46 protein-coding genes (1 of these 46 running past the window's edge) are annotated in these 57,671 nt (G+C 68.0%); 20 read left to right on the top strand and 26 right to left on the bottom strand.

Annotated features, from left to right (window positions below; genetic code table 11):
• Both SM757_RS24235 and SM757_RS24230 read right to left on the bottom strand, forming a co-directional pair.
• Window positions 1-520, bottom strand: the 5' end (the start) of a protein-coding gene (locus SM757_RS24235; RefSeq protein ID WP_322467361.1) for a PAS domain S-box protein. It extends 2,705 nt beyond the left edge of the window; only the first 520 of its 3,225 coding nucleotides appear in the window; the start codon lies at window positions 518-520; its stop codon lies beyond the left edge, outside the window.
• A gap of 19 nt (window positions 521-539) precedes the next feature.
• Window positions 540-2,750 carry a PAS domain-containing hybrid sensor histidine kinase/response regulator gene (locus SM757_RS24230; RefSeq protein ID WP_322467360.1) on the bottom strand — a complete coding sequence of 737 codons (2,211 nt, stop codon included), beginning with the start codon at window positions 2,748-2,750 and terminating at the stop codon, window positions 540-542.
• A gap of 728 nt (window positions 2,751-3,478) precedes the next feature.
• On the opposite strand from SM757_RS24230, the gene SM757_RS24225 reads away from it, so the two are divergent.
• On the top strand, window positions 3,479-4,696 hold the full coding sequence (locus tag SM757_RS24225; protein ID WP_322467359.1) for a hypothetical protein: 1,218 nt from the start codon (window positions 3,479-3,481) through the stop codon (window positions 4,694-4,696).
• Between the two features lie 92 nt (window positions 4,697-4,788).
• Here the strand turns inward: SM757_RS24225 and SM757_RS24220 are convergent, their stop codons facing one another.
• Window positions 4,789-5,610 (bottom strand): DUF2189 domain-containing protein, encoded by an 822-nt coding sequence (locus SM757_RS24220; protein ID WP_322467358.1) that lies wholly within the window; start codon window positions 5,608-5,610, stop codon window positions 4,789-4,791.
• Window positions 5,611-5,819: 209 nt separating this feature from the next.
• Here SM757_RS24220 and SM757_RS24215 point away from each other — a divergent pair, with 209 nt between their 5' ends.
• Complete coding sequence (locus SM757_RS24215; RefSeq protein WP_322467357.1) at window positions 5,820-7,205, top strand: formimidoylglutamate deiminase; 1,386 nt, start codon at window positions 5,820-5,822, stop codon at window positions 7,203-7,205.
• Window positions 7,206-7,253: 48 nt separating this feature from the next.
• Here the strand turns inward: SM757_RS24215 and SM757_RS24210 are convergent, their stop codons facing one another.
• The 10 genes from SM757_RS24210 to SM757_RS24165 all read right to left on the bottom strand — a co-directional run bounded on the left by SM757_RS24210 (window position 7,254) and on the right by SM757_RS24165 (window position 16,860).
• Window positions 7,254-8,255: an aldo/keto reductase gene (locus SM757_RS24210; RefSeq protein WP_322467356.1), complete on the bottom strand. Its 1,002-nt coding sequence runs from the start codon at window positions 8,253-8,255 to the stop codon at window positions 7,254-7,256.
• Between the two features lie 25 nt (window positions 8,256-8,280).
• Entirely contained in the window at window positions 8,281-9,246 is a 966-nt protein-coding gene (locus SM757_RS24205) for a Gfo/Idh/MocA family oxidoreductase (protein WP_322467355.1), read from the bottom strand.
• Window position 9,247: 1 nt separating this feature from the next.
• On the bottom strand, window positions 9,248-10,105 hold the full coding sequence (locus tag SM757_RS24200) for a class III extradiol dioxygenase subunit beta (RefSeq protein ID WP_322467354.1): 858 nt from the start codon (window positions 10,103-10,105) through the stop codon (window positions 9,248-9,250).
• A 1-nt stretch (window position 10,106) separates the two neighbouring features.
• Window positions 10,107-10,550, bottom strand: coding sequence for a protocatechuate 4,5-dioxygenase subunit alpha (gene ligA, locus SM757_RS24195; RefSeq protein ID WP_322467353.1), 444 nt, complete (start codon window positions 10,548-10,550; stop codon window positions 10,107-10,109).
• A gap of 68 nt (window positions 10,551-10,618) precedes the next feature.
• Window positions 10,619-11,554: an amidohydrolase family protein gene (locus tag SM757_RS24190; RefSeq protein WP_322467352.1), complete on the bottom strand. Its 936-nt coding sequence runs from the start codon at window positions 11,552-11,554 to the stop codon at window positions 10,619-10,621.
• Between the two features lie 3 nt (window positions 11,555-11,557).
• On the bottom strand, window positions 11,558-12,478 hold the full coding sequence (locus SM757_RS24185; RefSeq protein WP_322467363.1) for a DUF1932 domain-containing protein: 921 nt from the start codon (window positions 12,476-12,478) through the stop codon (window positions 11,558-11,560).
• 14 nt (window positions 12,479-12,492) lie between these two features.
• The gene (gene ligK / locus SM757_RS24180) at window positions 12,493-13,176 is read right to left on the bottom strand and encodes a 4-carboxy-4-hydroxy-2-oxoadipate aldolase/oxaloacetate decarboxylase (protein ID WP_066337335.1); all 684 of its coding nucleotides are present in this window, start codon (window positions 13,174-13,176) and stop codon (window positions 12,493-12,495) included.
• Between the two features lie 55 nt (window positions 13,177-13,231).
• The gene (locus SM757_RS24175) at window positions 13,232-14,260 is read right to left on the bottom strand and encodes an amidohydrolase family protein (protein ID WP_322467351.1); all 1,029 of its coding nucleotides are present in this window, start codon (window positions 14,258-14,260) and stop codon (window positions 13,232-13,234) included.
• A 59-nt stretch (window positions 14,261-14,319) separates the two neighbouring features.
• Window positions 14,320-15,690: an MFS transporter gene (locus SM757_RS24170; protein WP_066337330.1), complete on the bottom strand. Its 1,371-nt coding sequence runs from the start codon at window positions 15,688-15,690 to the stop codon at window positions 14,320-14,322.
• Window positions 15,691-15,927: 237 nt separating this feature from the next.
• Window positions 15,928-16,860, bottom strand: coding sequence for a LysR family transcriptional regulator (locus tag SM757_RS24165; protein WP_322467350.1), 933 nt, complete (start codon window positions 16,858-16,860; stop codon window positions 15,928-15,930).
• Between the two features lie 247 nt (window positions 16,861-17,107).
• On the opposite strand from SM757_RS24165, the gene SM757_RS24160 reads away from it, so the two are divergent.
• Both SM757_RS24160 and SM757_RS24155 read left to right on the top strand, forming a co-directional pair.
• Complete coding sequence (locus tag SM757_RS24160) at window positions 17,108-17,281, top strand: DUF6726 family protein (protein ID WP_169805919.1); 174 nt, start codon at window positions 17,108-17,110, stop codon at window positions 17,279-17,281.
• Window positions 17,282-17,317: 36 nt separating this feature from the next.
• The gene (locus SM757_RS24155; RefSeq protein ID WP_322467349.1) at window positions 17,318-18,622 is read left to right on the top strand and encodes an FGGY-family carbohydrate kinase; all 1,305 of its coding nucleotides are present in this window, start codon (window positions 17,318-17,320) and stop codon (window positions 18,620-18,622) included.
• A 6-nt stretch (window positions 18,623-18,628) separates the two neighbouring features.
• Here the strand turns inward: SM757_RS24155 and SM757_RS24150 are convergent, their stop codons facing one another.
• Both SM757_RS24150 and SM757_RS24145 read right to left on the bottom strand, forming a co-directional pair.
• Window positions 18,629-20,014 carry a replication initiation protein gene (locus SM757_RS24150; RefSeq protein WP_322467348.1) on the bottom strand — a complete coding sequence of 462 codons (1,386 nt, stop codon included), beginning with the start codon at window positions 20,012-20,014 and terminating at the stop codon, window positions 18,629-18,631.
• Between the two features lie 609 nt (window positions 20,015-20,623).
• Window positions 20,624-20,845 carry a hypothetical protein gene (locus SM757_RS24145; RefSeq protein WP_322467347.1) on the bottom strand — a complete coding sequence of 74 codons (222 nt, stop codon included), beginning with the start codon at window positions 20,843-20,845 and terminating at the stop codon, window positions 20,624-20,626.
• Here SM757_RS24145 and SM757_RS24140 point away from each other — a divergent pair.
• Window positions 20,838-22,019 (top strand): AAA family ATPase, encoded by a 1,182-nt coding sequence (locus SM757_RS24140; protein ID WP_066337323.1) that lies wholly within the window; start codon window positions 20,838-20,840, stop codon window positions 22,017-22,019. The genes SM757_RS24145 and SM757_RS24140 overlap by 8 nt on opposite strands.
• 14 nt (window positions 22,020-22,033) lie before the next feature.
• Complete coding sequence (locus tag SM757_RS24135) at window positions 22,034-23,062, top strand: ParB/RepB/Spo0J family partition protein (RefSeq protein WP_066337322.1); 1,029 nt, start codon at window positions 22,034-22,036, stop codon at window positions 23,060-23,062.
• A gap of 239 nt (window positions 23,063-23,301) precedes the next feature.
• On the opposite strand, the gene SM757_RS24130 is transcribed toward SM757_RS24135, so the two are convergent.
• The 3 genes from SM757_RS24130 to SM757_RS24120 form a co-directional block, all read right to left on the bottom strand.
• The gene (locus SM757_RS24130) at window positions 23,302-25,278 is read right to left on the bottom strand and encodes a tyrosine-type recombinase/integrase (protein WP_322467346.1); all 1,977 of its coding nucleotides are present in this window, start codon (window positions 25,276-25,278) and stop codon (window positions 23,302-23,304) included.
• Between the two features lie 205 nt (window positions 25,279-25,483).
• A complete protein-coding gene (gene hemN, locus SM757_RS24125) occupies window positions 25,484-26,905 on the bottom strand; it encodes an oxygen-independent coproporphyrinogen III oxidase (protein WP_218011468.1) in 1,422 nt (473 codons plus the stop codon).
• Window positions 26,906-26,909: 4 nt separating this feature from the next.
• The gene (locus tag SM757_RS24120; protein WP_066337318.1) at window positions 26,910-27,599 is read right to left on the bottom strand and encodes a Crp/Fnr family transcriptional regulator; all 690 of its coding nucleotides are present in this window, start codon (window positions 27,597-27,599) and stop codon (window positions 26,910-26,912) included.
• 377 nt (window positions 27,600-27,976) lie between these two features.
• Between SM757_RS24120 and SM757_RS24115 the strand changes: the two genes are divergently transcribed.
• Window positions 27,977-28,954, top strand: a complete 978-nt coding sequence (locus SM757_RS24115; RefSeq protein WP_407655801.1) for a Bug family tripartite tricarboxylate transporter substrate binding protein — start codon at window positions 27,977-27,979, stop codon at window positions 28,952-28,954.
• A gap of 564 nt (window positions 28,955-29,518) precedes the next feature.
• Here the strand turns inward: SM757_RS24115 and SM757_RS24110 are convergent.
• Window positions 29,519-30,001 (bottom strand): Lrp/AsnC family transcriptional regulator, encoded by a 483-nt coding sequence (locus tag SM757_RS24110; protein WP_066337315.1) that lies wholly within the window; start codon window positions 29,999-30,001, stop codon window positions 29,519-29,521.
• A gap of 146 nt (window positions 30,002-30,147) precedes the next feature.
• Here SM757_RS24110 and SM757_RS24105 point away from each other — a divergent pair, with 146 nt between their 5' ends.
• From SM757_RS24105 to SM757_RS24090, 4 genes are all read left to right on the top strand, one after another.
• On the top strand, window positions 30,148-30,459 hold the full coding sequence (locus tag SM757_RS24105; RefSeq protein WP_322467345.1) for a 4a-hydroxytetrahydrobiopterin dehydratase: 312 nt from the start codon (window positions 30,148-30,150) through the stop codon (window positions 30,457-30,459).
• A gap of 22 nt (window positions 30,460-30,481) precedes the next feature.
• The gene (phhA, locus tag SM757_RS24100) at window positions 30,482-31,399 is read left to right on the top strand and encodes a phenylalanine 4-monooxygenase (protein WP_322467344.1); all 918 of its coding nucleotides are present in this window, start codon (window positions 30,482-30,484) and stop codon (window positions 31,397-31,399) included.
• Complete coding sequence (locus SM757_RS24095) at window positions 31,396-32,100, top strand: SDR family oxidoreductase (RefSeq protein ID WP_066337309.1); 705 nt, start codon at window positions 31,396-31,398, stop codon at window positions 32,098-32,100. The genes phhA and SM757_RS24095 overlap by 4 nt, the downstream gene beginning before the upstream one ends.
• Before the next feature lie 123 nt (window positions 32,101-32,223).
• Window positions 32,224-32,820, top strand: a complete 597-nt coding sequence (locus tag SM757_RS24090; protein ID WP_322467343.1) for a shikimate kinase — start codon at window positions 32,224-32,226, stop codon at window positions 32,818-32,820.
• Window positions 32,821-32,935: 115 nt separating this feature from the next.
• On the opposite strand, the gene SM757_RS24085 is transcribed toward SM757_RS24090, so the two are convergent.
• The gene (locus SM757_RS24085; RefSeq protein WP_322467342.1) at window positions 32,936-33,568 is read right to left on the bottom strand and encodes a hypothetical protein; all 633 of its coding nucleotides are present in this window, start codon (window positions 33,566-33,568) and stop codon (window positions 32,936-32,938) included.
• A gap of 10 nt (window positions 33,569-33,578) precedes the next feature.
• Here SM757_RS24085 and SM757_RS24080 point away from each other — a divergent pair, with 10 nt between their 5' ends.
• Complete coding sequence (locus SM757_RS24080; protein ID WP_322467341.1) at window positions 33,579-34,232, top strand: PEP-CTERM sorting domain-containing protein; 654 nt, start codon at window positions 33,579-33,581, stop codon at window positions 34,230-34,232.
• A 203-nt stretch (window positions 34,233-34,435) separates the two neighbouring features.
• Window positions 34,436-35,617, top strand: coding sequence for a polyphosphate kinase 2 (gene ppk2, locus SM757_RS24075; protein ID WP_322467340.1), 1,182 nt, complete (start codon window positions 34,436-34,438; stop codon window positions 35,615-35,617).
• A gap of 19 nt (window positions 35,618-35,636) precedes the next feature.
• Here the strand turns inward: ppk2 and SM757_RS24070 are convergent, their stop codons facing one another.
• The 4 genes from SM757_RS24070 to SM757_RS24055 all read right to left on the bottom strand — a co-directional run bounded on the left by SM757_RS24070 (window position 35,637) and on the right by SM757_RS24055 (window position 37,898).
• Window positions 35,637-35,960, bottom strand: a complete 324-nt coding sequence (locus SM757_RS24070) for a hypothetical protein (RefSeq protein ID WP_066337302.1) — start codon at window positions 35,958-35,960, stop codon at window positions 35,637-35,639.
• A 49-nt stretch (window positions 35,961-36,009) separates the two neighbouring features.
• Window positions 36,010-36,636 (bottom strand): class I SAM-dependent methyltransferase, encoded by a 627-nt coding sequence (locus tag SM757_RS24065; RefSeq protein ID WP_322467339.1) that lies wholly within the window; start codon window positions 36,634-36,636, stop codon window positions 36,010-36,012.
• A 26-nt stretch (window positions 36,637-36,662) separates the two neighbouring features.
• On the bottom strand, window positions 36,663-37,277 hold the full coding sequence (locus SM757_RS24060; protein WP_238455795.1) for a YitT family protein: 615 nt from the start codon (window positions 37,275-37,277) through the stop codon (window positions 36,663-36,665).
• 150 nt (window positions 37,278-37,427) lie between these two features.
• Entirely contained in the window at window positions 37,428-37,898 is a 471-nt protein-coding gene (locus SM757_RS24055) for a MarR family winged helix-turn-helix transcriptional regulator (protein ID WP_066337296.1), read from the bottom strand.
• A 96-nt stretch (window positions 37,899-37,994) separates the two neighbouring features.
• Here SM757_RS24055 and SM757_RS24050 point away from each other — a divergent pair, with 96 nt between their 5' ends.
• Window positions 37,995-38,660 (top strand): YbhB/YbcL family Raf kinase inhibitor-like protein, encoded by a 666-nt coding sequence (locus SM757_RS24050; protein ID WP_066337294.1) that lies wholly within the window; start codon window positions 37,995-37,997, stop codon window positions 38,658-38,660.
• Window positions 38,661-38,685: 25 nt separating this feature from the next.
• On the opposite strand, the gene SM757_RS24045 is transcribed toward SM757_RS24050, so the two are convergent.
• Window positions 38,686-39,825, bottom strand: a complete 1,140-nt coding sequence (locus tag SM757_RS24045) for a response regulator (protein WP_322467338.1) — start codon at window positions 39,823-39,825, stop codon at window positions 38,686-38,688.
• 175 nt (window positions 39,826-40,000) lie between these two features.
• Here SM757_RS24045 and SM757_RS24040 point away from each other — a divergent pair, with 175 nt between their 5' ends.
• The 3 genes from SM757_RS24040 (at window position 40,001) to SM757_RS24030 (ending at window position 45,701) form a co-directional block, all read left to right on the top strand.
• The gene (locus SM757_RS24040) at window positions 40,001-40,867 is read left to right on the top strand and encodes a response regulator (protein ID WP_322467337.1); all 867 of its coding nucleotides are present in this window, start codon (window positions 40,001-40,003) and stop codon (window positions 40,865-40,867) included.
• 243 nt (window positions 40,868-41,110) lie between these two features.
• The gene (locus SM757_RS24035; protein ID WP_322467336.1) at window positions 41,111-43,936 is read left to right on the top strand and encodes an ATP-binding protein; all 2,826 of its coding nucleotides are present in this window, start codon (window positions 41,111-41,113) and stop codon (window positions 43,934-43,936) included.
• Window position 43,937: 1 nt separating this feature from the next.
• Window positions 43,938-45,701 carry a PAS domain S-box protein gene (locus SM757_RS24030; RefSeq protein WP_322467335.1) on the top strand — a complete coding sequence of 588 codons (1,764 nt, stop codon included), beginning with the start codon at window positions 43,938-43,940 and terminating at the stop codon, window positions 45,699-45,701.
• A gap of 88 nt (window positions 45,702-45,789) precedes the next feature.
• Here SM757_RS24030 and SM757_RS24025 read toward each other — a convergent pair whose 3' ends face one another.
• Window positions 45,790-46,545 (bottom strand): septal ring lytic transglycosylase RlpA family protein, encoded by a 756-nt coding sequence (locus tag SM757_RS24025; protein WP_322467334.1) that lies wholly within the window; start codon window positions 46,543-46,545, stop codon window positions 45,790-45,792.
• A gap of 368 nt (window positions 46,546-46,913) precedes the next feature.
• Between SM757_RS24025 and SM757_RS24020 the strand changes: the two genes are divergently transcribed.
• The 3 genes from SM757_RS24020 to SM757_RS24010 form a co-directional block, all read left to right on the top strand.
• A complete protein-coding gene (locus tag SM757_RS24020) occupies window positions 46,914-48,467 on the top strand; it encodes a TolC family protein (RefSeq protein ID WP_322467333.1) in 1,554 nt (517 codons plus the stop codon).
• A gap of 19 nt (window positions 48,468-48,486) precedes the next feature.
• Entirely contained in the window at window positions 48,487-49,311 is an 825-nt protein-coding gene (locus tag SM757_RS24015; RefSeq protein WP_322467332.1) for an efflux RND transporter periplasmic adaptor subunit, read from the top strand.
• Between the two features lie 204 nt (window positions 49,312-49,515).
• Window positions 49,516-57,671, top strand: an 8,156-nt coding sequence (locus SM757_RS24010; protein ID WP_322467331.1) for a DUF4347 domain-containing protein, incomplete at its 3' end; no start/stop codon positions are given.

The raw sequence follows: 57,671 nt of genomic DNA, 5'->3' as shown, positions 1-57,671 counted from the left end.
CCTGCAGGCGCTGGATCATCAATTTTCGGTTTTCTTCGCTGCCCGCCTGCGAGCTCTGGTACAGCGCGGCAAAATACTCGCTGTTTTGAACGAAACGGGCATTGCGGCTGCGCTCCACCAGCCAGTCGGTGAGCAGCCGCGACTTGAAATCCGCAATGGATTGAAGGCGCGACACTTCGGCGTCGCGCTCCATTTTCCATATTTGAAGGCAACTCAGGCCCGTGAATGCCAGCAGCGCCACGGCACCCACTGTCCAGGCCCGCCATCCGCCGTGGGGCAGCGGGTTTTCAGCCGACATTTTCAGCCGCCTGTAGCGCAGCAAGGCGTGAAACAGCAGGGCGCTGAAGGCAATGAATATCCAGAACTTGGGCGCGCCCGTGGCCCAGGGCACGGGCCCGGCCAGCCATTGCAGCAGGGCGTCGATCAGCCAGTGGCCCGCCACGGCGGCGGCGGCATACAGCAGGACGAAGAAAAGGTCGGCGCGCGGCGGCGGAGCCTCGGCTTGGGCGCAGTGGGACATGGCGGCAGCGGTCGCGCGGTCACGTGTTGAGGGAGGCCGGCGGCTGGGCGCCGCCGGTGGCGTCCAGCCAGTGCAGCAACACGCGGTACAGGACGTCCATCTCCACCGGCTTGGAAATGAACCCGTTCATCCCGGCATCCAGGCAAGCCAGGCGGTCCTCCTGGAAGGCATTGGCCGTCAGCGCCAGGACGGGCACGCTAGCCCAGCCCGGCAGCGCCCGCAAGGCGCGCGTGGCGTCCAGCCCGTCCATCACGGGCATCTGCATGTCCATGAGCACCAGTGCGTAAGCGGCGGCGCGGGCCTTGTCCACGGCCTCGCGGCCGTTGAAGGCGGTGTCCGCCACCAGCCCGACACCCTCCAGCATGGCCAGCGCCACCTGGCAGTTGACGGGATTGTCCTCAGCCACCAGCACGCGCTTGCCGGCATGGCGCTCGCGCAGCGCGCGGGCGGGGTCGGCTTCCTGCAGGGCGTCGGCGCCGTCGTCCAGGGGCGGCGCCACCCGCCCGGGCAGGAAACGCGCCGTCAGCCAGAAGGTGCTGCCCACGCCCGGCGTGCTGACCACGCCCACCTCGCCGCCCATGAGCCGCACCAGGCGCTGCGTGATGGCCAGGCCCAGCCCGGTGCCGCCGAAAGGACGCGTGGTGGAGCTGTCGGCCTGCTCGAAGGCTTCGAACAGGCGGCTGAGCTGCGGCGCCTCTATGCCTATGCCGCTGTCCTGCACCTCGAAGCGCAGCATCAGCGCGCCCTGCGCCTGGCCCACCAGGCGCGCGCGCAGCACCACGAAACCCTGCTGCGTGAACTTCACCGCGTTGCCCAGGTAGTTCAGCAGGGCCTGGCGCAGGTGGGCCGGGTCGCCGTGCAGCCAGGCGGGCACGCCGGCCGCGTCCAGGCTCAGCGCCAGGCCCTTGGCGCGGGCGGACTCGTCCATGAGCGAGCACAGCTCCTGCAGCAGCGTGGGCAGATGGAAGTCCACCCGCTCGCTGCTGACCTTGCCGGACTCGATCTTGGAGAGGTCCAGGATGTCGTTGACGATGCCCAACAGGTGGCGCCCGGCCTGCGTGATGTGCTGCAGGTGCGCCGTCTGCGCGGCCGTGGCGCCGCTGCCGCGCAGCAAGTCGGCCACGCCGATGATGGCGTTGAGCGGCGTGCGTATCTCGTGGCTCATGTTGGCCAGGAAGGCCGTCTTGGCCTCGCTGGCCGCCTGCGCGCGGGCACAGGCCTCGTCGGCCTCGCGGGTGCGCTCGCGCACCAGGCGTTCGAGCTCCTGGCGGTAGCGGCTGAGCTCCAGGCTCATGCGGCGCTCGTCGGTGACGTCCTCCAGCACCAAGACGAAATGCGTGGGCCCGCTGCCGCCCAAGCTGATGGGCGAAATGACGGCGTACTCCACGTACTCGTCGCCGTTCTTGCGAAAAAGCGTGTATTCGCCCTGCCAGGGCAACCCGCTGCGCAGCTTTTCCCAGGCCTGCGCGTGAACGGCGGGATCGGTGGCGCCGGGCGAGAGCACGGCGGCAATTTCGCCCTGCACTTCCTGCGCCGAAAAACCGCTGATGCGGGAAAAGGCGGCGTTGGCATATTCGATGCGCCCGTCCAGGCCGGTGATGACCATGCCGGCGGGCCCCTGCTCCAGCGCCATGGAGAGCTTGTGCAGCCGTGCCTCGTCCAATTTGCTCTCGGTGATGTCGCGCAGGATGGCAAAGCTGCCCAGCAGCGCGCCGTCGTCCTCGAACAGCGGGCCGCGCGTGGCATGGAACACCCGCGTGCCCTGGGCGGTCTGCAGCACTTCCTCGCCGCTCATGACGCGGCGTTGGACCAGCACGCGGCGCGTGGCCTGCAGCACGGCCTGCGCCTGCTCAGGCGGAAACAGGGCGGTGTCGTCGCGGCCCAGCACCTGGTCCACCGGCTTGCCCAGCAGCTCGCAGGCGCTGCGGTTGGCCAGCAGCCAGCGGCCCTGCAAGTCCTTGACGGCCACGGCCTCGTCCGAGGCCTCGGTGAGCGCCGCCACCAGGCGCAGCGACTTCACGCGCTCCTGCAGCGACTGCGACTCCACGCGCGCGCGCTCCAGCATGCGGCCCAGGCGCAGCAGCACCAGGACCACGCCGGCGGCCATCAGCACCAGCAGGCCGATGAGCACGAACCACACGGTGTCGGAGACGGCATGGGCCAGCGTCTGCGCCGCCGCGGCCTGTGGCACCAGGGTGCCCGCAAGGCCTGCCGCACCTGCCATGCCCATCCCCCTGCCCTCCAGCCCGCGGCCCGAAATCATCCTGCCTTGTCCTGCTCTCATAGTGGTGCGGATATTTATTTTCCTGCACCATTGAGGCAATATATTTTCGAATTCAAATCCATTTACTCATTTACCGGTAAATACCATACTTCCGGCAAACATTTTCACGGATTCATACTCAAATGCGCCAAGTGCAGCATCCGAATTAGAATGAAAATAACCTTGTCGACTGTGATCCAATTGTCAACAATGGGCGGGCATTCCCGAACACGCGGGGTAGGACATTTCCCGCCCTGGCGCCGTAGAAATAAAAACTTTTGCCGCACGGCGCAAGTCCGGTGACCGTGAAGCAGCGGGCAGTTGGCTGCGGCCGCATGCAGGGCGGCCAACTTGCATCCACTCGTTACTTGATGTGTATGGGACGCAAGGAGTTGCTTTTCAAGGAATTTGCGCCGGGACCAAGCACTGTGGAGTCACAAGGTTTCCAGCCCGCGAGAGCTTGATACCGTTCCCGTCCCCCCCTGCGAAGCCTGCTCGAAGCGGCCAGGGACCGTGCAGCAAACCGCCTTGGCCTGACAACGAGCCTGCCCGCCTGGCCTGAGCGCAAGGCTGGTCTCAACATTTCTTACGTCTTGACTCATTCAACACCGTTTCGGTGCGGCAGATATTGATTTGCCTAAAGCGCCGAATATTGCGGCGCCAACGTGGTTTTCAGTATTCGCAAAGAGGCTGCCGTGAAAACCTTGATATCACATTGGACTTTGGTGCTGGGGCTGTTGGCGGCACTGGGCTTGAATGCCTGCGGCGGTGGTGACACCGCAGCGGACACAAGCGCCAGCCTGCCCTTGGAAACATCGACCAGCAAAACAACCAATGAAAAGCCGGCACAAATGCCGACATACTCCACAGGCACTTCAGAGCAGCCGTTTCACACCGGCACACTCCAGCCCGAGGCCGCCGCGGGTACCATGAAATGGAACCCCGGGCATTATGTGACTTTCAGCTCGGACACGACCGACGATGAAATTGATGCCCGGCTGGATGAAATCCGCAAGCTTCCTTTCAAGGGCATCGTGGTGCGGGCCTTCTGGAAACAGCTTGAGCCGCGCAAGGATGCCTACAATTTCAAGCGCATAGACCGCCACCTCAACCTGGCCGCCGCCAACGGCAAGCGCTTTTTCTTGCTGCTGACCACCCGCAACTTTCGCACCGGCGTGGTGGCGCCGGACTACCTGCGCGCGCCGCTTTTCGACGGCGGGGTGTACCAGTACAAAAGCTCCAAGGACACGCTGGGAGAAAATATTGCGCTCTGGGATGACAACGTCCGCAATCGGCTGGCCTTATTGATCAAGGCCCTGGCGCGCCGCTACGACGGCAACCCGTATTTTGAGGGCATCATTCTCAATGAAACCGCATTCGGCCAGCCGGTTTCAGAGGTCAGCGACGAAAATCGCGCCGCCTATTACTCCAACTTGCTGCAAATTGACAGCCTGGCACGCGCCGCATTCACGCGTACCGTGGTGATTCAATTCATCAATTTTCCGCCCCAGCGCACCGGCGCCTTGGTGGACAACATGCTGAACAAGGGAGTCGGGTTTGGATCGCCTGACGTGTTCCTCGCGGATGAGGATCACGAAAAATACGTCTATCCTTACACCGATTTGGTGCAGCGCCGCATTCCCATCGGCATGCAGGTGGAGTCGGACTCTTATATCCACCGCTGCGCGGGCTGCGCTTTCGACCCGCCACCGGTCAAGGATCTATATACGTTCGCCCGCGACCGGCTGCACAGCAACTACATATTCTGGCAATACGTGCAGGAACCCTGGTACGACGCCTGGACCAAGGTGAAGGCGTTGTTCAGATCCGCGGGTTTTCCAAGCGACCCCGCCGGCGGCCTGGCCACCGCATGCCCCCGCCGCTATGCAGCGTGCGTGTCCAACGGGCATTGAGGCCTGGCGCATTTGCGGCGCAAGCGGCAGGGACGTATAGGCAATCGCGGCGGCCCGCGCTTGGCGCCGGCTGCCGCGGGTGCATCAAAGCGTCAATTGCCCCGCTCCACCATGTCGCGGTAGGCGTGCCAGCTCGCATGCGCCAGCAGCGGGAAGACGAAAATCAGCCCAAGCATGGCCGTGAGGAAGCCCAGCAGCGTCAAGGCGGCAATGATCGCGGCCCACACCAGCAGGGGCAGGGCGTTGCGCCGGCAGCAGCGCAGGCTGGTCATGGCGGCCGTGACGACGTCCACCGGGCGGTCCACCAGCAAGGGCGCACTGACCACGGTGAGCGCGAACACCACCGCCGCCGCCAGTGCGCCGGATGCCAGGAACATCAGCCCAAGCGCCAGGTACTGACCGGCCATCAGCTCGGACAGCAGTTGCGACAGCTTGATGGCCTGGCCTTGGTAATAGAACGCGAACAGGATGGCCGCCGAGCGCTCCCACAGGATGTAGGCCAGCGCCAGCATCAAGCCCAACATGGCGATGGAGCCGGCATGGGCCTGCAGGCCCCGCACGCTGGCACGCAGGTCAGGCGGCTGCCCCGCTTCCAGTTGCTGGGCCAGCCCATACAGCGCAATGGCGAGGAAGGGGCCGACGAGCAGGAAGCCGCCCAACAGCGCTGGCGCGACGTAAGTGGCTTTCCACGCCGCCGTGGTCAGCAGCATGCCCACGGCCGCCACGAGAACGCCCAAGCCCAGGCTCGGAGCGGGCGAGCGCATCACGTCGCGCCAGCCCATGCGCAGCCATCGCCAGGGACTGTCAAGGCCTATGGCGCGAACCTCGGGGTCCGCGGCATCGGACACCGCAGCGTCCGTGCGGGAAGTGGGCGCTGCCTGCGCCAGGCTGTGTCTATCGAGCGTGTGGTCCATGGCGAACTCCTACGCGGTGGGAAAGGACAAGCCGGCACGCCGGCCTGGCGTATACGCAAGAGATGCGCGAGAGGCCGGCGGCGTGTTGCCGTGGATGCTAACGACAGCGGACCCGGGAAAACCACTGGCGGCGAAAACATGCGTTGCCGTCGTGGAAAACTGTCGCTCCCGCGCCTTGCGCCGCAGGACGGACCTTTGGGGAGAGATGGATGCTCGATCAACTGTGGGCGCCGCGCGCCTGGCTGCCCGGCGGCTGGCGCGAGCGGGTGCTGCTGGACATCGGCCGCGACGGGCGCTGGTCCGCCGTCACGCCGAACGTGGACGCGCCGCCCGGCGCTCACGTGGCCGCCGGGCCCTTGCTGCCCTCGCTGGTGGATGCGCACAGCCACGCCTTCCAGCGGGCCTTCGCCGGCCTGGCCGAGGTGCGCGAAGGCACATCGGCGGACGACTTCTGGTCCTGGCGCGAGCGCATGTACGCCGTGGCGCAACGCATCACGCCGGCGCAGTTGCGCGCCGTGGCGGCACAGCTGTGCGTGGAGCTGCTGCGCGGCGGCTACACGCAGGTGTGCGAGTTCCACTACCTGCAGCACGACGCTGACGGCCGGCCCTACGCCGATGACCCGCTGGCCATGGCCTGGACGCTGGCGGACGCGGCATCAGACGCCGGCCTGGGCCTGACGCTGCTGCCGGCGCTCTACGAGCGCGCCGGCTTCAGGCAGCCCGCGTTGCGCCCGGAGCAACGCCGCTTCCGGCTGGATGCCGCGGGCGTGTGGGCGGCGGCGCGGCGCATCGAGTCGGCGGGCCGGCCGCTGTTGGGCGCGGGCCTGGCCATCCACTCGCTGCGCGCGGCAGCGCCTGAGTCGCTCGCAGCGCTGCGCGACCTCTCGGAAGGGTTCGAAGGGCCCATCCACATCCACGTTGCCGAGCAGGCGGCGGAAGTGCAGGACTGCAAGGCCGCGTTGGGCGAGCGGCCCATACAGTGGCTGTACGACCAGGGGCTGCTGGATGCGCGCTGGCAGCTCGTCCACGCCACGCACGCCACGCGCAAGGAAATCGCCGCGGTGGACGCCTGCGAGGCCGGTGTGGTGCTGTGCCCAACGACCGAGGCCAACCTGGGTGACGGCCTGCCGGACTTGGAAGGATGGCTGGCGGCGGGCGTATCGCTGTCGCTGGGGTCGGACAGCCAGGTCTCGCGCGATGCGCTGGAGGAACTGCGCTGGCTGGAGTACGGCCAGCGCCTGCACCTGCGCCGGCGCAACGTGGCCGCCGCGCCGGGGCTGCAGCAGCCGTCCACGGCGGCACGGCTGTTCGACGCCATGGTGGCCGGCGGCGCGAGGGCCGCCGGCGAGCCGTCGTGGGGCCTCACGCCGGGCGCGCGGGCGGACGCGCTGGTGGTCGACGGTGATGCCGACGCCTTGGCGGGCGTGCCCCCGGCACGGCTGCTGGACGCACTGGTGTTCGCCAGCCCCGCGCGGCCCTGGCGCGACGTGCTGGTGGCCGGCCGCTGGGCCATCCAGGACGGCCGGCATGCACAGGGCGCCGGCATCGCCGGGCGTTTCCACAGTGCAATGGAAGCGCTCTGGAATGAGGCCTGAGCCGGGCACGGCGGCGCGGCAGCGTGGCCGCGCCGGCCCCCGGCCTCGTCAGAACTCCTCGGTGTCGATTTCCCGCTGCGTGGCGGCGTTGTAGCGGCCGCCCGCGACGGTGCGCGGGTTGATCAGCGCGTCCAGATCGCGCATCACGTCCGCGTCCAGGGAAACGTTCACCGCACCCAGGTCCTCCTCCAGGTGCGCGACGCTGGTGGTGCCGGGGATGGGAACGATGTCCTCGCCCTGCGCCAGCAGCCAGGCCAGCGAAAGCTGCGCCGGCGTGGCGCCGAGGGATTGCGCGATGCGCTTGAGGCCGTCGAAGAGCTGCAGATTGCGCGCGTAGTTCTCCGGCGAGAAGCGCGGCATGGAGCGGCGAATGTCCTTGGCGTCCAGCGTGGACACGTCGGCCAGCCCGCCGGCCAAAAAGCCGCGGCCCACGGGGCTGAAGGCCACAAACGCCACACCCAGCTCGCGGCAGGCCTGCAGAGCGGCGATCTCGGGGTTGCGCGTCCACAGCGAGTACTCGGTCTGCAGCGCGGCAATCGGGTGCACGGCATGCGCGCGGCGCAGCGTGGCGGCCGAGACTTCGGACAGCCCAAGCGTCTTGACCTTGCCCTGGCGCACCAGGTCCGCCATGGCGCCCACGGTCTCCTCGATGGGCACCTGCATGTCCAGCCGGTGCAGGTAGTAGAGATCTATGACCTCCACGCCCAGGCGCTGCAGGCTGTCCACGCAATTGCGGCGAATGGTCTCGGGGCGGCCGTCGATGACGCGGCGCGTCACGCCGTCCTCGCCCTTGACGCCGGCCATGCCGCCCTTGCTGGCCAGGGTGAAGCGGTCACGGTGCGGCTTCAGGGCGCGGCCCACCAGCGTCTCGTTGGCGCCAAAGCCGTAGAGCGCGGCGGTGTCGAACAAGGTGACGCCCAGGTCGAGCGCGCGCAGCAGCAGCCGCTCGCCCTCCTCCGCCGGCGGCGGAACGCCATAGGCGTGGCTGAGGTTCATGCATCCCAGACCGATGGCCGAGACGCTGAAGGGACCGATGCGGCGCTGCTGCATGAGGCTCACTCCCGTTGCACAGGGGTCACAGGTCGGCGTTGAGCTGCTGCTCCAGCGCGTGCAGCACTTCGTAGCAGGGCAGCACCTGCGCCACGCTGGAGTTGGGCTCGCGGCCCTCGCGGATGGCGGCGAAGAACTCGCGGTCCTGCAGCTCGATGCCGTTCATGGACACGTCCACCTTGGACACGTCGATCTTCTCTTCCTTGCCGTTGACCAGGTCGTCGTAGCGGGCGATGTAGGTGCCGCTGTCGCCGATGTAGCGGAAGAAGGTGCCCAGCGGGCCGTCGTTGTTGAAGGACAGCGACAGCGTGCAGATGGCGCCGCTCGCGGCCTTGAGCTGGATGCTCATGTCCATGGCGATGCCCAGCGCCGGGTGGATGGGGCCCTGCACGGCATTGGCCTTCACGATGGGGCTGCCGCACTGATAGGCGAACAGGTCCACGGTGTGCGCGGCGTGGTGCCACAGCAGGTGGTCGGTCCAGCTGCGGGGCTGGCCCAGCGCGTTCATGTTGGTGCGGCGGAAGAAGTAGGTCTGCACATCCATCTGCTGGATGTTGAACTCGCCGGCCTCGACCTTCTTGTGTATCCACTGGTGGCTGGGATTGAAGCGGCGGGTGTGGCCGCACATGGCCACCAGCCCCTTTTCCTTCTGCAGCCGCACGACTTCCTGCGCGTCGGCCAGCTTGTCGGCCAGCGGGATTTCAACCTGCACGTGCTTGCCGGCCTTCAGGCACTCGATGGCCTGCGCGGCGTGCATCTGCGTGGGCGTGCACAGGATGACGGCGTCCACCTCCGGCAGCGCCAGGCTGTCGGCCAGCTCCGTGGTGACATGCTTGATGCCGTACTTCTCGGCCACCTCGCGGGTCTTTTCCAGATCGCGGCTGACGAGGGAGACCACCTCCACGCCGTCGATATTGCGAATGCCGTCCAGGTGCTTGATGCCGAAGGCGCCGGCGCCGGCCAGCGCGACCTTGATGGTCTTGTTGCTCATGTCAGTTGTTCTCCAGGATGAGGTGGCCGACGGCCGTGTTCGAAGCGGGTACGTGATAGAAGCGATGCTTGACGGTGGGCTTCGCGCTGCCGCCGTTGACGTCGCTCATCGCGCCGCGCGCGATCAGCCACATCACCAGCTCGATGCCCTCGCTGCCGGCCTCGCGCACGTAGTCGATGTGCGGGATGCTGGCGGCGGCCTCGGGGTCGCTGATGAGCTTGTCCAGGAAGGCGTTGTCCCATTCCCGGTTGATCAGCCCCGCGCGCGGGCCCTGCAACTGGTGGCTCATGCCGCCCGTGCCCCAGATCTGCACGTTCAGCGGCTCGTCGTAGCTGGCCACGGCCTTGGCGATGGCCTTGCCCAGGTTGAAGCAGCGCCGGCCGCTGGGCACGGGATACTGCACCACGTTGACGGCAAAGGGAATGACCGGGCAGGGCCACTCGTCGGGCTGGCCGAACATGAGCGACAGCGGCACGGTCAGGCCGTGGTCCACGTCCATCTTGTTGACGATGGTGAGGTCGAAGTCGTCCTGGATCACGGACTGCGCAATGTGCGCGGCCAGCTCCGGATGGCCCTTGACCATGGGCACCGGGCGCGGGCCCCAGCCCTCGTCGGCCGGCATGTACTCGGCCGCGGTGCCGATGGCGAAGGTGGGAATGAAGTCCAGGCTGAACGCCGTGGCGTGGTCGTTGTAGACCAGGAACACGACGTCGGGCTTGTTCTCCTGCTCCCACTGCTTGGAGAAGTCGTAGCCCTTGAACAGCGGCTGCCAGTAGGGCTCCTGGGTCTTGCCCAGGTCCAGGCTGGCGCCGATGGCCGGAACGTGCGAGGTGTAGACGGATGCGGTGATGCGGGCCATGTCAGTTGCCTTTGCTCTGGCCGGCCGCGCCCTGCGGCTGGCGATGGGTTTGGGCGTCGCCGTCCTCCCCGATGACGCGGTTGCCTTGGGCCGAGCGGCCACCGGCGACCATCATCTGCCGGTACTCGTCTTCCGTCATGCCGGTCATGCTGCCGGCCATCTGCTGGAAGCTGCGGCCGTCGGTGGCGCCGATCTTGGCCAGGAAGTAGATGTTGCCGCCCAGCGCGATGCAGCGGTTGAGGTCGCGCGCCAGCACGGCTTGCTTCTGCTCTTCGCTCATCGCCCACTGGTCGAGGTAGGCGCGCTCGTCCGCCTTGAACTTCTCGCGGTTCTCGGCCTTCATCAGCGACATGCAGAACTGGTTGAGCCAGTACCCTTGGCGCGACATGTCGGCGTCGAAAATGGTCGTGCCGGGCACGTCCTTGTACGGTTTCTGCAGAGCCATGTGCGGTGTCTCCTTGGTTGGGCCGGAGCGCGCCTCACGCGCCGTCCGCCCCGTTGTTGCTCACGCTTTCAGCGGACTTCGTCCGGCCAGTACAACCGCATGGGGTTGTCCACCAGCAGCTTGCGCTGCAGCTCGGCCGTGGGCGCGATGTGCGGGATGAAGTCCACCAGCAGCCCGTCGTCAGGCATGTGGCCCTTGAGGTTGGGGTGCGGCCAGTCGGTGCCCCACAGCACGCGGTCCGGGAATTCCTCCACCACGCGGCGCGCGAAGGGCACGACGTCGCGATAGGCATTGCGCTCGCCGTCCAGCGCCTGCGGCCCGCTCACCGACAGCCGTTCCGGGCAGCTCACCTTGCTCCACACGTTGCCGTGCTCGCGCATGAACTTCAGGAACAGCTCGAACTCCGGGCCGTCAATGGGCTTGGTGACGTCCGGGCGGCCCATGTGGTCCACCACCACCGTCGTGGGCAGCGCGGTGAAGAAGTCCCACAGCTCCGGCAGGTCCACGGCCTCGAAGTAGATGACCACGTGCCAGCCCAGCTTGGCGATGCGGCCGGCAATCTCCATCAGCTCGTCCTTGGGCGTGAAATCGACCAGGCGCTTGACGAAGTTGAAGCGCACGCCGCGCACGCCGGCGTCGTGCAGGGCCTGCAGCTCCTCGTCGCTGACGCTGCGCTTGACGGTGGCCACGCCGCGGGCCTTGCCCTCGCTGTGCAGCAGCGCATCCACCAGGGCACGGTTGTCGGCGCCATGGCAGGTGGCCTGCACGATCACGTTGCGCGCGAAACCCAGGTGGTCGCGCAGCGCAAAGAGCTGGTCCTTGGACGCGTCGCAGGGCGTGTACTTGCGCTCCGGCGCATAGGGGAATTTCTCACCCGGGCCGAACACGTGGCAGTGGGCATCGACGCTGCCGAGCGGCACCTGGAAGGCGGGCTTGGTGGGACCCTCGTACCAGTCCAGCCAGCCTGCGGTCTTGGTGAAGTCACCGGTGGTGGGTTTGCTCATGGTTCAATCCTTGTTGACTTGGGCCAGGATGCGGTCGGCCTCGGTGCGCCAATCCGGGCTGCGGGCAAATTCCGGCGTGCCCCTGGCGCCGAACAGGCCGGCGTCGGCCAGATCGGCCACCCAGGCCTGGCGCTCGGCCGTGCCGCCGGCGCTCCAGGGCGCGAGGCCGGCCTCGCGCACCGTCTCGGCCACTTCGCGCACTTCCTCGCTGCGGCGGCGGCCATGCTCGATGACGCGCTGGAAGAAGTAGGCGGCCTGTTTTTCCCAGTCGATGCCGGGAAAGGTTTCACGCAGCGAGGCGATCACGGCGTCTTCCACGCCGTAGTGGCGTGCAGCGGTGAAGCTTTCGATGACCATGGCTTCCAGGCCCTTGATCATCACGCTGCGGCACATCTTGGTGGCCGAGGCCACGCCCAGCTGGTCGCTGCTGACCTGGGCGTCGAAGCCCAGGGCGTTGAGCAGCGGGGCCAGCTCGGCCGCGCTGGGCCCGCCCAACAGCAGCGGCACGCGTATGCGGTAGGGCGGGATGGAGGTCATCACCGCGCCCTCGACGTAGCGGCCGCCCGCGGCGTCGATGAGTGCGGCCGCGCGCTGCTTGGCGCCGGGCGAGGCGGAGTTGAAGTCCAGGAAGAAGGCCCCGGCCCTCACGCCCGCCACGCAAGCCTGCGCCACCGGCACGGCCTGGCTGGCGGTCACGGCGCTGACGATGAAGTCGGCACGCGCGGCCAGCTCGGCATGCGAGGCCGCCAGCGCCACGCCATGGGCGCGGGCATGCGCCACCAGCGCCGCGGCCGTTGTCGGCGCATCCAGCTTGAGGTCGTAGGCGGAAACGGTGACGCCTTGCTTGCGCAGGTCCTCGGCCAGGATGCGGCCCACCTCGCCGTAGCCGACGAGGCCGATGTGCCACTGCTTGGGGTCGGCCATGGTCACGCCCCGCTTCAGTCGATGTACTTCAGGCCGGCCTTTTCCAGCGGGCCACGCATGTTGTACATGTCCAGCCCCAGGATGCCGGAGGCCAGCTTGGCGCGCTTCTCGCCTTCGAAGCTCTCGCGCTTGGCGGCGGCTTCGGCCACTTCCACGACCTTGGCCCTGGGCACGCAGCAGATGCCGTCGTCGTCAGCCACGATGGCGTCGCCCGGGTTGACCAGCATGCCGGCGCACACCACGGGGATGTTCACCGAGCCCAGCGTCGCCTTGATGGTGCCCTTGGAGGAGATGGCCTTGCTCCACACCGGGAAGCCCATCTCCTGCAGCACGCGCACGTCGCGCACGCCGGCGTCGATGATCAACGCGCGCGCGCCGCGGGCCTGGAAGCTGGTGGCCAGCAGGTCGCCGAAGTAGCCGTCGGTGCACGGCGCCGTGACGGCCGCCACCACGATGTCGCCGGGCTGAATCTGCTCGGCCGCGACGTGCATCATCCAGTTGTCGCCCGGCTGCAGCAGCACCGTGACGGCCGTGCCGGACACCTGCACGCCGGGATAGATGGGCCGCATGTAGGGCTGCAACAGGCCGACGCGGCCCTGCGCCTCGTGCACGGTGGCCGAGCCCAGCGCGGCCAGGCGGTCCGTGGCTTCGCGGTCGGCACGGGTGATGTTGCGGTAAACGACGCCGAGTTCAAACATGGTGATGCTTTCCTGATGCGTGGGGGTGCGGGCTGTTGATGCGAAGCTTGGCGGCTTACAGGCCCTTGGCCTTGAGCGCGGCGTCCAGGCGCGGGAAGACGCGGCGGGCGTTGCCTTCGTAGACCATGTGGCGCTCCTCGTCCGTGAGGTTGGCCGTGGCCGCGACGTAGCGCTTGGTGTCGTCGTAGTAGTGGCCGGTCTCGGGGTCGATGCCGCGCACCGCGCCGATCATCTCGGAGGCGAACAGGATGTTCTTCACCGGGATGACCTTGGTGAGCAGGTCGATGCCGGGCTGGTGGTACACGCAGGTGTCAAAGAAGATGTTGTTGAGCAGGTGCTCGCTCAGCAGCGGCTTCTTGAGCTCCTGCGCCAGGCCGCGGAAACGGCCCCAGTGGTAGGGCACCGCGCCGCCGCCATGGGGAATGAGGAACTTCAGCGTCGGGAAGTCCTTGAACAGGTCGCTGGTGAGGCACTGCATGAAGGCGGTGGTGTCCGCGTTCAGGTAGTGTGAGCCCGTGGTGTGGAAGCAGGCGTTGCAGCTGGTGGAGACGTGGATCATCGCCGGGATGTCCAGCTCGACCATCTTCTCGTAGATGGGGTACCAGTGGCGGTCGGACAGCGGCGGGCTGGTCCAGTGACCGCCGGAGGGGTCCGGGTTCAGGTTGATGCCGACGAAACCGTACTCCTTGACGCACTTCTCCAGCTCGGGGATGCAGGTGGCGGGGTCCACGCCCGGCGACTGCGGCAGCATGGCCGCGCCGATGAAGTGGTCGGGGAAGAGCTCGCTCACGCGGAAGCACAGCTCGTTGCAGATGGCGGCCCAGGTGGAGGAGGTTTCGAAGTCACCGATGTGGTGGGCCATGAAGCTCGCGCGCGGGCTGAAGACGGTGAGGTCGGAGCCGCGCTGCTTCATCAGCTTGAGCTGGTTGGTCTCGATGGACTCGCGCAGCTCGTCGTCGCTGATCTTCAGGCTCTTGGGGTCGGGCTTCTTGCTCGGGTCCTTGAGCGAGGCGATCTGCAGGTCGCGCCAGGCGCCCAGCGCGGCAGGCGCGGTGGTGTAGTGGCCGTGTACGTCGATGATCATCGAGGTCTCCTAGAGGTTTGGCTGATGGTGCGGGCGGCCGTGGCCGGCTCGTCGGGTGATCAGTGGCCCAGCGCTTCGCCGCGGGCGCTGTTGGCACGTCCGGGCTGCTCGGGATGCGCAAGCTGCTTGACCAGCAGCGCGGCGCAGGCGATCAGGCCCGGCACGGCCACCACGGCAAACACCGTGGCGAAGTCCAGTTGGCGGCGCTGCAGCTCGGCCACCAGGAAGGAGCCGGCAATGCCGCCGAAGCGGCCGATGCCCAGCATCCACGACACGCCCGTGGCGCGGCCCTGCGTCGGGTAGAACATGGCGGCCAGCGCGGGCATGGACGATTGGGCCGTGTTCATGATGGTGCCGGCAATGAACACCACCGCCATCAGCAGCCCGACGTTGCCCACGGTGGCCTGGCCAATGGCCCAGATGGACACGGCGGTGAGCACGTAACCAACGGCGATGATGCGGTTGGCGTTGTAGCGGTCCATCAGCCAGCCGGCAAAGATGGCGCCCACGCCGCCCAAGGGGAAGAGGGCCGAGATCAGCGTGGCGGTGGCCGGGTCGATGCCGGCGTCGCGGAACAGGATGGGCATCCAGTTGATCAGCGCGTAAAAGATCACCAGGCCCATGAAGTACGCCACCCACAGCGACAGCGAGCCCACGATGAACTGGCGCGACAGCACCACGCCCAGGCCGCTGCGGGCCTGCGTGGCCGGCGCCTTCTCGGCCATGACGAAGCGCGAGGCGCCTTGCGCCATCGCGGCGTTGATGCGCACCAGCACGGCGCGGATGCGCTCGGCGGCGTAGCCCTTGGCCACCATGTAGCGCGCCGACTCCGGCAGCGCCGCCAGCATCACCGCGATCAGCACCAGCGGCGCCACGCCGCCCAGCATCAGCACGCTGCGCCAGCCGAAGTGCGGAATCATCCAGGCCGCCAGGAAGCCGCCAAAGGCCGCACCCAACGGGAAGCCGCAGAACATGGCGTTGGTCAGCATGGCGCGCTGCCCGTCGGGGCAGTACTCGCTCATCAGCGTGACGGCGTTGGGCATGGCCGCACCCAGGCCCACGCCGGTGACGAAGCGCAGCACCGTCAGTTGCGTGAGGTCGCCGGACCAGGCCGAGGCCAGGCAGCCCAGGCCGAACACCAGGGTGGAGGCGATCAGCACACGCTTGCGGCCCAAGCGGTCGGCCAGCGGACCGGCGCTCAGCGCCCCCGCAGCCAGGCCAAACAGCGCCGCGCTGAGCACCGGCGCCAGCGCCGGCTTGCTCACGCCCCACTCCTTCACCAGCGACGGCGCGATGTAGCCTATGGCCGCCGTGTCAAAGCCGTCCAGCAGGACGACGGTGAAGCACAGAAAAAACACCAGCCATTGGTAGCCTGAGAAGCGGCTGGCATTGAGTAGCGCCTGCACATCGACGCTTTTGCTTTGGTCCACGAAAGTCTCCTGGTGGCCCCCCGGCACATGGGTGGAGTTGGGCGGGCAGTTGGCATGCCGCCCAATCACGGAACGGCCATCTTTTGCGGCGCGATTCTGATCACGCCCCCCTCCCCCACCAAGCCCATTGAGCCCATAGCTGCTATCGCAAAACGGCATGGCTGCGCCGCTTGATGTATCTCAAACAGGAATGGCGGCGACAAGATTCAGTCGCCGGCCGGAAGCGGGCCAGAAGAATCAGTCGGTACCGACGAGGGCCGTGCCGCCGGTGGGCAGGCCGAGGCTGAGGTCCACGAGCAGTTGCGACGCCTGGCGCATCAGCGGACCCGGCCGCCGCGTGGAGGAGCGGGCCAGGCACAGCACGCTGGTGAGCGTGGGATCGGTGAGCGGGCGGGCACGCAGCTCGTTGGCCCGCGGAGAAGCGTTCACGGCGCTGGCGGTGAGCACGGCACAGCCGTGGCCGGCGGCCACCAGCTCGATGATGGAGGCCACGCTGGAGACTTCCCAGGCAATCTGCAGCTTGAGCCCAACCAGCGCCGCCTGCGTTTCCAGCTGGCGCCGTATCACGTGGGCGCGCTCGGGCAGCACCAGCGGCAAGGCGGCCAGCTCGCGCAGCGGCACCAGCGCCTTGCCAGGCGCGCGGTCGGACGGTGCCTCGCGCCGCTCCACCAGGCACAGCGGCTCGTTGAGCAGCGGCATGACCTCCAGCCCCGGCTGCGCCTCGGGGTTGTAGAGCAGGCCGATGTCCACGCGCGAGCTCAGGATCCACTCGACGATGTGCGTGGACAGCCCCTCGACAATGGCCAACTGCGCCCGCGGCAGCCGCTGCTTGAAGGTTTCCACCAGCGGCACGGTGAGCTTGCGCCCCATGGTGGGCGGCACGCCGATGACGACACGGCCCACCGCCTCGTCGCGCGAGGAGCGCATGTCCTCGCGCGCCTGCGCCACGGCCTGCAGGATGCCGCTGCCGTGCTCCAGCAAACGGCGCCCGGCCTCGGTCAACACCACGCCGCGGCCATTGCGCAGCAGCAGCGTCTCGCGCAACTCGATTTCCAGCGAGCGCACCTGGCGGCTGAGCGCGGGCTGCGCGATGTCCAGCACGGCCGCAGCCTTGCTGAAGCTGCCCAGTTCGGCGACCTGGACGAAGTATTCGAGCTGCTTGAGATTCACACCGGCAGGACGCGCAGCGGCGCGGCGCGTCTTATATAGAGAAGTGAAGGTGAATGCCGCCGCTGTGGCGGGTGCCGAGGATAGCGCGCCCGCTCCACCCTGCTTCGCCCCGGCGGGCGCGTGCACGGCTTGAGCGGCGGGCACGGGCGCGGTCCGCCGACGTGACTTTTCACCGCGTCCTGTCGTAACAGTTGGATTGGGAAGGCGGCGGCCGTCAACGGGGCCGCCGCGCTGCCGTTGGAGCGGCATGCGAACCGTTGTACTGACTTGCTGCGCCCTCGTCCTGACCTCGCTGCTTGGGGGCTGCGGCGCCGTCGCCTTTCCCTGCCGCGCCGCGTCGGCAGTGATCAAGATCGTCCCGGTGGTGGGCCACGCCGCGGCCTTGCCCACGGACGCCTGCGCGGCCGTCATCGATCCCTGACACCTGCCCAGGGGCGCCGCCCCCAACAATGCGGCCATGGACAGTGTTCCCGCCTCTGACGACGCCCTGCACCTGGGCCTGGACCTGGGCACCTCCGGCGTGCGCGCGGTGGTGGTGGCCGGCCATGGCGACGTGCAGGCCACGGCCCGCGAAGCCCTGCCGCCGTCGCTGCGCGACGGTGCCCGCGTCACGCAGCAAGCTGCCGATTGGTGGGCCGCGGTGCGGCGGGTGCTGCAGGCGGTGCTCACCCAAGTGCGCCGCGAACGCTTGATGTCCATTGCGGTGGACGGGACGTCCGGCACCCTGCTGCTGGCCGACGCCCAAGGCGTGCCGCTCACGCCGGCGCTCATGTATGACGACGCGGCCTCGCTGGCCGAAGCCGCGCAGATTGCCGCCGTGGCGCCACCCGACACCGCCGCGCGCGGACCCGGCTGCGCGCTGGCGCGGCTGCTGCATCTGCAGGCCCAAACGCCGCGGGCCGCCCACGCCCTGCACCAGGCCGACTGGATCGCTGGCCAACTCCTGGGCCGCTTCGGCTGGTCCGACGAACACAACGCATTGAAGCTGGGCTACGACCCGCTGTCGCGGCGCTGGCCAAATTGGCTGCAGGGGCTGCCGCTGCGCATGGAGCTGCTGCCGCAAGTCGCGGTGCCCGGCACGCGGCTTGGGCCGCTGGCGCCCCATATCGCCCGCGAGTTGAACCTGCCCGCCGACGTGCAGGTGGTGGCCGGAACGACCGACGGTGTCGCGGCCTTCCTGGCCACGGGCGCGTGCGAGGTGGGCGAGGCCGTCACTTCGCTGGGCAGCACGCTGGTGCTCAAAGTGCTGTCGGCGCAGCCGGCGTGGGCGCCGCAGTACGGCATCTACAGCCACCGGCTGGGACAGCGGTGGCTCGCGGGCGGCGCCTCCAACAGCGGTGGGGCCGCGCTGCTGCGGCATTTCACCCGTCAGCGCATGGCCGAGCTGAGCCCCAGGCTGCGCCCCGGCCAATGGACAGGCCTCGACTACTACCCGCTGCCTGCACCCGGAGAACGTTTCCCCGTCAACGACCCGGCCCTGGCGCCACGCGACACGCCGCGGCCCGCGGACGCCGCCCTGTTCTTCCAGGGCCTGCTCGAAGGCATCGCGAACGTTGAAGCCTTGGGCTACCGGCGCCTGGCGGCGCTGGGAGCGCCTTACCCATCGTGCGTGTGGACGGTGGGCGGCGGCGCGGCCAATGCGCCCTGGCGGCATCTGCGCCAAAGCTGCCTGGGTGTGCCCGTGGCCGTCGCGGCCCACGAGGAAGCGGCCTACGGCGCGGCGCAACTGGCTCGCCGGTCCATGGGCAACTGGGTGCCGTAACGGGCCTCAGCGCCGAACACCCGGCGGCGTGTCCCAGTCCGCGCCATGCACCGCTTGCGCATACAGGCGCACCAACACCGAGCCCAGCACACCGTGCAGCACGTCGCCCTGCGCGGCGCGGCGCGAGACCACGGCGCTGAGCATCCCGCGCGCGGCCAGCTCCTGCAGCGCGCGCTCCACCCAGCCACGGCGCTGCACGGGGTCCAACGCGGCAATCTCGCTTTTCACCTGCGCAATGCGCTCGTTGAGCCAGGCTTCGGCATGGGCCCCGGTGTCGGCCACGGCGGGCGATGCCGGCGCCGGCGCCGGCGAAGCCAGCGCCTGGATGGCGGCCGCGCTCCCCTGCTCCACCACGGCGGCCGGCACCGGCGTGCCGGGCAGCGCCGGGGGCTCCTGGGCATCGCCATGGCGCAGCAATGAGCGCAGATACGCGTAGGCGTGCTCGATGCCGCGCAACTTGCGGTTGACGGCGCGGTGCTCCAGCACGTCCAGTTGCTCGCGCACCCGGGTCTCGCCGAATTCCTTGATCAGGCCGTCTAGCTTGGCTTCGCGTATGCCCAGCGACTCCGCGCGCAGCACCAGGCCTGCATCCACCGGCCCCTCGGCAAGCGCCCGCGCGCGCGGCGTGCCGCGCTTGCGGCGCACGGCGAATTGCACTTCGCTCACGGCGCGGCCGACCTTGTGCTCTATGAGCTCGATCTCGATGTCGGTCTCGCTGTTGATCTCCTCGACCGCCGGCTTCACGCGCTCGTTCTTGAACTTGCGCCACTCGCGCCGCTCGGCGCCGCCGGGTGCGGGGTTGAGTGCATCGGCCCACCACTGCACCGGCTTGCGGCTGGTCACGCCGGAGGGGTTGTCCCGGTAGCGGGCGCAGATTTCATACAGCGCCACGGCAGCGTAGGAGCCCAGCTTGGCCAGGACGTCCAGGTCGATGCGAGCCCAGCGCGCGGGCTCGCGCAGCGCCGACATGATGGTGGGCGGGTAAGACCAGGACACCCAGTTCTCGCCGTTGCGCACCTCTATGGCCACTTCGCTGAGCATGCTGAAGCCGCGCCATTTCAAACCGTCGCCGGGCGCCGTGGATTCCCAGTCCACTTCCAGCCCCCGCATCTCGCGCAGGTAGCGTTTGGCGGCCGTGCGGTCCTCGCCGCTGGAGCCGGTGGTGCGCAGCAGCGCGGGCAAGGGCGCCTCGAACAGGTAGTCCGCGGCCGGCATGGTCTCCATGGCCTGCAGCCGCGACTGCGATACCTGCAGCAGCGCGTTGTACAGCCGCCGCCCCGTGAGCGTGACGCGGCGCGAGCGCGGGACCATCACGATCATCTCGTGCGGCTTGCGCAGCTCCGCGCCTTCTTCCTTGGGCACCGGGACGCGCGGCTGGTCTTTGTCATCCATGGGACAGCATCATATGTCCACGCACCCCTGGACGCTTAGGGACTTTCTATGCCTTCGCGTTTCTTCGAATTTCAAGTGAATCCGCGTCCGATCGCATGACGACAGATCGTGAGCCCTACTTCTCCGGTTAGAAAATGGACACATCGTGTCCTTGCGGGCAGCGTGCTCCTCCATCAAATCGGTTAAAAGCTGGACAGTCCACCGCTGTGCTGCTTGCTTGTGATCGGAGCACAGCGGTTTTTTCCTGGACATTTCCTTTCCGCCCCGACCACAGCGTGAAGAACCGGCAGCCGGTTAAAAGCTGGACAGCTTGCGACGCGGCCTCCAAGCGATCAATAAAGCAGGCCGGTTGAAACCTGGACACCGGGCAGACTCTGTCCAATGTTTTTCTTGAAGTTCAGGCGGTTAAGGGCTGGACAGCAGACACTTCAGGAACGGCTGCCGGCCATCGCATGTGCCCGGCGCGCCAACACGGTGCCTTGTGGACAAGCTGCCACAGTGTCCGGGCAGACGCTGGACACTTGGCGGTTGAATCATGGACGGTATCGGTTAAATACTGGACGGTATCGGTTAAAAGCTGGACAGAGTGCATTATTAATATTCAGTAAATCATTGATTTTTATAGATAAAACCGAGTTGTCCACAAGCTTTAATCTCTTTAACTTCTTTAGACTTTATTAATCCCGCCGAGAAGATAGTAAAGAAATCAAACGGCGCTGCTGATAAGGCCCATGTTGTGCGCTGTGCCACTGCACATGCGATTTTTCCGATGTGCCATGCATAATCGTCTGCAATCCCAAAAACGTAACAAGCGGGCACGGACATGGACATCAAACAGGCCATCCGTCGGCAAAGCCTGGCCGACATCGAACATCAAGCGGCACGCGTGGCGGCCATGATGGGGCACATTCGTGCGGCCATGCTGCCGCCGGCGGCCAAGAAGTCGGCGCCGTCCTTGAGCGCCGCTCAACTGGCGCAGCTGTGCCACGTGGACAAATCGAAGATTGCCTACCGGCTCACCCGTGGCGATCTGCCCGCTGGTCAGATGCAGGGCAACCGGCGCGAGTGGTCCATGGCGGATGCGCGCCAGTGGATTCGCGAGTTCCGCGCCCCCCACATGCGTCCCGAAGGCGCCGTGGGCACCACGCTGACGGTGGCCAACTTCAAGGGCGGCGTGGCCAAGACCACGTCGGCCGTGACGCTGGCGCAGGGCTTGTCCATGCGCGGCCACCGGGTGCTGGTCGTGGACCTGGACCCGCAGGGCTCGGCCACCACGCTGTTCGGCGTGCTGCCGGACGCCGAAGTGGAGCAGGAACACACGGCCATGCTGCTGTTCTCCGGCGCCCACGAGGACTTGAGCTACGCCATACGCGGCAGCTACTGGCCGGGCATCGACCTGGTGTGCGCCGCGCCGCTGCTGTTTGGCGCCGAGTTCGCCCTGCCCGCCCGCCAGACGCGCGACCCGGGCTTCGAGTTCTGGCGCGTGCTCGACCGCGGGCTGGACCAGGCGCGCATGGACTACGACATCATCATCATCGACACGCCGCCGGCGCTGAGCTACGTCACCATCAATGCGCTGATGGCCGCCGACGGGGTGATCATGCCCTTGCCCCCCTCGGCACTGGACTTCGCCAGCTCGGCCCAGTTCTGGGACTTGTTCAGCGACCTGTGCAACCAGCTCATTCGCAGCCGCGGCCAGGACAAGACCTTTGAGTTCATCGACGTGCTGCTGTCGCGCGTGGAGTCCAACGACGCGGCCAGCACGGTGGTTCGCCAATGGGTGCTGGAAGGCTACGCCGACAAGGTGCTGCCCATCGAGATTCCCAAGACCGCCGTCACCGCCACGGCGTCGGCCGAGTTCGGCACGGTGTACGACCTGCCCCGCGGCGCCATGAACGCCAAGACGTTTGCCCGCGCCCGCGACGCCTACGACCGCATGTGCGAACTGGTCGAGCAGCAGATCCAGGCCGTGTGGGCCACGCAACTGGAACAACTGGCCGTCTGAGCTGAGGAGCCGCCATGAGTCTCAAGAACAAGGCCGCCAAGCTGGATTTCAGCAACCTGCCCGGGCTTGGGCCCGAGAGCGACGCGCCTGCCCGGCCCAAGACGGCCCCGGGCGCGATGATGGCGTTTGCCAACGACGCGCGCTCGGAACTGCTGCGCGAGAACGAGGCCCTGCAGGCCAAGGCCCAGCAGGCACAGGCACTGCAAGGCCAATTGGACGAGGCGCTTGCCGATCTGCGCCAATGGGACGGCGCCAAGGCCACGCGGCTGATAGACACGGCGTTGATACGCCCAAGCCGCTGGGCCAACCGCCATGAGCTCAATTTCAGCTCGCCGCAGTTTGAAAAGCTCAAGGCCGAAGTGGCTGACGCGGGCGGCAACGTCCAGCCCATCAAGGTCCGGCCCGTGGCCGAGCCGGCGGACAGTTTCGAAGTGGTGTACGGCCACCGGCGGCTGGAAGCCTGCCGGCAATTGGGCCTGCCTGTGCTGTGCTTGGTGGACAACATCGAGGATCGCGCGCTGTTCATAGAAATGGAGCGCGAAAACCGGGGCCGCAAGGATTTGTCGGCCTGGGAGCAGGGCATGATGTACCGGCGCGCCCTGGACGCCGGCTTGTTCCCTTCGCTGCGGCAACTGGCCTCGTCCATCGGGGCGCAACCCGGCAACGTCAGCACCGCGTTGCAGATCGCCGCTCTGCCGGACGAGGTGGTACAGGCTTTCCCCTCGCCGCTGGAGCTTCAGTTCCGCTGGGTGGCACCGCTGAAGGCCGCGCTGGAGCACGACGAAGCGGCGGTCCTGGAACGTGCCAAAGGCCTGGCTGCGCAGTCGCCTCGTCCCGCTGCCCGCGACGTGCTGGCTTGCCTGACCGGCCAGGGCGAAAAAGGCCAGCTGACACGGCAGACCCGCTACACCCAGAGCGGCAAAACGGTGGGCTCATGGGACAAGGATGCCCGCGGCAACGTCACGCTGCGCTTCAAGGCAGGGGCGCTGACGGCCGACAAGGAAAAGCGCTTGCTGGAGCTGTTGGGCAAGTTCTTCGATTGACGGCCGATAGCCGGTCTAGGCTTGAAAATCCATACCAGGGGCCTGCGGGCCCCTTTTTGTTGGGTGGGTGTTCTACGGTAGAACACCCGCAGCCTTGGCCAGGCGGCCCTGGATGTATGGGTGATACCGACGCGCTTGCTGAGGCATGGCTGCCCGCCCGGTGAAGCGCGGCAGGCGCGAACGGGTGGTGCAGTGGGTACTGGGTGTTCTACGGTAGAACACCTCTGCGTGTGGGGCCGTCAACCCGCCTTGCGGCGCCGGTGCAGCTTCTCCAGCTCCAGCACCATTCGGGACCGCTCCGTGCTCAGGTACACGGTGGTCGTCGACAGGCTGGCGTGCCCCAGCGCCTGCTGGAGAACCTCCACCGGCACTTGCGCCGCGGCGCCCTGGCGCGCAAAGGTATGGCGCAGCCAATGGGTGGAGGCCGCCTGGAAGCGGCCGGCATCGAGCCCGTTGATCAGATGCGCCTCTGCAGCGATGCGCTTGAAAAAGCGCTTGAGCGTGCGGTAGAGCCCGCTGGCGCCCAACGCGCGGCCACCGGCGCCGCGGACCTGCAATTCGGCCCTGCCGCCGGCGGTGGCCACCCACCGGGGCGGTGCATCGGCCAAGGTGCACACCAGCGGTGCCGGCGAGGGCAGCGCTCCCATGGACGAGGCGTCGGCATGGTGGCGCGCGACGAGTTGCGCCAAATCATCGGCAAGGGGCACCTCGCGCTGCTTGCCCCCTTTGCCCTCCACGGTCAGCAAGACGGCTTGCCGAGCTTCTTGGCCGATGGCGACGCTGCGCAATGAAGCGGTCGTGGCTCCGGCGATTTCCGACAAGCGCAGGCCTGTGCCGGCGAGCAACTCCAGCACCATGCGCAAGCGGCGTTGTTCCGCCCCCGCCGGCACCTGTCCCCGGCCATGGGCCGCCGCTTCTTCCAGATCGACCTGGGCACATATGAATGCCCATTCCGCATCGGTGAAGGAACGGTCGATGTCCATGCGTGAGGCCGTCAACGCCGCGCGCTTGTTGACCGCGCGCAGCGGGTTGCCGACCAGATAGTTCGCGTCGCGCAAACCGTCAAACAAGGCTTGCACCACGACCAGCGCCTGCCGTTGCGATGCGGGGCTCAAGGGACCGCGGAAGGGCCGCCAGCCCATGTCGTCGCGCGTGACGACGCCGGCCGCACACCACGATGCCGGCGGCTGCCGGATGAAGTCACGGTAGGCCTGTGCGTCCAGGCTGTCTATGGACGACAGCGGCTTGTCCCGCTCCAGCAGGCACCACAGGTAAAAGCGCTCCACCTCCTTGCGGTAGGCACGCAGCGTGGCGGGCTTGTCCCGGAACTGCGAGAGCCAGGCCTCCACCGCTTGCCGGTCGTCGTGCGCGCCCAGGTGGTTGGGCATGCGCGTGGCAAACAAGCCAGGTGCGGCCGAGCCACCCGCCAGGCGCTGCGGCACCGCCAGCCGCTCCCAAGGTACGAGGGCCCACCGGGGCGGCGTGTCTATTGTGGCCAGGGTGGCGGTGCGCAACGCCGCACGCCGTTGGGGCGGGTGCAGGACGTCCTCCCGCAGTGCCGCATCGCTGTGGGCCACCATGGGTTTGAGCCAGTCCAGCAGCGCCTGCGCCCGCGTGGCCCCCAACCCGCGAACGCGGCGCCACCAGTTCGCGCCATGGGCGTTGGCCGTTTGGGCCAGGGCTTGCACGGTGGCAATGCCGGCTTCCCGCAGCCGAGTGGCCAGGACAGGCGACAACCACCAGGACAACGTGTCCGCCGGGGCAGGGCGGCGGGACAGCAGGCCCTCGATCCGAAGCAGGGCACGCAACGGCCCGGTGCTGTTCGATACCGCCGCGGCAGGCGAGGGGAGAGCGGTTTCCGGGGGGCTGTCCAGGCCGAAGAACTCGCGGTACTCGCGCAACAGGTCCTGCTCGGACCAGCCGTCGCTGTCCAGGCCGTGTACGGCTGCGAAGTCGTCCAGGCTGGGCAGGGCTGTGGCGCCGGGGCCTTGCGGGGCTTGGGCGAGCAAGGCCAACTCCGCCGTGATGCGCTCGTCCTCGGCCAGCGTCAAGTTCAGGGCCTGGGCTTCGCGCAGCACGCGCTGCATGAGCAAGGCCCGCTGGCGCTCGATATGGCGAGAGTGGTTGCTGACCTCGCCAAAGGCCAGATACCGCTCCCAGGCTTTCCTGACGTCCAGCCCCTGCAGGCATCCCCTGAGGAAGGCGAAGTGATGCACGCCCAAAGGCTGTTGCTCGCGCAATACCTTCGTACGTGCACCCCGTGGCCGGCCCGCAGCGGATTTCCTTGGCGGCTCAATGGTTTGCATCGGCTCCCGGTGCCCGTCATTCCAACGGCACGCCGTTTTTGCTATTTAAGTAGCGGCATGATAATGAGAGTTATCAGGACGCAGTCAAAGAGCAAAAATTATCGCGCTGCCTTCTTCAGACCATGCGAGAGAAGCGCGGACGCGACGTGGCGGCCTGCAAATGGCGGTCGAAGACGCTGGCGACGGCGCGTATGAGAAACCAGCCCGCCGCCGTGACGCCGATGCGCCGCGCCTGCAGCGTCACCAGCCCCGACTGCGCCAGCGGCAGCAGCGCTTGCAACTCGCGCTGGAAGTAGTCCTCAACGCGGATGCCGTGCTGCTGCTCGACGGCGTCGAAGTCCAGGCCGCCCCGGCACATCAGGGCCATGATCACGTCGCGCCGCAGCCGGTCGTCCGCATCGAGCTCGTAGCCCCGCTCCACGGGCAGCTCCTGGCGCTGCAGGCTTTCGTAGTACGTGGGCAGCGTTTTGGCGTTCTGGTAGTAGGTGCCGCCAATGCGGCCTATGGCCGACACGCCCAGGGCCACGAGGTCGCAGTCCGGCTGCGTGCTGTAGCCCTGGAAGTTGCGGTGCAGGCTTCCCTGGCGCCGGGCCACGGCCAGCGGGTCGGCCGGCAGCGCGAAGTGGTCCATGCCGATGTGCTCGAAACCCTGCGCCAGCAGCCCGTGGATGGCGTCGCCCAGCATGGTGATGCGCTGCGACGGGCTGGGCAGATCCTGCTCGTGGATGCGGCGCTGCGGCTTGAAGCGTTCCGGCAGGTGCGCGTAGGCATACAGCGCGATGCGGTGCGGGCGCAGCTCGCCAATCTGCTGCACGGTGCGCGCAAAGCTCTGCGGCGTCTGCTTGGGCAGGCCGTAGATGAAGTCGGCGTTGATGGAGGCAAAGCCCAGTGCCCGCGCGCCGTCCATGAGCTCACGCACGGCGTCAAAGGATTGCACGCGGTGCACCGCCTGTTGCACGTCGGGATCGAAGTCCTGCACGCCAAAGCTCAGCCGGTTGAAGCCCAGGCCGCGCAGGTGCGCCAGGCGTGCCGTGCTCACCGTGCGCGGATCGACCTCGATGGAAATCTCCGAGTCCGCCGTGAACTGAAAGCGCGCGGCCAGTGCCGACATCAGCCGTTCGAGCTCGGCATCGGACAGGAAGGTCGGCGAGCCGCCGCCGAAATGCAGTTGCGACACCGGCCGTCCCGTGCCCAGCAGGGACGACACCAGCGCCAGCTCCGCCTCGAGCGCATCGAGGTACTCGGCGGCGCGTTCATGGTGGCGGGTGATGATCTTGTTGCAGGCGCAGTAGTAGCAGATGGATTCGCAAAACGGAATGTGCACGTAGAGCGAGAGCGGCGCGTTCGCGCCGGCAGCCGGCAGCGCCGTGAGGGCTTGGGTCGCCTGTGCCGGGCCAAACTGGCCGTGGAAGCGGTCGGCCGTGGGGTAGGAGGTGTAGCGCGGGCCCGGCTTGTCGAAGCCGCGCAGCAGCTCTTCGGTGAGCAGCGTGCGGGCATCCTGCAGCCCTTGGGCGGTGGAAGAGGGCGGGCAGCTCATGGCGTTACTGCAGGCCATGGCGTGCCAGGCGCTGTGCGTCGACGATGCGGATGTCGCGGCGCTGCACCGAGATCATGTGGCCGGCCTCCAGCTCCGCCAGCACCCGGGAGAAGTACTCCGGCGTGATGGACAGCCGCGAGGCGATGGTGGCCTTGCTCACCGGCAGCGACACCAGCGAGCCGCCGTCCTCGCAGGGCCTGCGTTCGCGCAGCAGGTAATTCACGACGCGCTGCGTGCCGCTGTGCAGCGCGTAGGCCTCCACGTCGCTCATGAGGCCGTGCACCTGCTCCGACATGCCCGCCAGCAGCCGCAAGGCCAGCCGCGGGTCCCGGGCCACTTCGGCCAGCAGCGCTTGCTTGCGCAGCGTCAGCACCAGCGTGTCGCCCAGCGCCGTGGCGTTGACCGAGCAGGGCCGCTGGCCGAACACCAGCGTCTCGCCGAAGCTGTAGCCCGCGCCGACCAGCCGGATCACCTTTTCCTGGCCGGAGGCCGAGATGGCGTGCAGCTTGACCTGGCCCGTGACCACGACGTGGAAAGCGTCGCAGGGGTCGCCGCAGCGAAACACTGGCTCGCCGCGCGCGTATCGCGTGAGCTGGCAGTCTTCGGCCAAGTGCTGCAGATCGGCGGGACGGCAGTCGCCGAACAGCGGGAGCACGGAGAGATAGCGCGGGGTGTCGAAACGGCTCAGGTCCATGGGCCGTGACTGTCCGCGTTGCGGGCGCGCGTGCCCATTCTTCGGTCGGACAGGCGGCGTGAGCGAAAAGGAGGATGCGGGCGCCGGCGCGCATCGTTCCAAGGAACTATGGGGGCCGGTGGGGGCCGGTGGGGGCCATGGGCGCCGCGAGGCCGTGGCCGCCAGGGCCGGCATCGGGGCAGGCCTTGGCGCCGGCGCAACGCTTTCACTCGGGATAAACCCGGAAACCGTGGGGAAAATCCGCGCAAGGCGCCCCGCGATGGCGGCTTGCGGGCGCCGTGGCGGCCACACTGTCAGGCGCGACCCGCGCCGTCATTCACGAGTGACCAGAAAGCGCGGGCGACCACACCGCTCAGTACCCAACGAGGAGACCCCCCATGAACGCCATGAAACTGCTGGCCGGCGCCGCGCTGGCCGCTTTTTCGCTGCTGGGCGCCACGGCGCACGCGCAGGATTTCCCTTCCCGCCCCGTGCGCATCATCACGCCCTTCCCGGCAGGCGCCGGCCCCGAGGCCGTGGTCCGCCTGGTGGCCGAGCGGCTGCAGAAGAAGTGGGGCAAGCCCGTGGTGGTGGAGAACAAGCCCGGCGCCAACGGCTTCATCGCCATCGACACCTTCAAGCGCGGCTCCACCGACGGGCACGATCTGATCCAACTGGACAACGTGCACCTGGTGGCCTATCCGCACCTGTTCAAGAAGCTGCCCTACGACCCGGTCAAGGACTTCGATCCGCTCGTGCCCCTGTTCAAGACCTACTTCTTCGTCGGCGTCTCCAACGACAGCAAGTACAAGACGGTGGGCGACATCCTGGCCGACGCCAAGGCGCGGCCCACGGCGCTGAACTACGGCTCCTGGTCGGTGGGCAACCCGGTGCACCTGGGCTCGGCGCTGTTGGAGTCCATGACCAACACACAGATGCAGCACGTCATCTACAAGGAGACCTCTCAGCTCTACACGGCCGTGGCCACGGGCGAGTTGAACTTCGCCCTGGGCTCCATGGCCACCGCGGGCCCGCTGCAGCGCTCGGGCAGGCTGAAGTTCATTGCCGTCACGGCGCCCAAGCGCCACCCCGCCTTCCCCGACGTGCCCACGGTGGCCGAGTCCGGCGGCCCGGCCGGCTATGAGGTCACGGGCTGGACCACCATCGCCGCGCCTAAGGGCCTGCCCAAGCCGACAGCCGAGCGCATACAGCGCGACATCGAGGAGGCGCTGGCCGACCCCGAAATCAAGCAGCGCTACGCCACCTTCGGCTACGACCTCTTCCCCGCCACGCGCGAGCAGTTCAACAGCTTCATCGCGGCGGAGTCGGCCAAGTACGCCGAGGTCATCAAGCGCGCCAAGGTGTCGCTGGATTGAGCTGAATTTTCACCAGGCCGCTTCCAACCTCCAGCGCCCGGCCATCGCCCGCGTCGGCACAAAAAAAAGCGCCGGTCCAAAACTTCCGGACCGGCGCATCACAGGAGCGCTACTCCGCGCTCACTCCCTCGCTAAAGCACAACCCCCGTTGACCACAGGCTGCGTGAGCCGCGGTTGCGCAGCGCCTGGTGCGCCGCCTGCCGCGTCCGCTGGCCTGTTTTCAAGCGAGACATGCTGTATTTCGGAAAGGCGCGGGGAGGCTGTACGGGACCTGTTTCCGAATGTCATTCCGCTGTCCGCGCCCTGGGGTGACGGCCCGCATGCCATGGGCAAGGCGCCCCACGCAAGCGCCCGGATTTGCCGGCGCGCAACGGGCGTGACGCAGTTCCCGCGAACAGCCCGGCTCAAAGGGCCCGCCGAGCGCTGCCCGGCCGGATGGGCGCCCTGTGACGGGCCTAACAGCGCCCGGGCTGCGTACCGCAGACGTCCAGTCGATTTATCAAATGGATACGACCGTCACGGTGTGATTCGCCCAAGCGTTGTGGCGGCGGGCGGGTGGGCCCTTCAGACCGGCACGACGGTCGTTTCCTTGACGTGGTCCAGCACGAAGCTGGTCTTGACGTCCTTCACGCTGGGATGGCGCAGCAGCGTGTCCATGACGAAGCGCGAGTAGTGCGCCATGTCGGTGACGACCACGCGCAGCAAATAGTCCATTTCGCCGGTCAGGGACACGCACTCCACCACCTCGGTCCAGCTCTGCACGGCGGCGGTGAAGTCGTCCATGGGGCTGCGCTTGCCGGCGTCGCTGCGCTTTTCCATGTGCACGTTGATGTAGGCCGTGAGGCCCAGCCCCACGCGGGCCGGCGACACCAGCGCGGCGTAGCCGCGTATCACGCCGGCTTCCTCCAGGCGCTTGACGCGGCGCAGCGTGGCCGAGGCGGACAGGCCCACCCGCGCGGCCAGGTCGTCGTAAGTAATGCGGCCGTCGGACTGCAGCGCGGCCAGGATGCGCCGGTCCAGCGCATCGAGCTTGAAAGCGTCTGTCATGGACTCAGTCTTGCAGGAAAACTGCGCTTGGCAGGGATTGACGCCTGAAGTTTGCAGAAAAACTGCGCCCCACCATCTCTACAGTCTTTCCCAAGGCGCCGCGACCGAAGACGGCGCATCCCGTTGAAGACACAGGAGACACCTGCATGCGCACACTCGGCCCCGACGCCATCGCGTCGATTTCCCGCACGCTGCCGGGCTGGCAGTTCGACGCCCGGCGTGGCGGCACGCTCAGCCGCGAATTCGTTTTTGATGATTTCGTGCAGGCTTTCGGCTTCATGGCGCAGGTGGCGCTGGCTGCCGAGCGGCTCAACCACCACCCGGAGTGGAGCAACGTCTACAACCGCGTCGCCGTGACGCTGACCACGCACGACGCGGGCGGCCTCACCGAGCTGGACGTGGAGCTGGCCCGCGCCGCCGAGCGCGCGCTGGCCGCCGTCGCTGCGGTGGCGCGCTGAAAAGCAGCGAAGGAGTGACGCCATGCCATCGACGCTGAGCCGACCCGACGCCCCGCCCGCCGCCGTGAAGCACGGTTTGGCTGCCGCAGAAGCCTGCAGGCCGCAGCGCCCCGACTGGACCATCGACCAGGGCTGGGAGCGCTACACGGCGCAGGAACATGCCGTGTGGAAGACGCTGTTCGAGCGCCAGATGAAGCTGCTGCCCGGCCGTGCCTGCGACGAGTTCGTGCAGGGCATGCGCGAGCTGCCCATTGGCGCCGACGAGATTCCGGACTTTCGCCGCCTGTCGGACGCGCTCATGCGCCGCACAGGCTGGCAGGTGGTGGCCGTGCCGGGGCTGGTGCCGGACGACGTGTTCTTCGAGCACCTGGCGCACCGCCGCTTTCCGGCCGGCCATTTCATTCGCAAGCCGCACGAGCTGGACTATCTGGAGGAGCCCGACGTCTTCCACGACGTGTTCGGCCACGTGCCCATGCTGATGAACCCGGTGATCGCCGACTACATCCAGGCTTACGGCGAAGGCGGCCTGCGCGCGCACCGCCTAGGCCAGCTCACCCGGCTGGCGCGGGTGTACTGGTACACGGTGGAGTTCGGCCTGCTGCGCCAAAAGGACGGGCTGCGCATCTACGGCGCGGGCATCGCCTCCTCCAGCACCGAAAGCATGTTCGCGCTGGACAGCGCCTCGCCCAATCGCATCGGCTTCGAGCTGGAGCGCGTCATGCGCACCCGCTACCGCATAGACGACTTCCAGGAAAGCTACTTTGTCATCGACGACCTGGAGCAGTTGCTGGAGCTGGCGCGCATCGACTTCGCGCCGCTGTATGAAAAGCAGTCCGGCGCGGCCGAGCTTTGCCCCGGCGACGTGCTGGACACCGACCTCGTCATCACCCGCGGCAACGGCAGCTGGCACGCCGGCCGCGCGCAAGGAGCGCTGAAATGAGCCCTGCAGCCCGTGTCGTGCTGATCACCGGCGCCGCCGGCCACTTGGGCCGCGCCGTGGCGCGGCATTTCATGGAGGCCGGCGACCGGTTGGTGCTGGTGGACCTCGATGCGCAGGCGCTGCGCGAGGCCTTCGGCGAGGACGGCGGGCAGCGGCTGCTCGCCGCGGCCGACCTGCTGCGGCCCGGCGCCATGGAGGGCGTGGTGCGTCAGGCGCTGGAGCGCTTCGGTCGCATCGACGTGCTGTGCAACCTGGCCGGCGGCTTTCGCATGGGGCCGGCCGTGCACGAGCTGGCCGAGGCGGACTGGGATGCGCTGCTGGACCTCAACGCCCGCACCGTGCTGCACGCCGTGCGCGCGGTGGTGCCGCACATGCTGGAGCGCGGCAGCGGCAAGGTGGTCAACGTGGGCGCCCACAGCGCGCAGCGCGGCGTGGCGCAGATGGGGGCGTACACGGCGTCCAAGAGCGTGGTGATGCGGCTGACCGAGGCCATGGCCGGCGAGCTGCGCGGGCGCGGCATCAACGTCAACTGCGTGCTGCCCAGCATCATTGACACGCCGGACAACCGCCGCGACATGCCGCAGGCCGACCCGTCGCTGTGGGTGGCGCCGGCGGACCTGGCGCAGGTCATGGGCTTTCTGGCCTCGGATGCCGCGCGCGCCGTGCACGGCGCCTGCGTGCCCGTCACCGGACTGTCCTGAAGCGGCGCGCCGGCCCGCGCGGGCCGGCGTGGCGTGCGGGGCAGGCACAATGGCGGGCCGTTTTTTGTTTCAACGCAGGGCGGCCCGCCGTGCCCCCGGGCGCACCGCCTCCATGCCGCAGCCATGACGTCTTTTCTTCTCAGCCTGGTGGGCATGCCCGGCGCCGGCAAGACCACCATAGGCCGCCGCCTGGCGCGCGAGTTGGGCGTGCCCTTCCACGACAGCGATCACGAGATCGAGCGCCGCATCGGCGTACCCATACGCGAGTACTTCAGCCGCCATGGCGAGCAGGCGTTCCGCGACCTGGAGCACGCCGTCATCACGGACCTCACGCAAGGCGTGCGCGGCGTGCTGGCCACCGGCGGCGGCTCGGTGCTGCGCGAGGCCAACCGTGCGGCGCTGCGCGGCGCCGGCACGGTGGTGTACCTGCACGCCACGCCGCAATCGCTGCACGAGCGGCTGCGCCACGACTTGAGCCGTCCGCTGCTGCAGGTGGCCGACCCGCTGCAGCGCCTGCACGAGCTTTTCAGCCAGCGCGACGAGCACTACCGCAGCAGCGCCCACCTCGTTCTGGACACCGGCCACGGGCGCATTGGCCGATCCGTGCACGAGTTGCGCTCGCAGTTGCAGCGCAGCTATCCCTTTCTGCGCCCTGCCGTCCCGCAAGAGCTGCCCAAGCCGTTCCATGGCGTTCACCCGCGCAGCGCCCGCGAGCGCTGAAAGGCAGCCGACAGACACGTCAGGTTGCGACACAAAGGCGTAACAGAGTCTTCACAGTCCATCCACGCTTTCCCTAGGCCGGCCTCGCACCATGGCTGCATGCAGCGCCGGTATTTCACCGGCCAGACAAGAAGTCGGCAGGTGGACCAATGGTGGTGGGCAAGCAGTACAAGTGGACGCAACTGGTGAGCGTGGCCGTGCTGGCCGGTGCCGCGGTGTCGGCCCAAGCCGCCTCGTCCAAGGCCGCAGCCAACTCGCAAGGCTCGGCCAATGCCTCGGCCACCGGCCAGGCCAATGCGTCCAGCTCGTCGGTGCTCAACGGCGGCACGGCTGCGGCAACGAGCACTTCCACCTCCAACGGCAACGGCAACGGCAACGGCAACGGCAACGGCAACGGGAAAGGCAGCTCGTCTTCTTCGTCCGGGTCCGGCAATTCGTCGAGCAACGCCGGTAGCACGGATTCCTCCAACTCGGCTTCGAACGGCAACAGCGGGTCGTCCTCGTCGGGGTCCGCCAACTCGTCGAGCAACGCCGGCGGCACCGGTTCTTCCGCCTCGGCGTCGAACGGCAACAGCGGATCGCCCGCGTCCGGGTCCGGCAATTCGTCGAGCAACGCCGGCGGCACGGGCTCTTCCAGCTCCGCGTCGAACGGCAACAGCGGGTCGTCCTCGTCGGGGTCCGCCAATGCGTCGAGCAATGCCGGCGGCACGGGTGCTTCCGGCTCCGCCGGTTCGGCCTCAACGTCCACCGGAACGGTGGTGACCTCGGCGGGTACCGCCAGCGGCGCTGCGGCCGCCGCGGCCACGCCCGGCGGCATCACCTACGGCGTGGACGGCTTCAACAACCTGGCCGCGGCCAATGCTTTCTACGGGCTGGTCAGCGGCAACGACAACACCGGCATCAACGGCCTGGACACTTCCTGGGGCGGCGGCTGGACGCTGGCGGCCAAGGACAACACCGACAGCGGCGACGACGTGGCCAACCGCGTCCTGGGCATCGCCTTCTCCGTGAACGCCGGTGCCAAGGCCAGTGCGGGGCAATGGACGCTCAACGGCAGCGGCCTGACTTCCGGCTCCCTGCTGCTGGACATGGTGGCCGTGCTCAAGTCCAGCACGCAATACGGCCTGTACTACTTCCACGACGTCATTTTTGACGGCGCCGTCGGCGGCGACTGGCTCTCTCCCAGCTTCAACGGCAACGGCGTGCGCCAGGACTTGTCGCACCTGAGCATCTACGTGCGGCCCGGCAGCGAGCAGCCGGTCCTGTCGCAGCCGCAAGGCGGCCTTGCCAACACCGCCGGCGGCAGCGCCGCCATGCCGCATGCCGTGCCCGAGCCCGGCACGCTGGCGCTGCTGAGCGCGGCGCTGGTGGCCATGGCTGCGATACGGCGCAAAGCCCTGCGGCGCGGCTGACACCGTTCGAGCAACGACGCGGCGGCGCTCAGCGGGCTGCCGTGTTGATTGGGCCGGCCCTTGCCGGCCCTCTTTTTTTGGGGTGCCGCCGGCTGCGAGGGCTGACCCGCAGCCCCTTGCCGGATTGACCCGCCTCAAACAGGGGGGCCTGCGCCGGGTCGAAGATGACGCGGTAACGACAACGACCAGGAAACGTCTTCGCCATGCCACAGGAACCCCGTCACGACGCTGCCAGCTCTTCCCAAGCCAACGGGTCGCGCCGCCGGCGCGCGGGCGCCAAGGTGCGCGCCGTGGAGGCCGGCGACACGGTGCCCGTGCTCACCGACCGCGGGGTCGAGCACGACAGGGTGGCGCGCGGCACCTCCGAGGCCGGCACGGTGCAGACCCTGGTGGTGCAGGACCTGCTGGAGCGCCGCGCCCGCGGCGGGGCGGATGCGCAAGCAGTGCATGAGGAGTTGCGTGCGCTCATAGACGGCGCCTCGCCCGACGAGGTGCATGTGCTGCGGCAGGCGCTGTTCAAGCGCGATCCGGCGCCGCTGGACCAGTCCGACCCCGACACCGAGCTCGCCCCCGGCTGGCGCGAGGGCAAGTACCCCTACAAGAACCTGCTCTCGCGCAAGAGCTACGAGAAGCAGAAGTACAGGCTGCAGGTGGAGCTGCTCAAGCTGCAGGCCTGGGTGAAGGAAACGGGGCAGCGCGTGGTGGTGCTGTTCGAAGGCCGCGACGCCGCGGGCAAGGGCGGCACCATCAAGCGCTTCATGGAGCACCTGAACCCCCGCGGCGCGCGCGTGGTGGCGCTGGAAAAACCCAGCGAGACCGAGCGCGGCCAGTGGTACTTCCAGCGCTACATCCAGCACCTGCCCACGCGCGGCGAGATCGTGATGTTCGACCGCAGCTGGTACAACCGCGCCGGCGTGGAGCGCGTCATGGGCTTTTGCTCCGACCAGGAGTACGAGGAGTTCATGCGCCAGGCGCCGGAGTTCGAGCGCCACCTGGTGCGCTCAGGCGTTCACCTCTTCAAGTTCTGGTTCTCGGTGAGCCGGGCCGAGCAGCGCCGCCGCTTCAAGGAGCGCCAGGCGCATCCGCTCAAGCAGTGGAAGCTCAGCCCCATCGACATGGCCTCGCTGGACAAGTGGGACGACTACACCCGCGCCAAGGAGGCCATGTTCCTGAGCTGCGACACCTCCGACGCGCCGTGGACCGTGATCAAGTCGGACTGCAAGAAGCGCGCGCGGCTGAACGCCATGCGCTACCTGCTGCAGCGCATGCCCTACGCGCAGAAGTCGCTGGAGGCCATAGGCCCGGTGGACCCGCTCATCGTGGGCCGGCCCTCGCTGGTGCCCAGCCGAGGGGACGACCAACTGGCGGCCAGCAACGGCGCCTGACGGGTCAGACCCGGCCGGCTCACGCCGGCGCCTGCAGGGCCTCGAACCAGTCCCGGTAAGGCGTGTTGCGCACCAGGCGCCGGTTGTGGTCCGGCGCGCCGTCGCTCCACCACGGCGGGCCGCGTTCGCCGAGCGCCACCTTGGCGGCGTCCACGCGCTGGCGCGCCGAAGCCAGCGCGGCCGGGTCCGCGTCGCGCAGGGCGCGGCGCACCGCGGAGCGCGCCTGCATCAGTTCCGAGACGAGGCCTTGGCGCCTGGGCTCGTCCAACTGCGGATTGGTGCAGCGCCACAGGCGGCCGCGCACCACGAAATAGCGGCCGTCCGGGGTGACCGGGTAAAGCATGCGTTGCTGCCGGCAAGCGCCGGGCCGGGTGGCGCCGGCTTGGCGCGCGTCAGGCCGCGGTGGCCTGGCCGACGAAGTTGAACGTCAGCATCTTGGGCCAGGCGACGTAGCCGCTTTCCATGCGTGCCGAGAAGCCAGCCTGCGCCAGCAGCCGGGGCACGTCGCGGGTGAGATGGCAGCCGCCGGCCAGGCGGCGCCAGTAGGGCTCCAGTTGCGCCTGCCGGCGCGCCACGCGTGCGTCCGGCGCCAGGCCGTGCTCCGCGAACAGCAGCCGCCCGCCCGGGCGCAGCACGCGGCGCATCTCGCGCAAGGCCTGCTGCGGGTCCGATACGGAGCACAGCGTGTAGGTGCAGACCACCGTGTCAAAGCTGCCGGACGGCACGGGCAGCGCCTCGGCCGAAAGCTGCAGCAGCTCCACCGGCAAACCCAGGCGGCGGCTGCGCCGGCGCGCCAGGGCGTGCATTTCGCTCGCCGGGTCTATGCCCACCAGTTGCCGCACCTTGCCCGGGTCGTAGAAGCCCAGGTTGAGCCCGGTGCCGATCCCGACCTCCAGCACCCGCCCGGTGGCCAACGGAACGACCTTGCGCCGCTGCCGCGCGACGGGTGACAGGCCACAGGCGAAGTCCACCAGGTAGGGCAGGACGTGCCGGTCGTACCAGGAAGGCGTGCCAGTCATGGCCAGAGGCTCCGGTGGTTGCGCCCTCAGGCCGCCATGTAGCGCCCGGGCTTGTGGTTGAGCGCCAGCACCAGGTTGAGCATCACCGCGCCCAGCACCGACAGCGCCACGCGCTGCACGTCGGCCACGGCCAGCGCGGCCAGCACGATGCAGGCGTCCACCGCCATTTGAAACGTGCCGGCATTGACCTTGCCCCGCTCCTGCAGCACCAGCGCCAGGATGCCCAGGCCGCCCACGCTGGCCTGGTGGCGAAACAGCACCAGCATGCCGCAGCCCATGAGCAGCCCGCCCATCACCGCGGCGAACAGCGGCTCCACATGCTCTATGCCTATCCAGCGCGGCAGCCATTCGCTGAGCACCGAGATCGCGCTCACGCACACGAGGGTCTTGAGCGTGAACTCCATGCCCTTGCGACGCCAGGCCAGCACGTAAAAGGGCAGGTTGATGGCGAAGAACCAGGCGCCGAAGGACCAGTCCGAGGCGTAATGGCCCAGGAAGGCCATGCCCGCCGTGCCGCCGGTGAGCAGGCCCACCTTGCGGAACAAGATCAGGCCGAAGGACAGGAAGAGCGAGCCGGTGAGCAGCGCCATCACGTCGTCGCGGTGGCGGTGCATGAGCAGGGCGCGGGAAGGGGAGGTCACGGTAGTCACTGCAGGTAGGGAAAAGCCGGCGCTTGGGGCGCGCCGCATGGCGGCCATGGTGAGCACCGCGGCCGCCGCGCGGTTTGATTCGGCTCAAGCCGAAGCGCTGCGAATGGTAGATCGTATACGCACGTAACGCCGGCCGGCGCTTCAGGCCCGCGCGGCGCGTGCGACTTTTTGCAGCAGCTCGATGAGGATGGCGCGCTCGGCCGCGCTGAGTGCGCTCAGCACCTCGCGCTCCATGTCCATGGACAGGGCGTGCGCCTTGAGCGCGAGCTCGCGGCCCGCGTCGGTGAGCGAGACGATTTGGGCGCGGCGGTCGCTGTCGCTGCGTGCGCGCTCGATGAGGCCGCGCTTTTCCAGCCGGTCCAGCAGCACCGTGACGGCCGGCGCCACCATGGCCAGCGCCTCGGCGAGCTGCTTGGGTGTGGTGGCCGGGTTGAAGGCCAGCAGCACCAGCGAGCTGAACTCCACGGGGCTGAGCTCCAGCGGACGGCCGATGTGCTCGGCAAAGGCGCGGCGCGTGGGCACGTCGGCGCGGGCGATCTGGTAGCCCAGCAGGTGTTGCAGGCAGCTCTGGTCCAGGCCGGGGGTCTTTTGCTTGTCTTTGGAAGCAGGCATCGGGGGAGTGTAGCTAGGGGTTACGGCCTCGGCACCGTCACGGCCGGCCCCGGCCCGCTGCTTGCCACAGGGCTGGGCCAACCCGGACTTCCCGCCATGCTTGAAAAACTCCCCGACCTCGTCGGCGCGGCCCTGAGAGGGCAGCGCGCCGGGCTGGACCAGACGGCTTTCGTGCGCGTGCCGCTGCGCGCGGGCCAAGGCGCCATCGAAGTCACCAGCCTCGCCTTCGCCGACCATGCGCCGCTGCCGCCGCGTTTCACCGCCGACGGCGAGGGCCATTCGCCGCCGCTGCAGTGGAGCGGCGTGCCGCCGGGCACGGCCTCGCTGCTGCTCATCGTGGAGGACGCCGACTCGCCCACGCCCCACCCGCTGGTGCATGCCATCGCCTACGACATCCCGGCCGATGAGGCGTACCTGGCCGAGGGCGCCCTCAATGGCGACGCCGCCGACGCCGGTGAGGCCACCGGCGCGGCGCCTCGGCTTGGGCGCAATTCCTATTTGCGCTCGGCCTGGATTCCTCCGGACCCGCCGCCCGCCCACGGCGTGCACCGCTACGCCTTTCAGCTCTTTGCCCTTGGGCCCGGCGTGCAGTGGAGCGGCACGCCCGGACGCGACGCGGTGCTGGAAGCGCTGGCGCAGCACGCCCTGGCCAGCGGCTGCCTGATCGGCACCTACGAGCGTCACGACACCAGCGTGCGGGACGACGACGCGGCCGCCGTCGCCGTGCCGGCACCGGTGCGCCCGGACCTGGGCACGCCCTGATGCAGCAGGCGGGCGCGGCGCCGGCTCAGGCGAGCGGGTACCAGCCGCGCAGCACGGCAATGACTTGCGGGAAGCGCAGCAGGTCCACGGCGCGGTCGAGCTCGTCCAGGGCCGCGTGGCCGTGGCACGCGGCCAGCGCCGGGCGCAGGGCGTGGTACAGGCCAAGGGCGTCCATGTCGCCGGCGGCCAGCGTGCTCAACAGGTCGCGGACCCGGGCCGCATCGATTTCGGCCGGCACCGCGGCTGCCGTGCCGTAGGGCCGGTCCACCTCGGCCGGCAGTGCGGCCAGCAGCTCCTGCAGGGCCATGCCCAGGCCTGCCAGGGCGGGCTCTATGCCGCGGCGGCTGACGCCGTCGCGCAGCGTATCCTCCAGTTGGCCGGCAAAGGCGGCCACGGTTTCGGCGCACACGTTGCCGGCCAGGCCACGCAGCCGGTGCAGCCGCGCCGCGGCGCCGGTGAAGTCGCCGCGCGAGAGATCGTCGCGCGTGCGCTGCGGCACGTCGCCGAAGTCGTCGCGCAGCGAGCGCAGCATGCTCAGGAACAGCATGCGGTTGCCTTGCAGCCGCTGCGCCGCCTGCGTGGTGTCCACGCCGGCGACCATGGGCAGATCGCCTTGCGGGCGTGGCGCGGGTTGCGCTTGAGCCACCGGTGCTGGGACTGCCTGGGTTTCGGCCCAACCGCGCCCGGGCAGGTGGCGCAGCAGCGCCTGGACCAGCAGTTCCAGCCTGATGGGCTTGGCAATGAAGTCGTCCATGCCCGCTTCCATGGCGGCCAGGCGCTGGTGCGGCAGGGTGCCGGCGGTCAGGGCGATCACGGGCAGCGCGGCCAGCGCGGGATCGGCGCGGATATGGCGCGTGGCCTGCAGCCCGTCCATGACGGGCATCTGCACGTCCATGAACACGCCGTCAAAGCCGGTGCCGGCGGCCACCGCGTCGCGCAGCAGCGCCAGTGCCTGCAGCCCGTCTTGCGCACCTTCGCATTGGGCGCCTTCGACAGCCAGCAGCCGGCTGGCGATTTCGCAGTTCATCTGGCCGTCGTCCACCACCAGCAGCCGCAGCCCGGCCAGGCGCCGCCCCGGCTTGGACGCTGCCACGGCGGCTCCCACGCCGCCGGCCAGGATACTGCGCGGCTTGCTCGGGAAAGGCTGGGGAGGGGGTTTGTTCACGGAAAAGTGCGTGAAAGCATCAAAAGCCGGCGCTGCAATACTTCTCGGGAAGATTAAATACTTTTGCGCCTCATTGCCCGCGTTATACTGCCCAAGCAAATCATACAGAGCAGCTGATCCTGGTGGTTGCGATTGCCAGCGAAATTTTTTCTTTTGCCGTATCTCTAATATATACATGACCATGGTCAGCAGTCCGTCCATCCTTCTCATTGACGACGATCCGAAGCAAATACAGTTTCTGGCGGCCATCCTGCGCCGCCACGATTACCGTGTGTTTGCAGCGCTGGACGGCAGGGACGGCTTGGCCAAGGCGGCGGCCAAGCCGCCCGATTTGATCCTGGTGGATCTGTACATGCCCGATATTGACGGACAGGCGACGATACGTCTGTTCAAGGCGCATCCGACGCTGCAGCATATTCCATTGATTTGCCTCACCGTTTCAAACCATATTGATGACAAATTGAGCGCCTTCGAGGCGGGCGCCGTCGATTACATTACCAAGCCGTTTGATCCTGAAGAGGTGTTGGCGCGGGTACGTGTGCATTTGCGGCTGCATCAGGCGGGCGCGCCTCAGCCGGTTTTGCCGCCGCCGCCGGCGCCGTCCGTGGAGGGGTCGCCGCAGCCATGGGAAGAACGCCTGGTGACTCAGGCCCAGTCTGTTTTGCTGCGGGAAATGGGCAATCCTCCTTCGCTGGCGGAGTTGGCCCAGCGTGTGGGCACCACACAGCGGCATTTGAGCCATGAATTCCGGCGCCAGGTCGGTGTGGCGGTATTTGCCTGGTTGCGTGAAGAGCGCCATCGTGAAGCGTGCTTTCGCTTGTTGCATACCAGCCAGCAGCTCAACCAGATCGGCCACCATATTGGCTACCAATCCGCAGCGGCTTTCACCAATGCGTTTCGCGCGCGTTTTGGCATGACGCCCAGCGACTACCGGCGAGCCGCAGGCGTGCGGGTGCCGGAGGCGGACGCCGCTGCGGCGGACGAGGGCGGCCGGGCCCAGGGTGATGAGGATGTGGATGCCGGCGGGTACGCCGCCGGTTGAGCCGGCTGCGCAATGTTGGATCGCAGGGCCGCTGGCCGGGCCGAAAGAAATTGCGGACGGTAGGTTGCGCGGGCTCGGGCATTCCTGATAAATGCCACTTATTTCACGAAGCCTCGTGTTTAGTGATGGCGTGGCATTTCTTTTCGGCATCTGTGGTGCAAAATTTTCGCGGACTTTGCGGATATTCTCTGCCCGCACTCTTTTGAGTTTGCTCCCTTGTCCGTCTCTCGGATTGCCGGTTGAATGAATCCAATGGCCTATCCCGGTGCCGCAGAGGAAGCGGAATCCGCGCTGCCTTCGCCGCGGTACATGGCCATGGCGCTGGTGCTGGGTGCCGCACTGATCTGGTTGTATCCGGTCAACCGGACATGGTTTCATTTTTTGGCCGAATTGCTGCCGTTGATACTGGGCTGCGCGATGTTTATCGTCGCACAGCAGACAGGCAGACTGGCCCGGCATGCTTTCGTGCCCTGCATGGCGGCCGCATTCTTCTGGGCCAGTGTGCTGGGTATATTCCAGTTGGCCGCGGCGGAGCGGCTTGTGAATATTCCAGCCTTGCCCGGCCAAGCGCCCTGGCTGCTGGAGCTTTGCTCGCACACCCTGCTGGCCTTGGGCCTGCTGGCGGCGCCGGGCCGCCGTCCGGGAAGCTTTTTGGAAAAATGGTTTCCAGCCGGCTTGGGCCTTGTTGCCGCACTGCTGGTGGCGATGGTAGGCCTGGATTGTTTTCCAACCCTGTTCGTCGAAAGTGGCCTGTTCTCGCCACTCAAAATTGCATGGAACTGGATGCTGGTCGTGGCCTACGCTGCGGCGGGCTGGCTGTTTTATCAGCAGCGGTCCAAGGCGGAGTTTGGGCTGCACCACGCCATGCTGGCCATCATTTTTCTGCTGGTGATCTCGGAGCTGAGTTTCTCCACGCAGGAAAATGTTTTCGGCCTTTTCGACATCGTCGGCCACCTGAGCCAGCTTGGGGCCTACTGGCTCATGCTCGCCGTCGTCAACCATCAGTTGCTGCTGCTGCCGCGGCGCATGCTGCGCCGCCAGACGCAACTGCTGCAGGACGTGACTTCGCGCGTGCCCGGGCTGGCCTGGCAACTGCAGCGCGGCGCCGACGGCAGCTATCGCTTCACCTTCGTGAGCGCCGGCGCAGCCGATATCTTTGAGCTCACCGTCGAGGAGCTCCTGGCCGATGCCGCCCTGGGCTTCGCGCGCATCGTGCCGCGGGACCGCGAGCAACTGCTGTCGGCCATGGAGCGCTCCAGCGCCAGCCTCACGCCGTGGAAGCTGGAGTGGCAGGCCGTGCTGCCGCGCCAGGGCCGGCGCTGGCACCGCGGGGAATCGTCCATCCCCGTGATCGAGGCCGACGGCGGTTGCCGTTGGGTGGGCCATGTCCAGGACATCACCGAGGAAAAGCTGGTGGGCCTGGAGCTGGCGCGCCACCGCGACCACCTGGCCGCGCTGGTGCGCGAGCGCACGGAAGAGCTGCAGCAGTCCATGCTGCAGACCGAGCAGGCGGCGCGGGCGCGCACCGAGTTCCTCTCCAACATGAGCCATGAGATCCGCACGCCGCTCAACGCCGTGCTGGGCGTGTCGCAGATTGCCTTGCGCGACCACCGCTCGGCCCCCGCGCGCCACTGGCTGCGGCAGATCCACGAGTCCGGCCACCTGCTGCTCATGCTGGTCAACGACATCCTGGACATGGCCAAGATTGACGCCGGGCGGCTGGAGCTGGAGGCGCGGCCGGTGCGGCTGTCGGCCGTCATCCAGCGCGCCATGCGGCTCACGTCGCACCGCGCGCACCAGCAGCAACTGGAGTTTGGCGTGCAGTGCGCGCCGGATTTGCCCGCGGCCATCCTGGCCGACGAGACGCGGCTCACGCAGGTGCTGGTCAACCTGCTGGGCAACGCCATCAAGTTCACCGAGCGCGGCAGCGTGCACATGACGGTGTCGCGGCTGCCCGCGGGGCAGTGGCTGCTGTTCGCCATCGAGGACACCGGCATCGGCATGAGCCCGCAGCAGTTGCAGCAGCTCTACAAGCCCTTCGTCCAGGCCGACGCCTCCACCACGCGGCGCTTCGGCGGCACGGGGCTTGGGCTGTCCATCGCCAAGCGCATCGTGGACCTGATGCGCGGCAGCATCGACGTCTCCAGCCAAAGCGGCCGCGGCTCGTGCTTCACGCTGCGCATTCCCTTCACCGAGGCCGAGCCGCCGGCGCAGGAGCGCGCCGAGCCCCTGCCCGGCATGCGCCGGCTGCAAGGCCTGCGCATCCTGGTCGCCGAGGACGATGCGGTGAACCAATGGGTGCTGCGCGACCTGCTGGAGCAGGAAGGCGCGGCCTGCCGCATGGCCGGCGATGGCCTGGCGGCGCTGGCACTGCTGGAGTCCGGCGAGCCCTTCGACCTGCTGCTCACCGATGTGCAGATGCCGGGGCTGGACGGCTACGACACGGCGCGGCGCAGCCGCGCGCTGCGCGCGCAACTGCCCATCATCGGCGTCACCGCCTACGCACTGCCTCAGGAGCGCCAGCGCTGCCTGGACGCCGGCATGGACGAGCACGTCACCAAGCCCGTGGACGTGGACGCGCTGTGCGCCGCCATTGCGCAGGTGCTGGCCCGCCGCGGCGTGGCCTTGCCGCCCATGCCCGCGCCGATGCCGGTGCCGCAGCCCGCCGCGGGCGCGGTGCCGGCGGCGCCCGGCGGCGATGTGCCCGTCCTGGATTGGGCGGCCCTGTGGCGGCGCCTGCGCCGGCCCGCGGCGGTGCAGCGCCTGATGCAGACGCTGCTGGCCGAGCACGGCGCCACGCCGGCGCGGCTGCGGGAGGTGCTGGCGGCCGCCGACGTGGACGAGGCCTCGCGCCTGGCGCACAGGCTCGCCGGCGTCAGCGCCACCGTGTTTGCCGCCCCGACCCACGCGGCCGCGCGGCGGTTGGAACAAGACATCCAGAGCCGCGGTGTGCTGCAGCCTCAACCGGTGCAGTCGCTGGCCGATGCCCTGCAGTCCCTGCTTGACGCTGCGCGCGCGGGCCTGGACGACCTGGATGCGACCCGAACCTGGAACCGAGAGGTGAGCTGAGATGCGCCATGCCGACGTAGGACTTCAACGCTCCATGCTGTGGGCCGGCGTGGTGCGCCGGCTCTTCGAGGGGGCCCTGGGCTTGTTGCCGGCGCTGGCCATTGCCTACGTCTATGCGTTCCAGGACCCCGCGCTACGCCTGGAGAGCCACCTGTTCCACCAGGTGGCCATTGCGGTGGCCACGCTGGAAGGCATCTTCATCTCCTATGTGGCCTGGCGCTGCTACCTGCGCTCCGGCGAGGTGATGTTGCGCTGGGTGACGCTGGCGTTCTCCGGATTCACCATCGTTTATTCGCTGCACGGCTTCTTCACCCCGCTGGCGCACCACAACCTGTGGCTGTTCATCCTTTACGGGCCGGCGTCCCGGCTGGTGGCCGGGTGGTGCCTGCTCATGGCGCTGCTGCGCTTCAACAGTCCGCCGGACGCAGCGGCGCGCCGTGCCGATGCCGGCTACTGGCTGCGCTGGGTGGGTGGGTTCCTGGCCGTCAACGTGGCGGTGGGCGTGCTGGCGCATTCGCCCCTGGCCGGAGCGCCGTGGGTGCGCATGTCCATGGAGCTGGGCTCCATCGCGCTGTATGTCGTGGCGCTTGGGCTGCAGGCGGTGCGCGGGCTGCGCTCGCCGCTGATGAAGTACGCCGCGCTGGCCTTCGTGTGGTTTGCCTTTTCATCGGCCAGCTTCCTGCTGGCCAAGCCGTGGAACCACCAGTGGTGGCTGGCGCACGGCATCTTTGCCGTGGGCTTCTCGGTGCTGGGCTACGGCATCCTGCGGGTGTTCCTGGCGGCGCGCTCGTTCGAGCATGCCTTCAGCGTCGAGGAGCTCACCGAGGACCTGGCCCAAACCAACGGGCGGCTGCGCGAGGCCATGGAGCGGCTGGAACAGGTCAACCGCGCGCAGGGAGCCCAAATGCGGGCCCTGGAGGTGTCGCGGGCGCAGTTCGAGGCCTTCTTCGACCTGTCGCCCGACGGCATCTTCGTGGTGGACGGCAAGGGGCTGGTGCTCAAGGCCAACAGCCGCGCCGAGGGCCTGTTCGGTTATGGCGCGGGCGATCTGGCCGGGATACAGGTGGAGGAGCTCATCCCGGTGGAGATGCGGCTGCACCACCAGCGCGCGCGCAGCCTGCACCAGTACTCGCCGCAGACGCGGGCCATGGGCACCGAAAGCCGCACGCAAACCTGCCTGCGCCGCGACGGCTCGACCTTCAGCGCCACCATCAGCTTGAGCAGCCTGATCTACGAAGGCCGCCAATGCACCGTCACCTTCGTGCGCGACGTGACGCGGCTGCTGCTGCGGTACGAGGAGATTCGCCAGGAAGACCGCGCCTCCATCCGCCAGGGCCATGTCCTGGAGCAGCTCTCGGCGCAGTTGCCTTTCGTCCTGTTCCAGTTCCGCCGTGCCCCGGATGGGCGTTATGACTTTCCTTACATGAGCCCCAAGGTGACGGACATGCTGGGCTGCGAGGCCGATGCGCTGCGCGCCAACATCAACCTGTGGTTTTCGTGCGTGGATCCGGCAGCCCTGGCGCCGCTGATCACCTCCATCGAGCGCTCGGCCGCCGAGCGCAGCCCGTGGACGGCGCAGTGGCAGATGCTGCGGCCGCACGGCGAGGCGCCGTTGCCCTGCGTGCTGAGCTGCTCCGCGCCGGTGCAGCAAACCGACGGCTCGCTGGTGTGGACGGGCTACATGCGCCGCGCCCAGGAGCGGCAGACGGATGCGGCTCCCGGCGGCGTGGGGCTGGCGGCCCAAGCTTCCGAGCCCATGGTCTGAGGCCGTGCCGGCCCTGCGGCCTGGCAGCTGTGCTGGCGACGCCTGATGCGCCAACCCGCGCGCTGCGCGTTGCGCCCGCCTTGCAGGCTCAGTCGTCGTCGCGGGCGCGGGCAAGCTGGGTGCGTGCCATCGGGTCGCGTGCGCCCTCGCCGGGCCGGGTGCTGCCGTCGGGCATGGGCACCGCGATGGGCGTCACTTCCACGGGGGCCACGCCGTCCTTCTCGCTCAGTCCCACCGCCCGCGCGGTGGCCGGGGAGAGGTCCACGATGCGCCCCTTCACGAACGGCCCGCGGTCCTGAATCTTGACCACCGCACTGCGGCCGGTCTTCAGGTTGGTGACCTTGGCCACCGTGCCCAGGGGCAGCGTCCGGCTGGCTGCGTTGTGGTGGTTGAGCCGCATGCGCGAGCCGTCGGCCATGCGCCGTCCCTCGAAGCGCCGCGCGTAGTAGGAAGCCTGGCCCACGCGCTTGCGGCCGGAGAAGTCCAGCCGTGCCTGCGCCGGGCGCAGCTTGGCCACATCGCCCGCGCGTTTTTGCTTCGCCACCCGCGCGGCCGAAGCTTTGGCCGGGCCCCCGGGCCTTGCGCCGACGCCCGCGCTGCGCTTGCCGGGCGATTTCGCGGCCGTTGCGCCGGTCCTGTGCGCACCGGTTTTGTAGGCCGTGCCGCCGGCACGCGGTCCCGGCTTGTCGGCGGCTTTCACCGGGCCGCGCTCAGCCGCGCTGGCCTTGGTCGCCGCCGCGGACTTGGCCGCGGCGCTGCCGGACGCCGCACCGGCGTGCAGCGTGCAGGCCAATGGCAGCAGCGCGGCAAGGCAGTGGCAAAGGAGAGGGCGCAAGGATTTCATGGCAGGAGGACCACGCGGGCCTGGGCGACGCAATGTTTGCGCAGTCTCGGCCGTGCCGCGCTGCGCGTCGGCCAGCCATTTGCGGACAGCTGCGTAGGACATTGCCTCGCCGCCAGTGGAAATTTTTGGAGTTTTGTTCGAAACAGAACACTTGCTCCAAGCGATTGTTGGTTCGTAAACACCCTAAACTCGGTGTTGTTGTCTCCATCTGTTACTGGCTGGCAGGGTGCCTGTGCGTGGGCGATGCCGAAGCGGGTCCGGGCCCGAACCCAGCTTGCCTGAACGGGTCGGTACGCACGCCATCGGAATGTCTGCCGTCGAGGCCCGTGGCCGTGCCAGGGTCTCTCATAAGATTTCGGGAGTTTTTCTTGTTTGCCTCTTCCAAGTTCGCCCTGTCGTCGGGGCTCGTGGCGGCGATGCTGCTCTCCGGCTGCGCCTCGCTGGTTCCCCAACCGCTGACGCCGGCTGAAATCACCGCCACTGGTGCTGCGGACCGCGCCGCGATGCAGCGCGACGTCGAGCCGCTGCAAGGCATGCTGACGCTGGAAGAGGCGCTGGCCCGCGCGGTCCAGTACAACCTGGATCGCCGCACCCGCATGCTGGACGAGGCGCTGGCGCAAGGCCAGCTCGAAGCCGGCCAGTACGACATGCTGCCGCGCCTCATGGCCAATGCCGGCTACCGGCATCGCGACGAGGAGCTCATCACCCGCAGCCGCAACTTCAAGACCGGGGTGCTTTCGCCGTCCGATCCTTTCGTTTCCACGGCCCGCTCGGCCTGGAGCACGGACCTCAGCTTCACCTGGAGCCTGCTGGACTTCGGCCAGAGCTACTACGCCACCAAGCAGAACGCCGACCGCGTGCTCATCGCCAAGGAGCGCAAGCGCAAGGCGCTGCACATCCTGATGCAGGACGTGCGCACCGCGTTCTGGCGCGCGGCCAGCGCGCAGAAGCTTGCCGCCGAGGTGCGCGCCACGCTGAGCCAGGCCGCCGAGGCGCTGGACGATTCGCGCAAGGCCGAGGCCGAGCGGCTGCGCAACCCGCTGGATGCGCTGCGCTACCAGCGCCAGTTGCTGGAGAACGTGCGGCTGCTCGAAGCCATAGACCAGGAGCTGTCCACGGCGCGTATCGAGCTGGCCTCGTTGGTGAACCTGCCGCTGGCACGCGACATCCGCGTGGCCGAGCCCACCCAGCCGCTGAGCCGGCGCTGGCTGGACACGCCGGTGGAGCAGATGGAGGAGCTGGCCATCGCCCGCAACGCGGACCTGCGCGAGTCCTTCTACAACGCGCGCATTGCCGCCGACGAAACCCGGCGCGCCATGCTCAAGCTCTTCCCGGGCCTGTCCTTCAGCTGGGGCCCGCACCACAGCACCGACGAGTACCTGATCAACCAGACCTGGCGCGAAACCGGGCTGCAGCTGTCCTTCAACCTGCTGGGCGTGCTCTCGGCCCCGGCGCAGATGCGCATGGCCGATGCCGGCGTGGCCGTGGCCAACCACCGCCGCATGGCCATGCAGATGGCCGTGCTCACGCAGGTGTACGTGGCGCGCCAGCAGTACGCCAACGCACTGGCGCAGTTCGAGCGCTCGGACACGATCTGGAAGGTCGATGCCGACATCGCCAGCCACGTCGCCCGCCGCGAGCAGGCGCAGACCCAGACCAAGCTCGACCGCGTCTCCAACCAGACCGCCGCCATCCTGAGCCAGTTGCGCCGCTACCAGGCGCTGGCGCAGGCGCATGCCGCGGCCGGGCGGCTGCAGGCCTCGCTGGGCATGGAGCCCGCGCTGGAGCAGGGGCCGCAGGTGTCGCTGGCGCAGATGACACAGTCGGTGTCGACCTCGCTCAAGCAGTGGGATGAGGCTGAACTGACGGCACTGCCCTCTCTGGAGCCGGCCGCCCTGGACAGCGCGCCCGCCGCCAAGTAACCAAGCAAGGAAGTACCTCATGAAGTGCAGTGCTCTCGGGGCGGTTGTGCTCGGGATTCTGGGGTGGGCAGCGCTGGCTGCGCCCGCCTGCGCGGCCGATGCAGTTAAGCCCTCGCCGCCGTCCGTGGCCGCCGCGCCCGCGCCGCCCCCTGCAGGCACTGCGCCGTCGCTGGACAAGCGCGAGATCCGTGCCCAACTCATGCCGCGCCGCTACACCACGCTGGCTGCGGAGATAGGCGCCAAGGTCAGCCGGCTGCCGGTGGCCGAGGGTGGGCGCTTCAACGCCGGGCAGGTGCTGGTGGGCTTCGACTGCACGCTGCAGCAGGCGCAGCTCAACAAGGCCAAGGCCGCCCTGGACGCGGCCGACAAGACCTGGAGCGCCAACAAGCGCCTGGCCGAGCTCAACTCCGTGGGCAAGGTGGAGCTGGACGTCTCGGAAGCCGAGGTTGCCAAGAACCGCGCCGAGGTCGCCTCCAACCAGGCGGTGCTGAGCAAGTGCGCCGCTACGGCGCCCTTCGCCGGCCGCGTGGCCGAGCAGAAGGTGCGGGAGCAGCAATACGTCCAGGCCGGGCAGGCCCTGCTGGAGATCCTGGACGACTCCGTGCTGGAGCTGGAATTCATCGTGCCCTCCAAATGGCTGGCCTGGGTGACGCCGGGCACGAGATTCGAGGTCGCCATCGACGAGACCGGGAAAACCTATCCGGCCAAGGTGCAGCGCATGGGTGCCAGGGTGGACCCGGTGAGCCAGTCGATCAAGATCTCCGCGGCCATTGACGGCAGGTTCAGTGAGCTGGTTGCCGGCATGAGCGGCCGGGTGCTGATGGCACCACCGGCGGGGCGATGAGCCGCATGTCTTCGCGCGCCTGCCCCTGGGGATGCCCGGCTCCATGACCGGCAAGACCGCCGCATCGTCAGTGCCCCCTCTTTCCGCGACACCGCCGCCCAGGCCAGCTTGAGGCCGCGGCCTGTCGCTTCCCGTTTTCCTTGAAGCGAACCGTGTCCGCCTGCGGCACGGCCATCGTCGATTCAGCGCCTTTGGAGATGCGCCATGAACAAGATCCATCGCACCGTTTGGAACGAAGTGACCCGCAGTTTTGTGGCCGTGGCCGAGGTGGTGCGTGGACGAGGAAAGCGTTCGGGCAGCACCCAGGCCGCAACGCCCGCCGAGATGGAGCCTGTGTCCCAGCCGCCTCGGCGGGGCATTGCCCGAAGCGCTCTGCGGCCGCTGGCGCTGGAACAGCGCTTCATGTTCGACGGTGCGGCTCTGGCCACGGCCCTGGATGCCGCACATGCGCAGCCCGATGCGGCGGATCACGCCCCGGAGGCAACGGTCGCGGCCCAGGCCGCCGCTGCTGCGCGTGCGCAGGCCGAGCGTTCAGCCGACGTGGCAGCGGCCGCGCCGGCAGCGCCCGCGGGCCGCGTGATCGTCTTCATCGACGACCGCATCGCTGACCGCACGACCTTGGCCGATGCCGTCGTGCCGGGCGCCGAGGTCGTGATGGTGGACCATACGCGCAGCGGGATCGAGCAGATGAGCGCCGCGCTTGCCAATGGCGGCGAGGTGCAGGCGGTGCACGTCGTCAGCCATGGCAGCAGCGGGCAGTTCATCCTGGGCTCGGACGTGGTGGATGCCGCCGCCGTGGACCGTTTCGCGTCGGCCCTGCGCGGCATGGGCACCCACCTGAGTGCGCATGCGGACCTGCTGCTTTACGGCTGCTCCACCGGCCAAAGCCCGCAGGGACAGGCACTCATCGAGAAGATCGCCCAGCTGACCGGGGCCGATGTTGCCGCCTCCGTCGATGCCAACGGCAACGACAACCCGACTGGCTGGTCGCTTGAAGCCTCCACGGGCTCCATCGAAGCCAGGCTGCCTTTCGATGCGGCGCGCCTGCAGCAATGGGAGGGCTCGCTCGACTCGCGCATGATCAACCTGCAGACCAGCGCCGTGGCGTCCGCCACCGATGGCCAGAACAACACCTACCTGATGGGTGGTCTGAAGGCCAGCACCTTCGACTTCGGCGGCACCAGCCTGACGTTTGGCGAGAGCGCCGGCGTGTGGGTCGCCAAGTACGACTACACGGGCGCGCTGGCCTGGGTGCGGCAGTGGAACAGCCTCAAGGCCTACAACACGTACGGTGATTACGGCAGAGGCCTGGCGGTGGACAGCCAAGGCAACGTCTACGTGTCCATGAGCGTGATGGGCTCAGGTGCCGGCGGTACCAGCAACAACGGGTACAACACGCTGGACGTAGACCCGGGTGCGGGTGTCACCAGCATCACCACGACGTCCTTCAACAGCGCTGCCGTGCTGGTTAAGCTCGACAGCAGCGGCCTGTTCCAGTGGGAGCGCCATACGGGCGTGTCTGGTGACGGGGGGCGCGTGACGGTCGATGCCTCGGACAACGTCTACTACGTCGCCAACTTCCGGGACTCGGCCTCCATTGGAGGCGTGACGCTCACGAGCGGCGGCACGGGTACCCACCATTCCGTGATCAAGTTCAACTCGGCCGGCGCGGTGCAGTGGACCAAGACGGCCTACGCAGGCAACGACGTCAACGGGCTCAACGACATCTCGGTCAACGCGGCGGGCGAGGTGTTCCTCGCGGGGTACAACGGGTCGTCGCTGACCATCGACGGCGTGAACTACACCACCAACTGGTATTCGTCGGAATACGACGGATTGCTGTGGAAGCTCAATGCCGACGGCACGACGGCGTATGTGCGCAAGATCTCGGGCAGCGCCAACGAGCGCTACCTTGACCAGGTGCCCCTGTCGGACGGGAGCGTCATCGTCAGCGGCGCCTACAGCGCCGGCACCGATCTCGACCCGACGGCGGCCACGGTGACGCCCTCCAATGCCGGTGGCGCTGATTATTTCGTTGCCAAGCTCAACAGCAGCGGCGCCGTCGTGTGGAGCCTCACGGGCGGCGGATCGGCCGGGGATAGCGCCAAGCGCATGTTCGTCGATAGCGACGGCTCCATACTCGTCACGGGCACCTTCAACGGCACGGCCACCATCGGCGGGCAGAGTTTCACTTCGGCCGGCAACAACGATGCCTTCGTGATGAAGGTGAATACCTCCGGCCAGGTGCAATGGGTCAAGACCATAGGCGGCGCCTACCTGGACGACATCATCGAGATCGCGCCGCTGTCGGGAGGCAAGTACAAGGTCACCGCCGTCATCCGGGGTACCGTGGACGTCGACCCGGGCCCCGGCGTGCTCAATGCCAGCAGCGCCAGCTCCACGCTTGCGGGGGTTGCCGTCGTGACCTGGGACAGCGACGGCGCCCTGGCCTCCACACCTGCGCCGTCCGGCAGCAATGCCGTGCCGACGCTCACGACCGTGGGCCCCGTCACCGGCGGGGCAGAGGACACCGTCAAGGCCATCACGTTTGCGGGCCTGCAGGCCCTGGCCAACGAAGCCGACAGCGACGGCTCGGTTACGGGCTTCGTGGTCAAGGCCGTTTCCAGCGGCACGCTGCGCATTGGCAATTCCGACGTTTCAGCGACGGCCTGGAACGCCTCGACCAACGCCACGATCGACGCCACCCACCAGGCCTACTGGACGCCGGCCGGGAACGCCAACGGCACCCTTGACGCCTTCACGGTGGTGGCACTGGACGACCAGGCCGCGCAGTCGGCGTCGCCGGTATCGGTGAAGGTCGTGGTGGCCGCGGTCAACGACGCTCCAGTCAATGCAGCGGTGCCCGTCGTTACCGGCACCCATCGCGTCGGCCAGCAACTGACGGCCGGCAGCGGCACGTGGAGCGACGCGGACGGCGACAGCCTGAGCTACAGCTACCAGTGGTATCGGTCCAGCGACGCTGCCGGGTCGGGTGAGGTTGCCATCGCCGGCGCCACAGCGCTGAACTATGCGCTCACGGCATCCGACGCGCACAAATTCGTGCGGGTCGTGGTCACGGCCAACGACAGCCACGGCAGCAGCGACCAGACGGCAGCCTCTGTCCGTACGGAAGTTGACGTCGCCCTGACCAATCCTGAAAACGCCGTGGAGATGACGGGCACGACCAACGTCACGCTGACCAACGGTACCGTCGATCTGCTTCACTTCGCCCCGGATTTCTACAACGGTGGCGGGTATTGGCAGCCGAGCAATCTGTCCATCAGCGGCGTGCCGGTCATCAGTGGGTTCAACGCCAACGAGGACTTCATCGATCTTCGCAGCCTGGACTACTACGCCCTGGCTGGTGCCACGTTCGATACCGACTTTGCCGACAGCCAGAATGCTCCGGTCGTGGGGTCCGACTATTACTACACGACCTACACCAACTGGGGCAGCCTTTACAACAAGCAGTTCAGCATCTCGGGCAATACCCTGGGCGCCAACGGAGCCACCAAGGGCTTCCTGGTCGGTTATACGGACCAAAACAACTGGATGCCGGTCTATGCCTTCTTCAAGGACATTACCGGCACGCTGACGATCAACAATTTCCTGCTGCCCACGCTCACGCCGTCCAATACCGCCCCTGTCTTCGATGGCTCCACGACGTCGTTGTCCGTCGAATCGAATTCCTCGGCGGTGAGTGTCAAGTCGCTGCTTGGCGTCAGGGACAGCGACGCCAGCCAAACCTTGACGTGGACCCAGAGCAGTGCACCTGGCCACGGCACACTGAGCTTTTCCGGCGCGACGGCATCGTCCGGCGCGGGGACGCTTTCTCCGGGCGGCACCATCACCTACACGCCGGCAGCAGGCTATGTCGGCGCCGACACCTTCACCGTCCAGGTCAGCGATGGCACGGCCACGGTCACGCGCACCATCTCGGTCAACGTGATCGACAGCATCGCGCCTTCCATCGCCTCCATCACGCGGCAGACCGCCAACAGCAATGGCGTCACCAGCGCCGACACCTTGACCTGGCGCGTGGCCTTCAGCGAGCAGGTCGGGGGCGTGGACGGCTCCGACTTCACGCTCAGTGGCGCCACGGGCGTGTCGCTGTCGGTGAGTGCCGTGGACGGCAAGACCTACGACGTGACGGCCAGCGGCGGCAACCTGTCCAGCTACAGCGGCAGTGTGTCCTTGGCCTTTGCAGGAACGCAGAACATCAAGGACGGCGCCAACAACGCGTTCGTCGCCACGACCCCGACGGGTATCAACCAGAGCAGCTACACGCTGGACAACACGGCACCGGCGATCAGCAGCGTTGCCAGGCAAACGGCGAATACAGACGGCATCACCAATGCCGACCAGCTCACGTACCGCGTGACCTTCAGCGAAGCGGTGGACGCGAGCAGCGTGACAGCCGGCGCTTTCAGCCTCAACGGCACCACGGCTGCGGTGACCAGCGTGGTTGCCGCGGGCGGCAACGCCTACGACGTAACGGTGTCGGGTGGCGATCTGGCAGGCCTCGACGGTGATGTGACGCTGGTGTTCTCCTCCAGCATCAAGGACTTGTCAGGCAATGCGCTGGACACCGCCTTCAGCGGTGACGGCAAGGTCTACCACGTGGACAACACCGTCGGCATGCCCAGCGGTCTGGCCCTCGCCAGCGCTGCCGACGACACCGGCACGTCCGACCATGATGGTGTCACTGCCAACACCAAGCCGACCATCAAGGGCGTGGCCGACGCCTACAGCACCGTCACGCTCAACATCGACGGCACCGATGTGGGCACGACCTCGGCGGACGCCTTGGGAGTCTGGAGCTTCACGCTGTCATCGACTCTGGTGCCTGGCGTCCATACGGCCAAGGCCAAGGCCGCCGACACGGCCGGAAACACCAGCAGCTATTCGGCGGCTTACTCCTTCACGCTGGATACCGCAGCTCCGGTGCTCATTGCCGCGACCCCGGCGGACAATGCCGATGCCGTGGCTGGCGGTGCCAACATCGTGCTGAGCTTCGACGAAAGCGTGTTCGCAGGCAGCGGCAGCATCGTCATCACGAACCCTGACGATCCCGTTGATACGCGCACCATCAGCATTGCCGATGCGAGCCAGGTCACGATTGCCGGCAGCACCGTCACCATCAATCCTGCTGCCGACCTCAAGGGTGCAACGCATTACCACGTCCGCATCGACGCCACGGCCCTGGTGGACGCAGCAGGCAATGCCTACCTGGGCATCAGCTCGGCGACGGAATTGGATTTCACCACGGTCAACACCAAGCCCGTGAGCAGCGACGACCGCGTGACCTTGACGGGCAGCTCGCCGCTGCTGCTGGGCCTGGGCGACTTCGGCAACTTCAGCGATGCCGAGGGTGCCGCGCTGGCGGGGGTCAAGATCGTCAACCTCCCGCAGCCCGTGAGCGCGGGCTCGCTGCAGTATGACGACGGCGGCACCTGGACGGCGGTGAAGGCGGCGCAGGAGATCAGCGCGGCTGACATTGCCGCGGGCAAGCTGCGCTACGTGCCCACGGCCGGCGGCGGCATGAGCACCCTGCAGTTCCAGGTCAGCGACGGAACCGACTACTCGACGGCGGTCTATACGCTGACGGCGGGCCCGGGCAATGCCGCCTCCATCAACAGTGCCGTCAAGACCAGCCAGGTCTTCCAGGTCAGCACTGAAAGCGGCTTGTCGATCAGTGGACTGACCGCCTCGGGCGTGCCCACCGGATTGCCCAAGGGCTTCAGCATGCCGCTGGGCCAAGTGGGCTTCACCGTCGGTGGGCTGGTCCACGCCGGCGACACGGCCCAGATCTCGGTGGCCGTGGACGACACCAGCAAGATGACCACGTTCTACAAGAAGAACCTGGTCACGAACAAATGGGAAGCCGTGCCGGGCCAGGTCGTGACCAAGGCCAACGGCCAGACGGTTTTCTCCTTCAGCCTCACGGACGGCGGCGTGTACGACGCCGACCGCACGGCCAACGGCGTCATCGTGGACCCGGGCCTGCTGGTGGCGGACCTGAGCGCGCCGCTGGTGGCGGAAAACACCACCTACGTCACCAATTTGTTGCAGGCGCTGGACCTCAGCAGCCTGCACGGGCAAGTCAGCTTCGCGCTCGCCGGCACCGGGCCCGACGATGCCCGTTTCACCCTGGATGCGGCCACGGGTGTGCTGCGCTTCGCGCAGGCGCCTGATTACGAAGCTCCCACGGATGGCGGCGACGGCGCGGGCAACAACACCTACGTGGTCCGGGTCACCGCGACCGGCTCAGCCGGTGGCAGCGTGGTGCAGGAACTGGTGGTCACCGTGGTGAACGACAACGGCGCTCAGACCGGCGGGCCGCAACTGGTGCAGGGAGACGATACCGAGGTTCAATCAGGCCAGTCCTACTACCTGGATGCCGATCCTGACGGGGACGGAACGGGCTACACCTTCTTCGACGACGAATTCGCCAGCTTCTCCAACGGCTTCGTGCTGGTCCAGCAGATCGAGGGCTCGCGCGACGGCAACTTCGCCTTCGACGAGTACGGCAGCGACGCACTGGGCATCCTCGTCGGCATGGACCTGGCCTCGGCCGACCGCTTCATCGCGGCGGGCGAGACGGTGTTCTACTGCGGGCGCGCCATCGGCACGGTGGACGGCATCCTGGACGGACAGGACGGCCGCGACCTGCGCATCAACCTCTATGACCACGAGATCGATCCGGCCACCGGCGAAGCCGTCGATCCGCTGCAGCCCATCCGCGGCTACCACCTGTCGCAGACCGGCGTCCTGGGGCTGCTGCAGTACACCCTCCCGACCGTCGTGGACGGCGAGCACGCCTTCTCCGTAACGCTCAACGACGGCACGAAAAACTATGAAGCCGTGGTCGCTGGCGTGCACGGGACGGACGTGGCCGCGCCGGTGATCAGCGGCATCAGCCAGGACAGCGGCTCGTCCGATCAGGACGGCATCACCCGCAACACCACGTTGGCCCTGCACGGCACGGCGCTGGCCAACAGCAGCGTGACGCTGTACCTCGACGGCGTGGCCATGGGCTCCACCACCAGCGATGCCGCAGGCCAGTGGGCGTGGGACTACAACGGCACGGCCCTGGCCCAAGGGAGCTACCTGTTCACGGCCCGGGTCGAGGATGCCTCCATCAGCACCGTCAGCCGCGCTTCCCATGCCTACAGCGTGACGGTGGACACCAGCAGCCCGACCACCACGGTGGCCTCGGCAACCTTGTCCGCGGATACCGGCGCGGACAACACCGACTTCATCACCAGCACGAGCGCGCAGACGATCAGCGGCACCCTCTCGACGGCGCTGGCCGAGGGCGAAAAGGTGTACGTGTCGCTCGACGACGGCGACCACTGGACGGAGGCCACGGCGGTCGAAGGCCAGGACACGTGGACACTGGCAGGCGTCGTGCTTGCCGGCAGCGGCACGCTCAAGGTCAAGGTCACCGACATCGCGGGGAACGACGGCCCGGTGGCCTCGCAGGCCTACAAGCTGGACACCACCTTGCCCACGGTGACGGATGCGCATGTCGCCATCGCCGGCGGCACGGGCACGAGCGGGGCTTACAAGATTGGCGACACGGTCACAGCCACCTGGAACAACGGGGCCGCGGGCGACGCCAACGCCGACATCAGCGGCGTGACGTTCGACTTCAGCGCGTTCGGCGGCGGCACGGCGGTGACGGCGACGAACAGCGGCGGCGTGTGGACGGCGACGTACACCCTCGTGGCCGGCAGCATCGACGCCACGATGCGCAACGTGTCGGTGACGGTGACGGACGACGCGGGCAACACCACGACGAGGGCCGACACCACCAACGCCACGGTGGACAACATCGCGCCCACGGTGACCGATGCGAACGTCGGCATCAGTGGCGCCACGGGCACGGGCGGGGCCTACAAGGTCGGCGATACGGTCACGGCGACTTGGACCAACACGGGCGGCGACAACAACGCCGACACCATCAGCGGCGTGACGTTCGACTTCAGCGCGTTCGGCGGTGGTAGCGCCGTGGCGGCGACCAACGTCAACGGCGTGTGGACGGCCAGCTACACCCTCGTGGCCGGCGGCATCGACCTCACCAACCGCAATGTGTCGGCAACGGTGACGGACAACGCGGGCAACACCACGACGGCGGCGGACACGAGCAACGCCACGGTGGACAACGTGGCGCCCACGGTGACTGACGCCAACGTGAGCATCAGCGGCGCCAGCGGCACGGGCGGGGCCTACAAGATTGGCGACACGGTCACGGCCACCTGGACCAATGCAAGCGGCGACGCCAACGCCGACACCATCAGCGGCGTGACGTTCGACTTCAGCGCGTTCGGCGGCGGCACGGCCGTGGCGGCGACCAA

It is taken from the genome of Azohydromonas lata, assembly GCF_034427735.1.
GTDB lineage: Bacteria > Pseudomonadota > Gammaproteobacteria > Burkholderiales > Burkholderiaceae_C > Azohydromonas > Azohydromonas lata.
The sequence above is the reverse complement of the archived record's forward strand: the minus strand, read 5'-3'. Positions and strand labels throughout refer to the sequence as shown.

What these genes read in the sequence shown, in the direction of transcription:
- SM757_RS24230 (WP_322467360.1), bottom strand. Translation starts at nt 2,750, where the DNA reads ATGGGCATGGCAGGTGCGGCAGGCCTTGCGGGCACCCTGGTGCCACAG.
- SM757_RS24220 (WP_322467358.1), bottom strand. Translation starts at nt 5,610, where the DNA reads ATGGACCACACGCTCGATAGACACAGCCTGGCGCAGGCAGCGCCCACT.
- SM757_RS24215 (WP_322467357.1), top strand. Translation starts at nt 5,820, where the DNA reads ATGCTCGATCAACTGTGGGCGCCGCGCGCCTGGCTGCCCGGCGGCTGG.
- SM757_RS24210 (WP_322467356.1), bottom strand. Translation starts at nt 8,255, where the DNA reads ATGCAGCAGCGCCGCATCGGTCCCTTCAGCGTCTCGGCCATCGGTCTG.
- SM757_RS24205 (WP_322467355.1), bottom strand. Translation starts at nt 9,246, where the DNA reads ATGAGCAACAAGACCATCAAGGTCGCGCTGGCCGGCGCCGGCGCCTTC.
- SM757_RS24200 (WP_322467354.1), bottom strand. Translation starts at nt 10,105, where the DNA reads ATGGCCCGCATCACCGCATCCGTCTACACCTCGCACGTTCCGGCCATC.
- ligA (WP_322467353.1), bottom strand. Translation starts at nt 10,550, where the DNA reads ATGGCTCTGCAGAAACCGTACAAGGACGTGCCCGGCACGACCATTTTC.
- SM757_RS24190 (WP_322467352.1), bottom strand. Translation starts at nt 11,554, where the DNA reads ATGAGCAAACCCACCACCGGTGACTTCACCAAGACCGCAGGCTGGCTG.
- SM757_RS24185 (WP_322467363.1), bottom strand. Translation starts at nt 12,478, where the DNA reads ATGGCCGACCCCAAGCAGTGGCACATCGGCCTCGTCGGCTACGGCGAG.
- ligK (WP_066337335.1), bottom strand. Translation starts at nt 13,176, where the DNA reads ATGTTTGAACTCGGCGTCGTTTACCGCAACATCACCCGTGCCGACCGC.
- SM757_RS24175 (WP_322467351.1), bottom strand. Translation starts at nt 14,260, where the DNA reads ATGATCATCGACGTACACGGCCACTACACCACCGCGCCTGCCGCGCTG.
- SM757_RS24160 (WP_169805919.1), top strand. Translation starts at nt 17,108, where the DNA reads ATGCGAACCGTTGTACTGACTTGCTGCGCCCTCGTCCTGACCTCGCTG.
- SM757_RS24155 (WP_322467349.1), top strand. Translation starts at nt 17,318, where the DNA reads ATGGACAGTGTTCCCGCCTCTGACGACGCCCTGCACCTGGGCCTGGAC.
- SM757_RS24150 (WP_322467348.1), bottom strand. Translation starts at nt 20,014, where the DNA reads ATGGATGACAAAGACCAGCCGCGCGTCCCGGTGCCCAAGGAAGAAGGC.
- SM757_RS24140 (WP_066337323.1), top strand. Translation starts at nt 20,838, where the DNA reads ATGGACATCAAACAGGCCATCCGTCGGCAAAGCCTGGCCGACATCGAA.
- SM757_RS24145 (WP_322467347.1), bottom strand. Translation starts at nt 20,845, where the DNA reads ATGTCCATGTCCGTGCCCGCTTGTTACGTTTTTGGGATTGCAGACGAT.
- SM757_RS24135 (WP_066337322.1), top strand. Translation starts at nt 22,034, where the DNA reads ATGAGTCTCAAGAACAAGGCCGCCAAGCTGGATTTCAGCAACCTGCCC.
- hemN (WP_218011468.1), bottom strand. Translation starts at nt 26,905, where the DNA reads ATGAGCTGCCCGCCCTCTTCCACCGCCCAAGGGCTGCAGGATGCCCGC.
- SM757_RS24120 (WP_066337318.1), bottom strand. Translation starts at nt 27,599, where the DNA reads ATGGACCTGAGCCGTTTCGACACCCCGCGCTATCTCTCCGTGCTCCCG.
- SM757_RS24115 (WP_407655801.1), top strand. Translation starts at nt 27,977, where the DNA reads ATGAACGCCATGAAACTGCTGGCCGGCGCCGCGCTGGCCGCTTTTTCG.
- SM757_RS24110 (WP_066337315.1), bottom strand. Translation starts at nt 30,001, where the DNA reads ATGACAGACGCTTTCAAGCTCGATGCGCTGGACCGGCGCATCCTGGCC.
- SM757_RS24105 (WP_322467345.1), top strand. Translation starts at nt 30,148, where the DNA reads ATGCGCACACTCGGCCCCGACGCCATCGCGTCGATTTCCCGCACGCTG.
- phhA (WP_322467344.1), top strand. Translation starts at nt 30,482, where the DNA reads ATGCCATCGACGCTGAGCCGACCCGACGCCCCGCCCGCCGCCGTGAAG.
- SM757_RS24095 (WP_066337309.1), top strand. Translation starts at nt 31,396, where the DNA reads ATGAGCCCTGCAGCCCGTGTCGTGCTGATCACCGGCGCCGCCGGCCAC.
- SM757_RS24090 (WP_322467343.1), top strand. Translation starts at nt 32,224, where the DNA reads ATGACGTCTTTTCTTCTCAGCCTGGTGGGCATGCCCGGCGCCGGCAAG.
- ppk2 (WP_322467340.1), top strand. Translation starts at nt 34,436, where the DNA reads ATGCCACAGGAACCCCGTCACGACGCTGCCAGCTCTTCCCAAGCCAAC.
- SM757_RS24070 (WP_066337302.1), bottom strand. Translation starts at nt 35,960, where the DNA reads ATGCTTTACCCGGTCACCCCGGACGGCCGCTATTTCGTGGTGCGCGGC.
- SM757_RS24065 (WP_322467339.1), bottom strand. Translation starts at nt 36,636, where the DNA reads ATGACTGGCACGCCTTCCTGGTACGACCGGCACGTCCTGCCCTACCTG.
- SM757_RS24055 (WP_066337296.1), bottom strand. Translation starts at nt 37,898, where the DNA reads ATGCCTGCTTCCAAAGACAAGCAAAAGACCCCCGGCCTGGACCAGAGC.
- SM757_RS24050 (WP_066337294.1), top strand. Translation starts at nt 37,995, where the DNA reads ATGCTTGAAAAACTCCCCGACCTCGTCGGCGCGGCCCTGAGAGGGCAG.
- SM757_RS24040 (WP_322467337.1), top strand. Translation starts at nt 40,001, where the DNA reads ATGACCATGGTCAGCAGTCCGTCCATCCTTCTCATTGACGACGATCCG.
- SM757_RS24035 (WP_322467336.1), top strand. Translation starts at nt 41,111, where the DNA reads ATGAATCCAATGGCCTATCCCGGTGCCGCAGAGGAAGCGGAATCCGCG.
- SM757_RS24030 (WP_322467335.1), top strand. Translation starts at nt 43,938, where the DNA reads ATGCGCCATGCCGACGTAGGACTTCAACGCTCCATGCTGTGGGCCGGC.
- SM757_RS24025 (WP_322467334.1), bottom strand. Translation starts at nt 46,545, where the DNA reads ATGAAATCCTTGCGCCCTCTCCTTTGCCACTGCCTTGCCGCGCTGCTG.
- SM757_RS24015 (WP_322467332.1), top strand. Translation starts at nt 48,487, where the DNA reads ATGAAGTGCAGTGCTCTCGGGGCGGTTGTGCTCGGGATTCTGGGGTGG.